Below are 57,671 nucleotides of genomic sequence, written 5' to 3' on the forward strand. Positions count from 1 at the left end.
ACCAATGGTGCTGGTGATATGTTTGCTGGCGCATTTTTGTATGGACTTACCCAAGGCTTAAGTGATGCGCAAGCAGGTGATTTAGCGAGTAAAGCGGCTGCCCAAATTATTCAAGTGTATGGGGCGCGCTTGACCAAGCAAGTCCACCAGGACTTGTTAAAAACCATTTGACATACTGGCATAAGCGCTGTATGACTTTTTCATGGAGCGCTTAATTCGATGAACAAGCACTTAGAACTTGCCTCAATCATTGAAACTCGTAGACCTGTTTGGTTTGCAATGTCTCAGTTATTTCTTCAGAGTGAATATAAGGATGATGTTGAAACCGTTGCTAAAACTTTGGCGGAATCCCCTTATTCACTCCCTGAGCTTGAAGCTATTTTGCGCTATGAAGTTACCCCTGTATTAAAGGCCGATCTTTCAATCTTTGCGTGGCCAGGTGATGCTTATGATAAGGACGCATTAGAACTACAACTGACCCGCCGTATTAACCAGAAACCGTGGTTTAAGTTTGGTCTACCGAAAAGTATCCGCCATGATTGGCAAACTCTTCAACAGCTTATTGAAGCTGAGCGACAAATCAACATCACGCCCAAAATTGAATAACTTTCAAACAACTTGTAACTAGTTCAACTTGCTATTTCAAAAACAGCTTTTGCTTAAGCCTTAAGCACATTACCTGAACCCACGATAAACGCTTCTCTACCCTTAAAAATATTACTAATTTTATCGGGCAGACCTTTGCACTTGTCCTCCCTAAGCTCGGCTTTTTTTAAGCAATCTAAGATGATGAATCCTAAGAAAAACATTTCGGGATTTTATTGGGGTAAAGGGAAAGACCAAATGTTCACGCCAATTCAAAATGGGCAAATACGTACTAATCGTGCTAGTACGATTGAGCCAGTAGAAACTAACCAATATAGCCAACGCGATTTAAAGCGCCATGCTGACCGCTTTGTCAACTTTGAGCTGCCAAAAACGTTATATCAGCAAATGGCACGTTTAGTTGGTAATTTCCTACAACAGATCGTCGGGCGCGAGGACGAGAATCAAAATAAAAGCAGTAAGCCAGAGTATGCTACACAACGCTTTTATAAACCGATTAGCACTGCAGGGCAGCCACGTGAAGTACGCGGTATTGCAGATCGCATGCCACGCCTCGTTGATCCAGAAAATCCTTTTCCTAACAAGGATCTGATCCTATTGGGTGAAGCCAAAGATTATCCTTCGGCAGTAATTGCTATCCAATACGATGACACCGTGAAGCCTGTGTTTTATGAAGGTAATCAGGTGGTTGCACGTCATCTCTATTTAGATAGCACGCGTGGTTCGATCAGGGGTTTATTGATTTTAGCGGATGGTGAACGTATGCCTGTAACAATTCGCGTGCTTACGGCAGTTTAGGACACTCACACATTAAGTTTTTAGGGCAAACCACAGGGTAGCGGGGATAATAACTAAACTACCCAAATTACCTAGCATGACCAGCGAGGCCACCCGCTCCGGCTCCTGTTGATATTGTTCAGCAACTAACACATTCAGCACGGCAGGAGGTAAAGCAGCAAACACCAATAACACCCCAGTTTCCAATGCGTCTAATTGTAAAAATGGCAGCAAGACGAAGGCTGAAATTAAGCCAGCTGCAGGGCCTGCAATCGCACCAAATACACCTAATTTCCAGTCTTTTAAACTGACATCTAATAAGCGCACACCTAAAGAAAACAGTAATAATGGAATCGAAACCTGCCCGAGTAGTTTCAAAGTATTCGCTAAGGGCATCGGTAAACTAATGTGTAGAGAACTCATAATCAAACCTGCAAGCGCTGCAATAATCATCGGCATTTTTAGTAGCTGCAAGGGGTTGGTTTTATGATCCAGCAGGTATAAGCCCAACGTAAAATGCAGCAGCATTTCAATGATGAAGAGCACTACCGCCGCTTGGAGCATATCTTCACCAAAGGCAAATAGAATCAGCGGAATACCCATATTGCCGGAATTATTGAACATCATCGGCGGCAAAAAGGTTTTCAGATTGATTTTAAAGACTAAGGCAATGGGTAACAGTAATAAGCCTGAACCGAGCACTACTGCCAAACCACCCACAGCTAAACCCCAATAACCGCTGAAATCAAAGGGCTTATCCATTAGCGCCCAGAAGACTAAAAAGGGCGCGAAGATCTCCATATTTAGCTTATTCACCACGGACATATCCGGACGGAAACGCCAGCCGTAATAAGCCCCTAAACCAGCACAAGCAAAGACTGGAAAAATAATTCCGATGATGCGTAAAACGGCTTCAAGCATAGAATTGGTTTAACGACTTGCGAGTTGATTACGTTTACGCGCTTGCTCAATATAGGCTTTGGCAAAACGCTTACCCAACTCTAATTGCCCTTGCGCATTGTAATGTACATGGTCATACATTTTGCCTAAACCCTCGGTAGATACCAAAATGGTATTACCACTCGCCTGCTGAGCTTGGCGCTGGCTAGCTTGTACTTGGGCAACTTTTGAAAAGGCTAAATCTTCAGGATTGATCTGGCCAAGAATAAATAGACTATTCGGTGAATTAAGGTCATTACGTAAAGCTTGAATGAGACGATTTAAACGGCCGCCATATTGCCCAGCCAAATTGGCGCTGCGTGCATCGCTTTCGCCTTGCATCCACACAATAGCGTCAATTTTCTTATCATGATCCTCTGGTAAGGAAAATCCCACTTGGCGCAATAAGCCTTTATATAAAGCCTGCCCTGGCAACCAGCGCTCAATGGTGCTGCCGGTCGCGGCTTGTTTAATAATAATATGGCGATCATTGGGAAAAGCACGGGCAATTTCGTGAGCAAAACCAATTTCTGGGCCAAAATAGGCAAATTGCCCTAAGCCTTTTTCACGGCCTTGATAATAGAATTTTACATTTGTTGGAGTCTGCCGATAGCTGGCGGGAATTTCCGAAATTTTACCTTTCCCCATCATATTCGATTGTCCAGCCAATAAATAAATTCGGTCTTCAGCATGACTCAGGCTGGTTAGGCTGAATAATACAACTGAAAGCAGCATCCCTGTTAAGCGCATTAATAGTTCCTCAATGAAAAATGCAACGATTACCGTGCCAAGCTTACACCAAAAAAAGGCGACCCGCAGGTCGCCAAGCTAGTAAAGATTAGAGTCATGCAGTGAGCTTAGTTGACGGACTCATCCAGCTGTTCCAATTGTTCCTCTGGTTCTACCACGGTTCGTTTCGGTTGCGGTAAAGCATTAGCCGTTAAGGCATACCAATCGAGGTGGCGAGTAGAGAGCATTAGAGCGGCTAAGACTGCGAAGATCAGTAAGCTCCCCATTAAGAGTGCATTATCTTCAGCCTGAAGAATCACATAAAGCACAGCATATAAACTCAATAAACCACCACCTAACAACAGACCTAAGTTGCGGTTATGTAAGATCGCACCGAAATATAGGGTTAATAAACTGGTACTGGCTAAAGCGGCGATTAAATAAGCCCAAGCAAAATCAATATGCTCAGACAGAGAAATCAGCAAGAGATAAAATACGGTTAAAGCTAAGCCTACTAAGAAATATTGAATCGGGTGAATACGTAATTTCTTCAATAACTCGAACATAATCAACACTGTAAAGGTCAGTAGAATAAATAACACGGCGTATTTAATACTACGCTCGGATTGCTGATACATATCCACCGGCTGTAATAACTCGAAACCCACGGAACGACTCATGAGCGCATCACATTGATTCGCCCGACATTGCTCTAAGGCTGCATTCACATTGTAAGAGAACGAAGAGGCGCGCCAATGAGCAGTAAAACCTTGAGCATTGATAGCACGCTCTTCAGGCAGTAATTCGCCACTGAATTTAGGGTGTGCCCAATCTGCGACTAAGCGTACATCTGAGTTTTCCGCCAACATGGCAAAACTCATCGCACTCATCCCACGTAATTGCAGATCAAAATTAAATTGAAATTGTTGCGCAGGCATAGTGCTAAAGTCAGGAATTTTTGCATGCATACCAGCCGCCGCATTCGGTAGATTAGTGCCAGGATTAAAGGCGAGTTTTTGTTGATTCCAAATGAGTTCAGGGGGCGCGGCAATACCGCGTTGATCACGCACCAATACCGATACATAGGGGCTGTATAATTGCAGCTGATCGTTTTTATGTTCATTAATTAAATCAACTAGAGCTTGGGTTTCAAAGCGCCCTGATACTTGTAGGCTGCTATTGTAAATCGGCACGGCATAAATCCCGCGATAGCGAGTTTCACTATCCAGTTTACTTTGCATCTCTAATTGTTTGGGAATCATAATCAAGCGATTCTCAACCGTTTGTGCTTTCACGACTTCCCGCGTAGCACCATCTTTTTCAGTGATGGTTTCTTTTAAATTCACGGTGAGGGTATAAGGCACTACGAGCACCGGGCCTGCTAGCACTTGAGAACCCGGCCAGCTTTGCTCAATGCTGCTATAGGCCTCAGAGCGCCAACTGGCACGTTCACTCACTAAGCCCATCAACGAAGCTTGTGGAATAAAAAGTAGAATAATTAGTATAAACAGAGTGAATAATTTTAAGGCTAAACGGTAGTTTTGCATGATTAAACTCCTTATGCATTGCTGAAAATCTTAAGCAATGACCATGCAAAATTAGGGTGAAAGAATTTGGAATTTATGCGCAAGGGTTTGCAAAACCTGTGCAGTAGCTGAACTGTCGTAGTTTTGCAACAGGTAGTTTCTTTTCAAGTGAATTTTCTGTTACTTTTGTAAGGTATCCAACAGGAGGAGGAATAACGATGATAAAGCTACCTGCTAGAACCTTTCTGGCTGTATCTATAACCTTTGCTCTTAGTACTACTGCGCAGGCGGCGGGCTTCGCTCTGATTGAAAACTCCGCTTCAGGCATGGGGAATGCCTTTGCTGGTGCAGCTGCCGTCGCTGAGGATGCCTCAACTACTTGGTTTAATCCTGCAGGGATGGCTGAGTTGGGCGATGGTACTCATGTCAGCGCCGCTGGTCATATCATTATCCCTAAAGCGAAATTCACCAATAAAGGCTCTTGGGTCAACCCAGCATTGACCGGTGGGGACTTCGAGCAAGCCAAAGCAGCTTTAATTGGCAAAAATGATGACGGCGGTAAGGCAGCCTTCGTACCGAATGCTTATGCAGTTAAACGTATTAATGAAAAACTGACCGCAGGAGTTGGCATTAATGCCCCCTTTGGTCTAGAAACCAATTATGAGGATGATTGGATTGGGCGCTATAACGCCTTAGACTCTTCCATGCAAACTGTCAATATTAACCCCTCTATTGCTTATGAAGTGAATGAGCAACTTACTTTCGGCGGTGGGGTTAATCTGCAATATATTACCGTGGAGTTAGGTAGTGCGATTGACTCCGCTGCTGCTTGTCGCAGTATTGCAAGTGCGGCTAATAGTGGCGATTTATTATTGAGCTGCTTAAGAGCCATGCCTACCTTGTCCAATAAAGCCACCGATAGCAAAGTGGTCATTAGCGGTGATGATGTATCGTTCGGTTATAACTTAGGCGCTATGTATAAGCCTAATGATAAAACTAAAGTTGGACTCAGTTATCGCAGTGCTATAAATCATAAATTAGAAGGTAAGGCTGATTATAGTGTTAACGCTGCTTTACAACCGATTCTCACCGCCACAGGTGTCACTCGCTTTAATGATGTTGATGTAACAGCTGACGCGAATCTCCCCGACACGCTATCTTTAGCAGTTGCGCACAAAGTGAACGATAAAGTCGAATTACTCGGTGATATTACCCAGACTGGCTGGAGTAGTTTCGAGCGCTTGCGGGTAGTGGATAAGAAAACTGGCGCAATTGTCACCAATGTGGATGAGAAATGGAAAGATGTGACCCGTTATTCGGTGGGGGCGAGTTATCAATATAATGATCGTTTGAAACTACGGGGTGGGGTAGCTTTAGATAAAACACCGATTCCTAACGCTAAATTGCGCACTCCGCGCACCCCAGATAATGACCGTACTTGGTTAGCCGTAGGCGCGAATTATAAATTAAATAAAACCTCTAGCCTTGATCTCGGTTACGCACATTTATTCATGGGTGAAACCCCCATTGATAATACCAGTGAAGACAATGGTTATGCCGTGCGTGGGGTTTTCGATGCCAGCGTTGACATTATCAGCGCGCAATTCAATATGTCATTTTAAGAGGGCCTAAACATGATTAAACCTAAAAGCTTAGCCTTCTGTTTAGCAGCAGCCTTAGGCCTAGCCAGTTACAATGTGCTAGCTTATGATTTCGATGCCAGCCAAACAAATGCGCAAAACAACTACAGCCCTGCACTTTCCCCTTTATTTGACCCTACAAATGGCATTATTCCTAGTACCAATGATTTACTCTTCCGGGGTAGCACCGATGGTACTTTAAATATTCCCACCACTAATTTGCCTGCCTCGAAGTTACCCCTCTATGAAGCCATTAACTCCTTAGATGGTTTTGCTTTGACTGCACCGATTACCACAGCCTTCAGTAATGTGATGGATGCCTCTACCGTAAAGGTTGGTAGTAGTGTGTATGTGTATGAAGTCAAAAAAGACCTGGCTACTGGTGCTGTCACTAGTATTGAAAAGGAACTGACGGCGGCAGATATTTATGCGACACCAACTGCTGATGGCAAAACTTTAGTTTTAGTACCGCTTAAACCTTTAAAAGAAAGCACCGGCTATATGGTCGTATTGACTAATAGTATTAAAGATAAAGCGGGTAAAGCAGCGGCTAGCTCCTCTTACTATTTACTGGCAAAAGCGACTCAATCCTTGGCGAATACACCTTATGCTGCTTTAGAGCCTTTGCGCCAATTAATCGGTACTCAAGAAGCGGCTGCGGTAGGGAAAGGCGTAGCAAAGCAACGTATCATTTTGAGTTGGACATTTACCACTCAATCAGTCACACCTGTACTCCAAGCTGCCGTTGCGCAAGCAAAAGCTAGCAAAATGTTGATGTCACCGGCTTTAGGCACGACTAAAACCTTCTCTAGTAACTTACGTGGCAAAGCGAATGTGCATATAGGTAGCTTAGACCTGCCTTATTATCTGAATGCAAAAGCGCCTTTAACTAGTTATTGGCAAGGTGTGGGTGATAGCAATCTCACCCGCTATAACCCAACACCCAAGTCAAAAAGCACTCAAACCGTTCCAGTCTTGATGAGTGTGCCGAATGCGACTTCCTTGGTGGGTGCAACTCCACCAGCCACGGGTTGGCCAGTCATCATCTTCCAACACGGTATTACTCGTAGTCGCTTAGATATGTTGGCAATTGCAGACACTATGGCTGATGTAGGTTTTGCGGTAGTAGCGATTGATCTACCTTTGCACGGAATTACTGACAACACTAATCCGCTGAAAGCGGATCTCAACCCTGCCTTCTCCGGCGATGTCGAGCGTACTTTCAATCTGGATTTACGTAATAACAGTACAGGTGCGACCGGTGCAGATGGGATAATTGATAGCTCTGGCTCTTATTTCATTAATCTGAGTAGCTTGCGTACCTCGCGGGATAATATCCGCCAAGGCATTTCTGATTTGACGGTCTTACGTAAGAGTTTAGGTAGTATCCAAAGTATGAGTCCTATTCCTTTGGACACGAAAAAGGTCGGCTTTGTAGGTATCTCCTTAGGCTCTATGGTAGGTACAGGGTATCTAAGCCAAGAAGCCACCAGCACCCCAGCCACTTTAGCTGTTCCAGGGGGCGGTATTGCCCGTTTATTGGATGGCTCTGAGACCTTTGGCCCTGCTATTCAACAAGGTTTAGCCGCGAGTGGCGTCATTAAAGGTACTGCAGCATATGATACCTTTATGGCAGTTGCTCAATGGGTAAGTGACCCCGCCGATCCGATTGTCTTAGGTAAGAGAGCTGCTGCCAAACACCCGATTCATATGATGGAAGTGGTCGGTTTAAATGGGGTGGGGAGCGATAAGGTGATTCCTAATCGTGTGGTAGGCGCGCCGTTATCGGGTACTGAACCCTTGATTAGTGTCATGGGCTTAAAATCGATTACCCAAACGGGTACGCCGGATGGAGTCGTCCGCTTCACTGAAGGTGTACATGGATCACTGTTAGATCCAAGCAGTTCCTTAGCTGCGACCACTGAAATGCAAGCAGAAACTGCCGTATTCCAAGTGAAACGCGGTGCAGCTATCCCAGTGTTTAATCCAGCCGTGGTTAAACAATAAGCCTAGTTATTTTGCTTCTGTTCAGCCCTTTTGCTTGATGTAAAAGGGCTTTTTTCTGCACCAAATCCGTGGATGTGTTTTCAAGCTGCATTTGCTATGGTGTAGGGCTAACAGGCTCTCTGGAATAGAACAATGTCTGAAAATAATCGCATGATTTCCCCTACTAGCTCACGTGAAGAAGAGTATGTTGATGAACATATTCGCCCACGTCGCCTCAAAGATTATATTGGTCAGCCCGTGGTGCGCGAACAAATGGAGATTTTCATCGGCGCCGCACGGGCGCGGGGTGATGCGCTCGATCATACCTTGATTTTTGGCCCCCCCGGCTTAGGCAAAACCACCTTATCGAATATCATTGCTCAAGAAATGGGTGCGAATCTACGCCAAACTTCAGGCCCTGTTTTAGAAAAAGCCGGTGATTTAGCTGCACTCCTGACCAATCTGGAGCCGCATGATGTGTTATTCATTGATGAAATTCATCGCCTCAGCCCCATGGTCGAAGAGATTCTCTATCCAGCGATGGAAGATTTTCAGCTAGATATTATGATTGGTGAAGGCCCTGCAGCTCGTTCAATTAAACTGGATTTACCCCCCTTCACCTTAGTCGGTGCTACTACCCGCGCTGGTTTATTAACCTCACCGCTACGCGACCGCTTTGGGATTGTGCAACGCTTAGAGTTTTATAATGTGGATGACCTCGCTTATATCGTTGGGCGGGCTGCTAATATCTTAAATGTGCCAATGGAAGAAGGCGGCGCATATGAAATAGCTAAGCGTTCCCGAGGTACGCCACGGATTGCCAATCGCTTACTCCGTCGTGTGCGGGATTATGCACAGGTTAAAGGCGATGGACGGGTCACACCTGAGCTTGCTGATCGTGCCCTCAATATGCTGAATGTGGATGATCAAGGCTTAGATCATATGGATCGGCGCTTGCTATTAGCCATGCTGGAGAAATTTGATGGTGGCCCCGTTGGTGTGGATAGTTTAGCGGCCGCCATTGGTGAAGAACGTGGCACGATTGAAGATGTGTTAGAACCTTATTTGATCCAGCAAGGCTTTTTGATGCGTACCCCTCGGGGGCGCGTGGCTACTCGCCATACTTGGCAATATTTTGGCATGTCGATGCCTAGTAACGCTGCTTTGCAAGAACAAGTTTCACTGGAGCTGTTCCATGATACTGACAACTAAACCAAGGATTGCGCATGCGTTCTAATCCTTTAGATGAAGTGCCTTCTACTTGGGTGGTAGGCACTTTTTTCTTTGTACTGTATTTTCTGATTGGTTCCATCTACGCAGTGGTTCAACAAACCCAAGAGAACCAACACCTCTTCACAGCAGGTGGTTTCTTTACGATTGAAAGCTTTGTGTTTGCGATGACCTATCCGGTATTAGCGGGGCTATTATGGTGGATGAGCTTCAAACACCGTGAGGAAATTACCCAGCTCTTACTCAATGTTCCCGCACCCGCAGAAATTCCCCAATACATTTGGTTAGCTGTCGGCATGATTATTTCCTCGATGGGCTTGGCTTATTTAATGTATTACCCTTTGTCCTTTATTGCGCCTGATTTAGTACAGAAATGGTTTCTCGACAGCCCACCCCTATTATATTGGGATGCGCAGGGTCATTATTGGCTAGGGAACTTTATCGCAGTAGTGGCCGCAGTGATCTTCGCCCCCATTGTGGAGGAGTTTATTTTTCGTGGCTACTTACTTAATCGCTGGACGCTGAAATTAGGCCCGATTCCTGCCGTCTTACTCTCCTCGGGTTTATTCGCTTTTCTGCACTATGACATGCTCGGGGCTTTTGTGTTCGGTGTATTTCTTTGCTTACTGTATATGAAAACACGTTCACTCGTTGGCCCGATCATTGTGCATTTTGTGAATAACCTGATTGCTGTCAGTATGGAATGGATGGATCGTATGTGGTGGAGCGGTTTTACACCCATGACCATGCAAGATTTCTATGATCAAGCCGGTTGGGGAGTATTTGGCTTAGTAGTAGGGGTGCCGTGGTTGTGGTGGTATGCACGTATACATTTTCTGCCCCTGCCACCCTTATTACTGTCTCATCAGAATGGGGGGCAAACGCCAAACTCTCAAGTGATAGGCTAAGTGCCTATCACTTATCTAACCCCATTAAACCACTTCCACCAACAAAATTATCCCCTCAACCCCGACCACTTCGACCTTAGTACCAGCAGGTAAATCTTTGCCACGCACCCGCCACGTACTATCACCAATCCGCAATGAACCGCTGCCTTGGACAATAGCTTCATTTAAGACATAGCGCTTACCAATATGATTGAGTAGACGATTATTTAACTCTGGCTCTGCAGTGGGTGGATCACGGAAAAACTTGGATTTACGCCAAGCATAGAGGCTTAAAATAGAAGTCGCGCCAAACAGTAAAAGCTGCCAGCCTAAACTTAAATCAGGAACTACCCACAGCGCTAAGCCGGTCAGGATAGCACCGAAGCCAAACCACATTAAAACTGCACCGGGTGCGAACATTTCTAAAGTAAGCAGCACTGCGCCTAAAATTAGCCAGTACCAAAATTCAAGATTCATCATGCTTACTCTTTCTCCCGCATGACTTTCCACAGCTCATTGATGCTGCCAATCGATCCCATTAAGCCACTGGTATCCAAAGGCATAAAGATCGTTTTCTGCTGATTGGAATCCGCAAACTTACCTAAAGCTTCAACGTATTTTTGTGCCACGAAATAGTTAAGGGCTTGCACATCACCTTTAGACACTGCTTCTGAGACCATTTGTGTAGCTTTTGCTTCTGCCAGAGCCTCCCGCTCACGCGCCTCTGCACGCAAAAAAGCAGCGGATTTAGCACCTTCAGCTTCGAGAATTTGCGATTGCTTTTTACCTTCTGCCTCGGTAATTTGGGCGCGCTTCTGACGCTCAGCAGTCATTTGCAGATTCATTGCCCTAACTAGCTCAACAGGCGGCTCAATATCTTTAATCTCCACCCGCAAGACTTTGACTCCCCAAGCACTAGTTGCCTCATCCACGATAGTTAAAACTCTCGCGCCGATTTCATCGCGCTTACTCAGAAGATGATCTAATTCCATCGAACCACACACTGAGCGCAGATTAGTCATTGTGAGATTTAAGATGGCATTTTCCAAATTGGCGACTTCATAAGTGGCTTTGGCAGGATCAAACACTTGATAGAAAATTACGCCATCAATACTCACATTCGCATTATCCGCTGTAATGACTTGCTGTGGCAGAATATCTAACACTTGCTCCATCATATTGACCTTGCGGCCAATTCGATAAACAAAGGGCATAATCACCCCCAAACCCGGTTGCAAGGTATAGACATAACGGCCAAAACGCTCCACGGTATAAGCAAAGCCTTGTGGAACTGTCTTTACCCCCATGAAAAATAAAGTCACCACCAAAACTATGATGGCTATGGCAAAGTATAAGAACATGATTCCCTCCTAAGTTTATTTGTTTTTATAGAGTACGCTTATTTTTAGAGTATACCATTCAAAAACCAATAGGCGATTAACCATGCTAGGGGCTGTGCCGAGGTGAAGACAGCTTATCGGAAAAATTTTGCGTTCAGCGTAAAAACAGAAAAGCTTCTGCTATAACTTGGCTTGCTAGCAAATGGATCGAGGTATATGGGCAAACATAAGCTGTCAACGGATAATTTCTTAGTCTTACCAACAGCTGTGATGCATGAGCAATTGGTTTGTCTAGCAGGCTATGGTGCCGTTTTATTTTGGCTACATACGCTAGCAGCTTTATTTTTATGTCTTTTAATTTGGGCACACCCGCCCTTTAGCGTCGGCTTATTAATGGCTTGGTTGCTCAGTATTACTTTATTGGCAGCCAGTTGTTGGTGGGTAAGCAGCCATTTCCAAATTGATAAAATCCCAGAAGATAGCTTATTAACTCGCACCCAACGTTATGTCTTGCTGAGTACACTCCTACATGCCTTGTGGGGTGCATCCGGTATTTTACTGTTTGTGAATCAAATAGAAGTTTTAGCAGTCCACAGTGCTCTATTGCTCTTAGTCAGTTTAGGTGCTTTGCCCATGCTGTTGCTATCTTGGCCAATTGCTTCGGTGCAAATCACGGCGGTATTGCTCCCAATGGCTTTAATGTTGCTTTGGCCGAATGAGGCCATTTTTCGCTTATTGGGTTTAGTGCTAGTGGCGGCTGCTATTGTCGGCCTGTTAGCAACTCGACCTTTAGCGCAACTGATGCATAATTTCCAGCTTGCTCAGCGCAAATTGCTAGAGCAGATGAATACCGATTCGCTCACTCAATTAGCCAATCGCCGCCAATTTGAGCAATTATTTAAATTAGAATGGCGTCGCTCCGCACGTACTCGCGAGCCTTTAGCACTTTTGATGTTAGGCATTGATCAAGCAACTGATACCGATGCGAGTGAACAGTGTTTGATTGCGTTAGCAAGCTATTTAAAGTCAGCTGTGCAACGCGCCGGTGATTTAGTGGCACGTTATGATGATCAACGTTTTATCGTCCTCTTGCCCACTACTAATACTCAAGAAGCTGCACAACTTGCTGAAAAGTTTCGGAGCGAAATTGAACGCAAGCAATTGACCTGTGCACAGTTAACTGGATTAAAAGTCAGTATTGGAGCTGCTAGCTGCCAACCCCAGGCAACACGTGAACAAGCAAATCTTGAGACTGACCCACTGGATGTGGCTTATCCAGCAATTTTATTAAAAGCTTCCGAGCGCGCTTTACAACAGGCACAGTACCACGGAGGGAATCAAGTAGTATTTGAACAAGCTAGTGTTTAAGCAATCCTCAAGCTACACAGGGCTACAAATTTCAATTAGAAAACCATTTGGATCACTAACATAAGCAATCACTTGTCCCCAAGGCATGGTTTCCGGCTGTTTGACTAAGCTTGCACCCGCTACTAGAGCCTGTTTCAAAGCAAGCTCAACATCCTCAGTTTCAAAAGCCAATTCAAAAATGGGCTGTTTTGGATCAGCACTTCCTGGGTGCTTCCCTAACTGACGCATTAAGCTTAAGGAAGAAAAAGCTAATAAGGTGTCTCCCGTTTGCAACTCTCCATAATCACCGGACTCATGTAGCATCTTAAGCGTAAAGCCAAAAGCCTGCTGGTAAAAACTTAAACTTGCTGCTACATCAGCTACATACAAAATGGTGTAACGGAAACGCATAGTCTTCTCCTCTTGAACTGGTATGTCTGATACTAGACAGTTTTAAAACAAAAAACCCTGAAAGAATTCAGTCTCTTTGAAAACTGCAGAATTAGAGAAGTAAAACGCGCGTTGTGCTAGATGCTTGGCGTGAAGTCTAAGGGCCAAGGTGGTTAAAATTTTTATACGAGCAATACTCCTGTAAGCACGTGAACTAGATTTGAGATAATTATATGAACTACTTCAAATCTGCTGAGCTATCAGCTTTCGATTTTGTAACAAGTTAGCTTTAATCAAGCGGGCTCGAAGGATATTACGGCTAATACCTAATAGTTGAGCTGTCTGCACTTGGTTATAATGGCAATATTCATAAGCTGTTTTGATAACCGTATTTTCAATAAAATCATACAGTTCAGGGTTAGGCGTATCGTATAATTGAGTCAGTGCTTGTGATAATAAATTTTCTGGCTGAGTCTGGTTAATTGGCGGTGTTGTTGAGACAACTTGAAGAGTTGTTAATTGAAAATCCTCAGCTTGAATCAAGTTATGATGGCATACCAACAGTGCATAATGGATAGCATTTTCGAGCTCGCGGATATTTCCTGGCCAAGCATGTTGCAGTAGTTTTTGTTTAGCGCTGCTGCTCAGATTGACGGTAGTTAATTTCAAACGGCGTCGATATTCCTGAAGGAAATAGCAGGCTAAAGGCATAATATCACCCTTACGCTCCCTTAAAGGCAGTAGGCTTAATTTAGCCACATGCAGGCGATAGAATAAGTCTTCACGAAAACGTCCAGCCGCAACGGCCTCCTCTAAACGCACATTAGTGGCAGCAATAATTCTTACATTAATTGGGATCGCTTTACGTGAACCTAAACGAACAACCTCTCGCTCTTGTAATACTCTCAATAGTTTAACTTGTAGTGATAACGGCAAATCACCGATTTCATCCAAGAATAAAGTACCGCCATTAGCGGCTTCAAACCATCCTATTTTGCTACTTAAAGCTCCAGTAAACGCACCTTTTTCATGCCCAAATAATTCACTTTCTGCAAGTTGCTCTGTTAGCGCACCGCAGTTGACAGCAATAAAGGGGCCTTGCTGCCGTTTACTTAAAGCATGAACATGGCGTGCAATTAATTCCTTGCCAGTTCCTGTTTCCCCCATAATCAGCACATTCGCATCACTGGGAGCAATATTCCGAATATAAGCGAGCAGCTCTAGTGATTTAGGATCCTCAAATACTAGAGCCGTAGCACGAATAGAAGTGGTTAAGGTTTGAGCATTAGGTAGGGTAATTAATGGTAAAGGCTCACTATCTGAGCAATTTGAATAAGAAAGCATATTAGATTCCGCTAAAAAAGCTATTACAGAAAGGCATATTCAACAAACTGTCCATAGCCTATGGCGGCGAACTTAGCAAACATCCTGCTTATTCCTAACTAATAAAAGCTCATGTGCTTATTCTGTATTGGATATGGTTTGTTGCTCTAGCAACACTTAGTCAACATTTATGCTGTCATGACAACAGACCTAGGCCGAATAAGACTCTATAAGAAATTGAAATGGCTAACTTTTTATTTGTTGGCACAGTATCTGCTCACACCTTGGTTAATTAAGTTGATGAGCAGATTGAGAATGAAAATTTTCTGGTTTCTCCCTACACATGGCGATAGTCGTTATTTAGGCACTACCTTAGGTGCGCGTACTGTTGATCATAGTTATTTAACGCAAGTAGCCCAAGCTGCTGATCGTTTAGGTTATGAGGGTGTCCTTATTCCTACTGGACGTTCCTGTGAGGATGCTTGGATTGTAGCTGCCTCTGTTGTGCCTTTAACACAACGCCTAAAGTTTCTGGTAGCGATTCGTCCAGGGATTATCTCGCCCACTGTATCCGCGCGCATGGCTGCCACATTAGATCGTATTTCTAATGGGCGTCTGTTATTAAATGTGGTCACAGGCGGTGATCCGGACGAGCAACGTGGGGATGGTAGTTTTCTATCACATACAGAGCGTTATGAAGAGGCTCAAGAATTCTTAACGATTTGGCGGCAAGTGGCTGCGGGTGAGACGGTTTCTTATCAGGGTAAATATATCAGTGTTGAGAATGCTAAGGCTTTATACCCTTCCGTGCAGCAGCCGCATCCCCCTTTATATTTTGGTGGCTCCTCAGATGTCGCTTTAAATTTAGCTGCCGAGCAAGTGGATGTGTATTTAACTTGGGGTGAGCCACTGGCTGCAGTCGCTGAAAAGTTACGTGATGTACGCGAACGTGCAGCCAAACATGGACGTACCTTAAAGTTTGGGATTCGTTTACATGTGATTGTGCGAGAGACCTCTGAGGAGGCATGGCGAGATGCAGCGTCTTTAATTTCGCATGTAAGTGACGAAACCATTGCCGCTGCACAGGCTGCCTTTGCCCGTTTTGACTCCGTCGGCCAGCAACGTATGGCTGCTTTGCACCAAGGTCAGCGTAATAAATTAGAGGTCGCGCCCAATCTATGGGCTGGAGTGGGTTTGGTACGTGGCGGAGCAGGCACCGCTTTAGTGGGTAGTGCTGCTGAGGTAGCGGAACGGATTAGAGAGTACCAAGCATTAGGGATTGAGACCTTTGTTTTATCGGGCTATCCACATTTAGAGGAAGCTTATCGTACTGCTGAATTACTCTTCCCTTTATTAGATTTAACCCTATCAAACCAAACCAACAAGACTACCTTAGAAGGTCCTCGTGGTGAAGTGATTGCGAATGATATTGTTCCACCAAAAGCCTTTAATGTTTTGCAGGATAAAGCAGCATGAGCGTGGCAATTCCTAACCCTATTCAGCAGGCTTTAGATAGCATTATTACTGACTTTGCTAAAACAGCCGTAGCGCGTGATAAGTCTGGAGGAACGCCGAAAATAGAACGTGATTTGTTACGTCAAAGTGGCTTACTTAATATTAGTACTCCTATTGAATTGGGCGGTGCAGGTTTAAATTGGCAGCAAACCTTGGATACAGTGCGCCAGCTTGCTCAAGTTGATAGCTCACTCGCACACGTATTTGCATTTCACCACTTATTACTAGCCACCACTCGTTTATTTGGCGCACCTGATCAATGGCAACGTTGGTATCGCGATAGTGCTAAATACCGCTGTTTTTGGGGGAATGCTTTAAATCCTTTAGATCAACGTACTACCAGTGAAGCGCGACCAGGTGGACGTATTTTTAATGGAGAGAAAAGCTTTTGCTCAGGTGCAACGGATTCACAAATGTTACTAGCCTCTGCCATCCAAAAAGATGCGCAAGGGCAAAATCAGCTGGTGATTGCTGTTTTACCATCAGATCGAGCAGGCATTCATATCTATCAAGATTGGAATAACATGGGGCAGCGTCAGACCGATAGTGGCAGTGTGCGTTTTGAATACGTGGTGGTTGATGAATACGAAGTGCTTACTCACCCAGGTCCACTCTCCTCGCCCTTTGCTTGCTTACGCCCTTTATTGGCACAATTGATCCTAACGCAGATTTATTTAGGTATTGCTGAAGGCGCTTTACAAGAGGCAAAACATTATACGCATACCCAAACACGGCGCTGGTCTACTTCATTAGCAGCTACAGCCTTGGATGATCCATACATTGTTAGTCGCTATGGAGAGTTCTATTTGGGTTTAGAAAGTGCTCGCCTTTTAAATGAGAGAGCCACTTATTTATTCGATCAAGCTTGGCAGCAGGAGCTGGATTTAAGTGAGCAGCAGCGCGGTGAAGTAGCTTTAGCGGTTACTTTGGCTAAGTTAGCAGCGGGTCGAATTAGCTTGGAAGTCAGTAGTCGTTTGTTTGAGGTCTGTGGTGCACGCGCAACCACAGCTACTTTAGGTTTAGATCGTTATTGGCGCAATGTGCGTGTTCATAGTTTGCATGACCCCTTCGACTATAAAATCAAAGAGCTGGGCGATTGGCAGCTCAATAATCGTTACCCTACTCCTTCGTTTTATTCTTAATACAGTTCAACCCATGATTAATGATCACGGGTTGAACTACTTAAGCAGCTACAGAAAAAGCAGCTCCTAGATACGAGGCTTGTAATTCAGGATTTTGGCTCAGTTGCTCCGCCTTACCATGAACATTTACTTTGCCAGTCTCTAGCACATAAGCATAATCAGCATAATGCAAGGCAATCGCTGCATTTTGCTCAGCTAACAGGAAACTAGTTCCTTCCTGTAGGCGAAGTTGCTGAATAATCTCGAAGATTTCTTCCACAATCTGTGGAGCCAAGCCCATAGAGGGTTCGTCTAATAAAATCATTTGGGGTTGAGCCATCAAGGCACGTCCAATAGCGACCATCTGTTGCTCGCCGCCTGAAGTATAACCTGCCTGTGTAAAGCGCCGCGTTTTCAGACGTGGAAAATAGGTATAAATACGGGCTAGTTGTGCATCAAGCTGAGCTTTAGTGAGTTTGAGAGGTAGGGCCCCCGTTTTAAGGTTTTCTTCTACCGTTAAATGCCCGAAACAATGACGTCCTTCTAATACCTGAACTAAACCTTGTCTGACTAGCTTTGCAGGGTCTGTGTGGGTAATCAGCTGACTTTTATAGCTAATCTGTCCTTTAGTCACTTCACCACGCTCTGCACGAACTAGATTAGAAATGGCCTTTAGCGTAGTACTTTTCCCTGCACCATTCGCCCCTAATAAAGCTACAATTTGCTGGGGATAAACAGTGAGTGAAATATCCTTAACCGCTAAAATAACTTGATTATAAAGCACTTCGATATGCGTCAGCTCTAAGATGGGTGTAGACATGCTAAGCTCGCTAAAAGATGAATACAGGCGTTAGACCTGTTAAACAGGCCTAACATTTATCGGTACTACTTTAGAGTTCTTTAGAGTTCTTTAGAGCAATCGCGCGGTGTAATGCCTTTTTCCTTCGCATACTTTTGCGCAGATTCTTCAATGATGGGGCGTAATAAAGCACGATCAGCCTGTACCCAATCAGAAATTACTTTCCATTGGGTGCCGTCCCATTGTTGGAAGCGTACCGCCCCACCGCCTTCATGGTCTGAACAAGACAGTTTGAGCTTCTGTAATAAGCCTTCTGCGCCCAAGTCTTTTAAGCGTGCATCATCAATATTTAAATGCTCAAAGCCCCATTGAACTTGTTCACCTGTCAAAGGGGTTTTACCAAATTTTTCTTGAGCTAAACGCACTGCCTCAACATTCAAAATCCCATTCACAACACCAAGGTTATAGTAAACCGTACCGAAACGTTTGGGGTCAGACAGATTGGTTGTTCCCGCATCGACTACAGTCTTTTTAATTTCTTGCAGCACAGGGAAAGCCGTACCAGAAGGGTGGGTAGTGATGGAGATAAAGCCTTTAGCCGCATCTCCAGCGGGGGCTGCGTCTTCTTCCGAATTACTCCAGATATTACCGATGATATGATCAACCGGAAAACCAGTTTTTTGGGCAGTTTTTAAAGCCACTGGATTCATCACTCCCCAACCACGCAAAATAACCCAATCAGGTTGGATGCGTCGAATATTTAGCCACTGGGATTGCTGCTCATTGCCTGGGTGAGGCACTTCAATAGTAGTCGATTCGAAGCCGTACTTTTTGGCCAGCAAATCAATAATTGGATTAGTTTCTTGTCCATAAGGCGAGCCGTGATAAAGCGTAACTATCTTTTTGCCTTTTAATTTATCCAAACCACCGGCCTGTTGGGCAATATAGTTAATAATCGCAGAAACTTCTGAATAAGGGTTAAGTTGCAAAGGGAAGACATAAGGAAAAACACTGCCATCCGTCGAGTCAGTGCGGCCATGATTGATCGTAATCAGCGGTAATTTATCATTGGTAGAACGCTCTAACGTAGCATAGGCAATACCCACTGATAAAGGATTAGTAGCCGCGGCAGGGGCACCATTTAGGCCAGTTTTTAAGCGCTCATAGCATTCCACCCCTTTCTCGACTATATATTCGGTTTCACACTCGCTCCATGTTAACTTGACCCCATTCACACCACCTTTGGCATTAACATTCTGTAAGTAGTCAATAAATCCACCAAAAAAACCTGTACCACCAGCAGCATATGGCCCTATCCGATAGCTTTGTAGTGGGAAATACTGCTCATTGCTCCCAGCTTGTGCTGTATTAACTGTTAGCGTACTGCTAATAACTGCCGCAGCCAAAGCCGACAGCGTTTTAAAACGTTGTTGCATGATCGATCCTAAGCAAATAGTTAAAAGGAGAGGTTGAGAGTTTTAATAGCGTAGTGGCCAAATCCGCGCACGTTCTCGGCATCGCTGCCATAAGCGTGCTAAGCCATCGGGTTCTTTAATCAGGAAGAAAATGATCAGGCCACCAAAAATAATTTTTTGGGCGTTCTCTAATTGTCCAATATCAACCCAGTGATTAGCCGGTAATAAACCAATCAGTTGAGAAAGCAGTATCGGTAGCAAGACGATGAAAGCAGCACCAAGGAAATTACCCAGTAAGCTTCCCATACCACCAATAATGATAATGAACAGAATTTGGAAGGAGCGGGTTAGGTCAAAGCCGTGTGGTTCGACAGTACCTAGATAAGTAAACGCCCATAATGCACCCGCAATGCCCAAGATAAAGCCACTCATACCGAAGGCGAGCAGTTTGGTTTTTAAAATCGGAATGCCCATGACGGCTGCTGCTGTATCCCTATCGCGTACCGCCATCCAATGCCGACCCAATTCACTTCGCACCAGATTGCGCGCAATTAAAAATAAACTTGCAACAATGCTGAGGGTTAGTAAGTAACGCCCTACAGGGGTACTAAAATCGTAGCCTGCCATTACTAAGGGTGGAGCGGTAATGACCCCTGAAGTACTACCGTTTGAGAACCAACTAAATTTAGTAAATAGCCATTGGATAAAGAATTGTGCGGCTAGAGTGGACACAATTAAATAAAACCCTTTAATTCTTGCACTGGGTAAGCCAAAAATGACGGAACTTGCCGCAGCGAATAAGCCCCCTCCAAGGATACTGAATAACAAAGGTAAATCTGGAATACGTAGCTCAAGGTTGTAAGTAGCAAAAGCGCCGACTGCCATGAAAGCTGCTGAGCCCAAAGATAATTGCCCTGCATAACCGGTTAGTAGGTTGAGACCCAAACCAGCTAGCGATAACACTAAGAAAGGGATCAGAATTGCATTGAACCAGTAATCGGAGCCCCAATATGGAAGGGCGACAAAGGCTAAGAATAACAAGATGCCGAAAGCAACATAGTCCTGTCTAAGGCGAAATAATTTTTGTTCGGCTTTATAGCTGGTAGCAAGTTGTCCGGCTTCAGTAAACAACATCATTTTTACTCCTTATACACGCTCAATGGCTTGCTCACCGAACAGGCCAGCTGGACGAATTAATAAAAAGCCGAGAGCAAGCACATAGGGAAACCAGTTTTCAATCCCTCCACCTATAACAGAACCTAAATAGACCTCTGCCAATTTTTCGCTAGCACCGACAATTAATCCCCCAACAATCGCACCTTCAATCGAAGTAAAGCCCCCAATAATCAGGACTGGCAAGGCTTTCAATACGATTAATGATAAGGAGAATTGCACCCCGACACGCGCGCCCCACAATAAACCCGCAACCAAGCCAACAAACCCAGCGACTGACCAGACAATGACCCAAACTTTGGGCAAGCGAATGCCTACAGCGAGAGCCGCTAGGGTGTCATCGGCTACGGCTCGTAGTGATAAACCAATCTGAGTTTTATTGAAGAAAATTGACAGGATAATGACTAGGCTTAACGCGATGCCTGCTGCGAATAAATCAAACTGTGAGAGGAAAATACCGCCAATAATGAAAGGTTCATCTTTGATGCCTAGCTCTAAACCATGTACTTGTGCTCCCCAAAGCAATTGAGCCAAACCTTCAATGACATAAGACAAGCCTAAGGTAGCCATGAATAAGGTAATCGGAGAACGATTTGCTAAAGGGGCTAGAACCCAACGCTCAATCCCCAAGGCTAGAACTATCATCACGGCAAGTGTCATAAGAAAGCACAGCCAGAAGGGAACCCCACGTTCTAATAGGCTCACGAAAGTGAGGGCCGCAAATAAAACCATAGCGCCTTGAGCAAAATTGAATACACCTGAGGCTTTGTAGATAAGTACGAAACCGATGGCTACAAGGGAATACATAACCCCGGCTAATAAACCACCCACTAAGACTTCAAAAAAGAAATTCATTATTTAGCCCTCATCTGAGCCTTAATGGCGAGTGCCTAAGTAAGCGGCAATCACTTCAGGGTTGTGGCGCACTTCTTCAGGGCTACCATCACCAATTTTTTTGCCGTAATCCAACACAACTAAATGGTTAGACAAGCTCATGACGACACTAAGGTCGTGCTCAATCAAGACAATAGTGGTACCAAACTCGCGATTGATGGCGCGAATAAACTCACTCATTTCTTGCTTTTCTTGAGCATTCATACCCGCCATCGGCTCATCTAGAAGTAATAACGTGGGTTCAGCAGCCAGCGCTCGGCCTAACTCCACCCGTTTTTGAATGCCATAAGGCAAAGTACCTACCAAGGTTTTTCGCCATGCAGTTAAATCCAGAAAATCAATCAGTTGCTCCACATATTCGCGATTGCTTCTATCTTCCCTTGGCGCACGTCCAACACGGAAGGCTTGTTCTAACCAAGTGCTGTGACGTTTGAGGGTGCGGCCGGTCAGTAGGTTATCTAGGACACTCATGCCTTTGAATAAGGCAATATTTTGAAAAGTACGCGCAATTCCCTGCTGGGCCGCATAACGAGGGGTCATCTGTTTATGGGGAATTTGTTTGAAGGTAATTGTGCCTGCTTGAGGCTGGTAAACCCCATTGATCACATTTAGGAGTGAGCTTTTCCCAGCTCCATTTGGCCCAATGAGTGCAGTAATCCGTTTCGCTTGTACTTCAAAACTAATATCAGTGATTGCTTTAACCCCTTTGAAAGCCAAGGAAATATTTTCTAATTTCAATAAAGGTGGAAGGAGAGTGTGAGCCGTGCTAGTCAATTCAGTACTCCCTAAATCCATTGCAGGTGATAAAGCGCAGGAGACAAGAACTTATCGCTCTCCTGCTTAACGGGAGCTACTTGCCATTGTTGGTATTCAGGATAAATCCGTATGTCCAAGCCTAGGCGTTGAAACCAAGCTTGTGCTTCAGGTGTTAAAGGTTCGCCAATTAATAACGGTACGCGAGTACGGCTTATCCCTAGCACATCCTTTAACGGACGGCGCACTAACCAGTAGCCAAGGGTGTAGTAATGTAAGCGCTTTAGCCAAGAAGACGGTGGTGCTTGCAATGAGCTGTCTATCCAACGGCGCGCCCATGTACCTGGTTTAGGTAGGCGCTGTTCGGTAATCTGAATCAGCCGTTCCCAAGTCGATTTTTTGCCTAGAATGAAGCTTGGGCCAATTTCGCGCCGATCCGTGTCGCGGGTTTCTAGGAGTTCTGGAAAATTTAGGCGAAAACCAGCGACTAACCACGGAGCTAATAAATAGCGTGCTTGCTCAGGAGCTGCATAAGCACGCGTTAATAAAACCTCATCTTGTTCATACAACTGCTCATGCTCAACCAGTTGTTGCGCATGAGTGACTAGCCATTCATGGCTAAAACTTTGTTGCTCAGGTTGATGGTCAGCATTAAAGCGGTAAAAACGAAAGGCAGTGCCATTAGCTTGAGCCACAAAGCTAGCAGCACTCACACGACGGTTGGACTCTAGTAGTTCTGTGTAGGCTAAAACATAGCGCGCATTAATACGGTCTTGTCCTTGTGCGTAGATACAAACATCTAATTCGCAACGATAGGCAGCAATGCGTTGTAACCATGAGGTATCCGCAATAAACAGAAATGGACTATCAATGTGTTTAAGTAAGGTGACTAATTCTGTATTACTAAGCTGTGGATCCAGTGGAATAGCCTTACCACCTAAGGCTTGAGCAGCTAAGGCCAATAGCAATGCCTCTGAACTAGGAGGGGTAATTAACACCAAGCTGTCATCACTACCAAACCCACACTCTATTAAAGCAGCTGCGAGTTTTTCTAGAACTTCAGATAACTCTTTCCACGTTTTAGTCTGCCAAATCCCACGCTGCTTATAGCGTAAGGCAATACCCTGTGGTTGCTGCTCGGATTGGTAAACCAGTAGCTCAGTTAAAGTGTGGGGGTAGTTAGACATGCTTGACTCCTTAAGCGGCTTGAGTACTGAGTGCGGCTTTAGCCTCTAGCTCACGTACCAAAGGCAATACTTTCTGACCGAAATAAGCTACTTCCTCGTGATAATGTAGGAATCCTGATAAAATCAAATCGACACCCACTGCCTTTAGCGCAACGATTCGCTCAGCAATTTGTTGGGGGGTGCCAATCAGATTGGTTTTGAACCCATCATTGTATTGCACTAAATCTTCGAAGCTAGATTTTGCCCAATTACCTTCACCCTCAGGGCTAGCTTTACCTGCTTGTTTGACCGCATCACCAAACGCATTCACTGCTTCAGGATCGGCTTTTTCAATAATCTCAGCTAAAACAGCTTTGGCTTCTTCTTCAGTATCGCGGGCAATAATGAAAGCATTCACACCGATTTTGACGTGATGATGGTGTTGAGCCGCCTTACTGCGAATATCATCAATTTGTGCCTTAATGCCTTCCACGGTATTGCCGTTCGTGAAATACCAATCAGAGACACGGGCAGCCATATCGCGGGCAGCACGCGAGCTACCACCTTGGAAAATTTCAGGATGCGGTTTGCGGGTCGGCTTAGGTTTTAAGGTATAATCACGGAAACGATAAAAATCACCGGCAAAATTAAAATTATCTTCCGTCCAAATACCTTTTAACGCGCGAATAAATTCTTCAGAACGGCGATAGCGTTCATCATGCTCTAACCACGGCTCACCAATCGCGGTAAACTCGCCTTTAAACCAGCCAGAGACAATATTGACGGCAATCCGTCCGTTCGTGAGGTTATCAATGGTAGCTAACTGCTTAGCAACCACGGCAGGCTTCCAAGGCCCTGGTAAAATCGCTGCAATGACCGTTAGTTTGTTGGTAGCCGCTAGTAAAGCATGTGAAAAGGCGACCGGCTCATGTTGATTATCTGCTCCATAACCTGCAGTAAAGCGAATCTGTGATAGCGCATAATCAAAACCATTTTCCTCGGCTAATTGAGCAAGGCGACGGTTGTAATCGATATCCCAACTGGTTCGTTGTTCAATTTTACTAACTACTAAGCCACCACTCACATTAGGCACCCAGTAGGCAAATTTGATTTCCTGTTGACCCATAATCTAAACCTCTTTAAGCAAATAATTTTCAGGCAGCCAAAGCACGTTTGGCAGCTTGCACTTGATCAAGGATGGGGAGCGCACGCTGGGTAGCTAGCTCTAGACGGCTTTGTAGTGAAACACTATTGACTTTGTAATTTTCAAATTCACTTTCCACCCCATACACACCAATTGCCAGCGTATTCGCCTGAAAAAATGCGAACAGTGGGCGTAGCTGATGTTCAATGATTAAGGTATGGCGTTCGCTACCACCCGTAGCTGCTAATAACACAGGCTTGTCAATTAAGGCTTCATGGTGAACGAGATCAAAAAGATGCTTGAACAGCCCTGTATAAGAGCCTCGATAGACTGGAGTTGCCACAATTAAAAAATCAGCAGTTTCAATCGATTTAATAGCCTTTTGAATGTTATGAGGCGCTTTATCTGGGCGAGTGACTTGACCTAATTCAGACGCTATATCTCCAATTTCAATCGTCTCAATATTCAATGAGCGATGTTTAGCGATTTGGCTAGCTAAGGCATTCACTAAAGCTGAGGTTCTTGATGGAGTTTGTAAGCTCCCCGATACGGTTACTAAATTCAAATATTGAGCCATTTTTATCCCTGCCGCTTAACTTAAGAAACAATGACTTTTTATTGCAGGGACTGTGCCAAATTTAATTTCTTATATTATCAATAACTTATATTAAATTTGCCTTTTGATAATTCTTAATTAATTAAACAATTTGTTGTTACGCTGTTGCTATAAGAACAAAGGATTATTTTTAGGAATAGATGGAGTAAATAAACAAGATCCTTTTATTATTATTTATGGATACCATATAAGATATTTTTCTGTAGATAGAACTTAGTGGTCATATTGTTTGCATTTAGCCTAATTCAACTAAAAATGACCAAATTTTGTTGCAGCCTATACAAAATTGCTGATCAGGTGTTGCCAAATCAACAGTAGCCACGGCTTGCTAATAAGAAATTGAATTTTTGTTATTTAAGAGTATTGGTTGGCTTAACCCATACTAGTCAGGGTATTCACTATTGACTAATTAAGGTTGTAACTCGCAATGAGCATCGAGGTATTTTGGTTTTTACCTACCGCAGGAGACACTCGCTATTTAGGTAAAAAAGAAGGTGGACGTGCGCCTACGCAAGCCTATTTGCAACAGATAGCGGTAAGTGCTGAAACCTTAGGTTATGACGGCTTATTAATTCCTACCGGAGCAAGCTGTTTAGATCCTTGGGGTGTCGCTTCCAGTTTAGTTCCGGTCACGCAACGTATAAAACTCCTGGTGGCTTTACGTACCTCTATCACTGGCCCTACTGCTTCAGCGCGCCAAGCGGCTACCTTAGATCAAGCCTTGAAAGGGCGTCTCTTATTAAATGTAGTTCCTGGTGGGGATGCGGAAGAGTTAGCGGCTGAAGGGGTGCATTATTCACATGATGAACGATACAGTGCTGCTGATGAGTTTCTTACCATTTGGAAAAGTTTATTAAGCGGTGAAACTGTTAATTTCAAAGGTAAACACTTTGATATTCGTAATGCACGTAATGTGTTTCCGACTGATCAACAGCCCTATCCCCCCCTGTACTTTGGTGGTTCATCTGCTGCTGCCCATGCACTTGCTGGCAAACATATTGATGCTTATCTGACCTGGGGCGAACCACCTCAAGCTGTGGCTGAAAAAATTAAAACCGTTAAGGCTGAAGCAGCTAAACATGGGCGCACTGTACGTTTTGGTGTGCGTTTACACGTGATTGTACGTGAAACGCGTGCAGCTGCCTGGGAGGCTGCTAATGAGCTAATTGCTTATTTAGACGACGAAACCATTCAAAAAGCCCAAGACAATTTTGCTCGCCTTGATTCAGTGGGGCAGCGCCGTATGACCGAATTACATGGTGGTAAGCGGGATCGTTTAGAAGTCAGCCCTGATCTATGGGCGGGAGTAGGTTTAGTAAGAGGCGGTGCAGGTACTGCCTTAGTGGGCGACCCTGAAACAGTGGTAAAACGCTTACAAGAATATGTGGATTTAGGCGTAGACACGTTTGTCCTCTCTGGCTATCCACACTTGGAAGAAGCCTACCGTTTTGCCGAACTAGTATTCCCACTGTTACCCAATAAACAACAGTTTAGCACCCAAGGTTTTTATACGGGTGGTGCCTTTGATAGCCGAGTAACCCAAAGTAATACCCCCCTTGTTGCAGCTTCTTAATAAGTTTGGAGATAGTCATGAATTTAAAAACAACCTGCCTCGCTTTGTGGTTAGGGGTGAGCTTATTGGCGAGTTCCCTTGCAGTACAGGCTGAAGATGCGCCTGAAACCATCCGTTTTGGTTTTCAAAAATACGGCACTTTAACCTTATTAAAAGAGCGCCAAATTTTAGAAAAACACTTTGCGGATCAAAAGATTAATATTACTTGGACAGAGTTTCCTGCTGGCCCGCAAATGTTGGAAGCGTTAAATGTGGGAAGTATTGATTTTGGTACAGTAGGCGAAACACCCCCCGTCTTTGCACAAGCAGCGGATGCAGCCTTGTATTATGTGGCACATGAGCCAGCAGCTCCGAAAGGTGAAGCCTTGATAGTGCCTAAAGATTCACCTTTACAAACGGTTAAAGATTTAAAAGGTAAACGGGTCGCCTTGAATAAAGGTTCTAACGTCCATTACTTATTAGTAAAAGCTTTGGAAGAAGCAGGTTTAACGATTAAAGATATTGAGCCTGTTTATTTACCGCCTGCGGATGCACGCGCTGCGTTTGAAGGTAATAAGGTGGATGCATGGGTGATTTGGGATCCATTCTTAGCCGCCGCACAATCGGCATTGCAAGCGCGAGTGTTACGGGACGGTGAAGGGCTTGTAAAAAACTATCAATATTATATCGCAGCAAAAAACTTTGCCGATCACTATCCAAGTACCATTAAAACCATTGTGGAAAATTTGCAAACCTTAGACCAATGGACGACGGAGAATTTTACCGAGGCAGCTAACATTCTAGCCCCTGCCATCAGTCAGCCACAGGAAGTAGTAGAAGTAGCTATTAAACGGGGTGGCTATGGTACGCAATTCCTTACGCCTGAGATTATTGAATACCAGCAAAAAATTGCCGACACCTTTTCTGACCTAGCACTGATTCCAAAAAAACTCGATGTGAAATCCGTCGTGTGGCAACCAAAATAAGAGAAATTTAGCCTTCTATCTAGCGAGGTAGAAGGCTTAGGAGGCTCTATGCACAACAGTTCACGTACGCATTGGTTGCAACCCTTACTTCCTTGGTTGGTACCCCTATTATTAATTGCGCTGTGGCAATGGTCAGTAAGTAGTGGTTGGCTATCCAATCGTGTTTTGCCCGCGCCCAGTGCGGTTTTAAAAGCGGGTTGGGAGTTATTAAGCTCTGGACAGTTAATCCATCACTTAGGCGTCAGTTTTCAGCGGGCTGCCTTAGGTTTTGTGATTGGTGGTGGCTTAGGCTTGGCTCTAGGTTTGATTACTGGCTTGTCACGTTGGGGCGAAAGCCTGATTGATAGCTCGGTTCAAATGATCCGTAACGTACCCCATTTAGCACTGATTCCGCTGGTCATTATTTGGTTTGGTATTGATGAGACTGCTAAAGTATTTTTAGTGGCACTGGGTACTTTATTTCCCATTTACCTCAATACCTTTCATGGTATCCGCCAAATTGATTCAGGCTTAAGGGAAATGGCGCAAAGCTATGGTCTGACAGGTTGGGCCTTATTCCGAGATGTGATTCTGCCAGGAGCTTTGCCATCGATTTTGGTGGGTGTGCGGTTTGCCTTGGGATTTATGTGGCTGACCTTAATTGTCGCGGAAACCATTTCAGCTCGTGAAGGTATTGGGTATTTAGCGATGGATGCGCGAGAGTTTTTGCGTACTGATGTAGTCGTGTTAGCAATCTTGTTATATGCCTTACTAGGCAAATTAGCCGATGTATTGGTGCGTTTATTAGAGCGTGTTTGGTTGCGCTGGCATCCTGCCTATGTAAGGAGTTCATCATGAGTATCCAAGGAAGTCGTATTCATTTACGTCAATTGAGTAAACAGTTTCAGCAAACACCAGTCTTACAACAAATTGATCTGGATATTCAAGCGGGTGAATTTATTGCCATTGTAGGGCGCAGTGGTTGTGGAAAAAGTACTCTATTACGCTTATTGGCAGGTTTGGAACAAAGTAGTTCGGGACTGCTCAGTATTGACGGTAAAGCCCTAGGTGAAGTAGGTCAGACTCGTTTAATGTTTCAAGATGATCGACTATTACCGTGGAAAACGGTGCTAGACAATGTCGGTTTAGGTTTAAAAGGTGCATGGCAAGACCGCGCTAGGCAAGTATTAGCAGAGGTTGGTTTATCAGAAAAAGCCAAGGCCTGGCCTGCACAATTATCAGGTGGTCAACGCCAACGGGTAGCTTTAGCCCGAGCGTTAATTCACCAGCCACATCTTTTGTTGCTGGATGAACCCTTAGGTGCATTGGATGCGCTCACTCGTTTAGAAATGCAAAGTCTGATTGAGCGTATTTGGCAAGAGCATCAGTTCACTGTGGTATTAGTCACGCATGATGTACCAGAGGCGGTGCAATTAGCAGATCGAGTATTGGTATTGGAAGCAGGGCAAGTGGCTTTAGATTTACCGATTACCCTAACACGTAGTCGCGATATGGCCTCACCTGAGGCCGTGCAATATAGCGCACAGATTTTGCAGAAGATTTTGCGCCCAACTAGCGTAACAGGCTTACATCAAAGTCGTTTGGCTTCTTAGCTGAGTTAGCAAGTATAGCCAAAGCGATTGAAAGAAAGCTTGTTAGTGGCGTATGTAAACGCAGCCACATCTTCAAAAGTTCCTATTTCTGACTTGCTGATATAACTCATTGAATAACCTCAATGATCTCAAATTCATTTTTGGCAATTTGTGTGAGGGAGGCATCCGCTGCTGCTAGTCTAGTAAAGACCGTAGCCTAGGCTACGGTCGCTCAGCGCTTTCTGGATACATTGCTGTACTTAGTCAATGCCTTACTACACTAGAAAGCGGGATAAATCGCACCTTTGTAATGCTCTTTAATAAACTCACGAGTCACATCGCTATTTAAAATTTTGGCTAAGGTAGCAATCGCTTTATCGTCTTTGTTTTCAGGACGTGTCACCAAGTATTCACCCCAGATATTTTTACCATCTTGTCCCTTCTCAATATAAAGTGATTTATCCAAAGGCAATTTAGACTCTAGTACATAATTACCATTTAAAGTCACAAGCTCCACCTGATCCAAAGCTCTCGGTAAAATGGCAGATTCTAATTCAACAATTTTTAACTTCTTGGGATTTTCTGCAATATCTTTGAGAGTTGGTAATGGATCAGTGGGGGAGTCTAATTCTGGCTTACCATTCAGTTTAATTAATCCTAGTTTTTGTAGCAGCAATAAACCACGTCCACCATTGACAGGGTCATTGGGAATAGCAACGGTTGCGCCATCAGCCAATTGCTTAACATCTGTAAGTCGTTTGGAATACGCCACAAATGGCTCAACATGCACAGGCACAATAGGGCTTAGGCTCGTACCATGTTGTTGATTATAATCATTTAAAAATGGACGGTACTGATAGTAGTTAGCATCAAGCTGTTTGGATACCAGTTGTGCATTGGGCTGAATATAGTCTGAAAACACTTTAATATCTAAATCAATGCCTTCTTTAGCTACCAGAGGTTTTACAAACTCTAAAATCTCTGCATGTGGTACTGCGGTTGCGCCAATCACTAACTTTTCTTGAGCGAATACATTAGCACTCAACCAAAAACTCAGAGCAGTTAGGGTAGGAACAAATAAATTAAATGATTTCATAGATACTTCCTTATAGAGAGCCAATTTGATTAATGAGTAAAATGGGCTACTAGACGATTGCCTGAAGCCTGTAAGATTTGTACGAGCACGATTAGTAAAAGAACGGTAATAATCATGATTTCTGTTTGGAAGCGTTGGTAACCATAACGAATAGCTAAATCACCAATACCGCCGCCGCCGATGGCTCCAGACATAGCGGTGTAGTCGACTAACACCACAGCAGTAATCGTAATAGCCGCAATAATTCCCGGCAGAGCCTCTGGTAATAAGGCTCGGAATACAATTTGAGGAATAGACGCCCCCCTTGCTACTGAAGCATCGGTAGCGCCTCGATCAACTTCGCGTAAGGCTGTTTCCACTAAACGAGCAAAGAATGCTGTAGTGCCAATCACCAAAGGGGGAATCACACCCCGTACCCCTAAAGACACTCCCATTAAAAGAGTGGTCAGTGGCATTAACAAGATAAGTAAAATAATGAATGGGATAGAGCGCAAAATGTTTAACAAAAAAGATAGCGTACTATAAGCAAATCTTTGTTCTAAAAGCTGATTTTTGCTGGTTAAAAATAGTAAAGTGCCCAAGGGTAAACCGAATAACACCGTAAAAAATAAGGAACCCCCTAGCATTGCTAAGGTATCTAACACGGCTTGACCTATTTGCTGCCAATCCACCTTATCAAACAGCATAAACACCTCCATAGACAGGGAAGGTAGATGTTGTGGTAGTAGTGGTAGTGGTGGTGTGCTGGCTTGAACTAACGCTGTTTGGGTGGGAGATTATTGGTGGAACTTGGTTTACTGCCTCAATATGCACGCCCTGCTCACGTAAGTATTGAAGTGCAGTTTGAATAGACTCTCCGCTTAGACCAATAGTTAGTTGCGCATAAGAGAGATTACGAATAGTCCCTATGCGCCCAGCGACAATGTAATAATCTATTCCAAAGCGACGTGCTAGCTCACTCAATAAAGGCTGATGCGTAAGCTTTCCTAAAAACGTAAACCGATAGATTGATTCCGCTAAATGACTCTCTAGTGGCGGCGCTAAGTGTTGTTCGAGTTCGGATACCAGTGAATAAGTGCTGGGATGTTGTGGATGTAAAAACACCTGCTCCACCTTGCCCGTTTCTACAATACTCCCCTTATCAACTACAGCAACTTGATGACAGATTTGCCTAACTATATCCATTTCATGTGTAATCAAGACAATAGTTAGTCCTAGTTCTTGATTAAGCTCAGCTAATAACTTGAGTATTGAATGCGTAGTTTCTGGATCAAGCGCACTGGTCGCCTCATCGCAGATCAAGATACTAGGTTGACACGCTAGTGCTCTGGCAATACCCACTCTTTGCTTTTGCCCACCCGATAGTTGGCGCGGATATTTATGTGTATGCTCACTTAAACCTACTCGGGCGATTAACTGATTTACCCGTTGGTTGATCGCCTGCTGCTTAAGTTGTCCAGCAATTTGCAAGGGAAAAGCTATGTTTTGCCAAACAGTTTTCGCATTTAATAGATTAAAGTGTTGAAAAACCATACCAGTTTTTTGCCTTAAGTGCCGCAAATTACCTTTGTATACGGTGGCAGTAGAAACACCATTAATGCTAATCAGTCCAGAGCTTGGATATTCTAATAAATTAATTAACTTTAACAAGGTGGACTTGCCAGCACCTGATCGACCAATAATGCCAAATATTTCTCCTGCAGGAATATCCAGATCTATATTGCTAAGCGCCTTAATCTTTTTTCCATTGACAATATAGTCCTTATTAACTTGTTTAAAGCGAATGACAGGTGTTGATTGATCTTTTGGCTGCATAAAAGTCCTTCATACTTGCAATTAAGTGATACTTAAAGATTCATAATCAGCAATAGAGTAGATAACTATTCACAATACATGCCACTCTATAAAATAGAATAAAATCATAGAGTTATATTTATTTATTTGTAAATCTTGTTGAATTACCAACAATGTTGAGATGAATTTATTGAATTACTGTTTGCACAGCAACATTACTTTTAGAGAGCGGGTCAGCAAAAGCGATTAAGTAGCTTGCTGTTTTATTTTAGTGAAATAGATATTTTTTATTTAATGAGTATAAAGTTATTTCGGCGATTTTCAAATCAATCAATTTGACTCATTAGTTTGGTTTATTTTAAACTAAGAAATAGCTATTTTTAGATAAATACCGTTTGAATGCTTTGAAAATATTGAGTTAAGTTAGTGAGAATATCTTGATAGAAAGCAATAGGACTAAGAAATTTATAGTTTAGGTTAAACCCAGCGATTTTTACCACTGGGAAATTTGAATAGAGTATCAGCTTGCCAATTTCAGCGCTTGCTCACGCTGTTCTCGTTTGATTTTTTCAATATCACGATAACGTGCCGCTGGATGATTGTCAGGCAGGTAAGCCCCTTCCCCAAACAACTTTTCGCGCAAAGTACCCTCGCGATATTCTTTGGGATAGACACCGCGGCTTTGCAATTCTGGTACTAGATAGCCAACCACATCTTCAAAGGTTTCATGTGCCACCACATAGGCTAAGTTAAAGCCATCTAGGTCAGTATCTTCAATCCATTCTTGCAATTGATCGGCTACAGTAGAGGCAGAGCCTACGAAAAGTGGGCCTAAGCCGCCAATGCTTGCCCAGTTTGCTAACTCTTCAATTGTCCAGGTTTTACCACCTTCAGCTAAGTGCTCAACCGCAGAAATAATCGCATTGGTCTCCACTTTGCGCACACTATCCATACGGGCGTAACGACCAAAATCAATGCCTGTCCAACCAGAAGTAAGCACTAAAGCACCATCATAAGAACCGTATTGTTGATAGTCTTTAAGTTTGGCTTGCGCCTTAGCATCCGTTTCATCCACCACAATCGTTACCAAGGCATAAATAAATAGTTTTTTAGGATCACGTCCTGCGGCCGCCGCGCGCGCTCTAATATCTTGAACATAAGCGCGGGTCGTTTCGCGAGTAGGCGTTGAGATAAAGACTAATTCGGCGTGTTGCGCGGCAAAATCCTTCCCTGCCTTAGAAGCACCGGCTTGGAATAGTACCGGTGTACGTTGTGGTGATGGTTCACATAGGTGATAACCAGGGACTTCAAAGTATTTACCCTTGTGCCCAATCTCATGAATTTTCTCAGGCAGCGCGAAAATACCTTGTTCTCGATCACGAATCACCGCCCCCTCTTCCCAACTGCCTTCAAATAGTTTGTAGAGCACTTCGATATATTCATTCGCAACTTCGTAACGATTATCGTGCCTTTTTAAGCCGGTTTGACTGATATTTTTAGCCCCGCTTTCTAAGTAAGACGTGACAATATTCCAACCAACTCGCCCTTTAGTGTGATGATCGGCTGTCGAAAGGCGGCGTGCAAAGGTATATGGGTGCTCGAAAGAGGTGGAGGCGGTAATGCCGATACCTAAGTGTTTAGTGACGGATGCAATAGGATTGGCTAGTTGCAAGGGATCATTAACCGGAATTTGCACACCCTGCAAAAAGGCATGATTATTATTGCCGTGATAGACATCATAGTAGCCAATCACATCAGCAATAAACACCGCATCGAAAATGCCTCGCTCCAAAATTTTTGCTAAATCTGTCCAATATTCTAGATCTTTATACTGCCACGAACGGTCACGTGGATGACGCCATAAGCCAGGTGATTGATGCCCAACGCAATTCATTTCAAAAGCATTAAAGCGAATAGGTTTTGTCATGCGTAGCTCCAAAATAAGGTGAGCTGCCAAATTAGTTTTGGCAGCAGAATTTAGTACTGACTTCAGTTAATTCCACGGATGACGCGGCGGATTGATGCCATTGAGGTAGTAATTACCGATATGGAAGTATTTCCAACGTACTGGATCATGTAGGGTATGGACGCGTGCATTACGCCAATAACGATCTAAATTATGCTGAGCTAAGGTCGAGCGTGTACCCGCTAATTCAAATAAACGATTGGTTGCTTCTATCGCAATCTGAGTGGTTAACACTTTAGCTTCTGAGGTGGTTAAGCCAGCGGTGTTAACGGTTTCTTCCGTGCTATTAGCCTCTGCTTGATCAATCGCATAGCCCGCACGTTCTAATAAAGCTTCGGCAGCATGTAATTTAATCTTCAGGTCACCTATCGCATGAATGGTAAATACATCTTCGGCAGCAGTCGGTTTATCATTATCCAACCAAGGGCGACTTTTCGTTTTAATAAACTCAATGGTTTCATCAATGGCTTGGCGTGCAATACCGACATCAATCGCTGCTTGAATAATTTGTGAAATCGCGCCTGCTGGCGTAGGTTGTTCAAAAGCAGTGACTATAATAGTACGATTTTTAGGTACTTTGACGTTTTCAATTTTAACTGCACCGGATGCAGTGACCCGTTGCCCAAAGCTTGACCAATTATTAGTAACTGTTAAACCTTGTGCATCCCGATCTGCAAAGACTAAGACCACTTGCCCGTTTTCATTCACTGCTACAATCGGCACAATGTGCGCTAACAATGCACCCGTGGTATAGAACTTCTCACCATTTACAACAACATGGTCACCCACATCCACGGCTTTAGTTTCAAACGCAGCGACCGTTTTACTGTTTAACTCAGAAAATGCATTGCCGAACCGATAGCCTTTCAAAACTAAATCAAATAATTGTTGTTTCTGCTCATCTGTACCATCGACGCTAATGTGCGCTACTAAGGCTAAATGATTTTGCACGATCTGAGCTACACTCGAATCCGCAGCCCCAATAATTGATGAGATCTTCGCAATTGTGGCATACGAAGCCCCTAAACCGCCGTACTCCTTAGGTACATTCAAGCCCCACAAGCCACTTTGCGAATAAGCATTGATTTCCTCAATCGGTAAATAACCTTCACGATCACGTTCAGCAGCTCCTGTAATTAACTGTTTTGCTAACTGCTCAGCAATTTGAATAGCCTCTTCTTCACTAGTTAAACGATAGGCTGGTGTGGTAGGTGGTGTTAAAGGCCTAAAAGGCTCTGTCGAATTAACACGTGGACGCGTAAAAGCAGGTGTAGTCATAGGTATAAACTCTTAAATAAAAGACTAAACAGATAGGTAGTGGTTAAAACCTATGAATCACTTGGCAGATATTGTGCCAATCTATTTTATCTTTTTAAATCAAAAACTTAATTTATTAATAATTTTTGGTAAATGTTGCTAATTCGACAAATTGCTTAAGTATTGTTGATAAAGAAACATAGTAATTTCAGTGACTATTTTTAATAATTTTTTTTGCAGGAAAATAGCTAATTATATATGAAATAACTATTTCCTAAATAAAGCATCCTTTCCTACAGTTTGGCCTTATTGATTTGCAACCAAGCTATTTTAGTCAGGGAGAATTTACATGTCTGGCATTGCTAACACTTATAGTTTTGCACCAATTGTGCAAGAACCCCATTATGAAACGGTGGCGCAGAAATACCGTCCAATCTTTCAACGCATTGCAGCCAATACCTTAGAGCGTGAGCAAAACCGTCGTTTGGGGCGGGAGGAAATTAAATGGTTAAAAGAAGCGGGTTTTGGTGCTGTGCGCGTGCCAGTAGAATACGGTGGTGATGGAGTCAGTTTGCCACAGCTCTTTCAATTGTTGATTGAGCTGGCAGAAGCCGATTCTAATATTGTACAGGCTTTGCGTGGACATTTTGCCTTTGTAGAAGACCGCTTGAATGCACCACGCGATGAGAAGGTGCTGACATGGTTTAAGCGGTTTACCCAAGGTGATTTGGTAGGCAATGCCTGGTCTGAAGTCGGTAGTGTGTCAATCGGTGAGGTCAATACGCGCGTATCCAAACAAGATGGCAGTTTAGTTGTCAATGGGCAGAAGTTTTATAGCACAGGGAGTATTTTTGCCGACTGGATTGATTTATTTGCTCGTGATGAGGATGGCAGCCATGTGATTGCCGCGGTCAGCACCCATCAAGCAAGTGTCATTCAAGAAGATGATTGGGATGGTTTTGGACAACGCACGACCGGAAGTGGTACTTCGATTTATCAAAATGCTGTGGTTGAAGAACTGATTCCGTTTGAATCGCGTTTCAAATATCAAACAGCATTTTATCAATTGTTCCATCTAGCTACTCTGGCAGGGATTGCTCGTGCAGCCTTACGTGATGTATCTAGGCAAGTGCGTGATCGCACCCGCATTTACAGTACTAGTAATGCATCTTCTTTTGCGCAAGATGTGCAAGTACAACAGGTAGTGGGGGAAATATCTGCCTATACCTATGCAGCCGAAGCTACAGCGGTTAGAGCTGCCTTTGCCTCACAGCGTGCTTATGATGCGCATTGGCATGGAACACCTGAACAAGAAAAACAAGCGAATATTGAAGCGGAATTAGAATCAGCGCAAGGGCAAGTGGTGCTTTCTGAATTAGTCATCAAAGCAACCAGTCAGTTATTTAATGCCTTAGGCGCATCTGCTGCCAGCACTAAATTATCTCTTGACCGGCACTGGCGTAATGCTCGAACCGTTGCCTCACACAACCCATTAATTTATAAAGCCCGCATTATTGGTGATTGGCAGATTAATGGCACTGAACCCCCCTATGTGTGGAAAATTGGACAAGGTCCGAGCTATAAACCATTACCTGAATCAACCACTTCAGAAAGTTCTGTTTCCAGTACAAAAGCCGCCTAGATTTATTGATAACCACACGCTGTTTGCGTCAGTGTGTGGGTTTTAAACGGCGCGCATAATGATTTTTCGGCAAATAGGCTTGTTTGCCAAATAACTTTTCCCGTAGAGTGCCTGTACGATATTCTGTTTGATAACGTCCCCGATTTTGTAATTCAGGGACAATAAATCTTGCAAAATCTTGCCATGTTTCAGGCACTACCACCCGGCTTAAATTAAAACCATCGATCTCTCCAATATCCATCCATTGTTCTAAATAGTCAGCTACCTGTTGGGCATCACCAATTAATGTCGTGTAGCGACTGCCTAATTTAAATTGCTCTAATAATTGGCGCCGCGTTTTGCCGAGCACATAAGGTAGCGTGGATTGAATCGCATTAGAGTGACTTGGGGTAATCGGCTCATCTAAATCAAATTGTGCGAAATCAATGCCAGTACTGGCAGAGAAGTGGGCTAAGCCTGCCTCTGGATTGGCATAGTGCAGGTAGTCTTGGTATTTTTCCTGTGCCTCGCGCTCGGTTTGCCCTGTAATTACAGCAATCCCGACATAAATCTTTACATCCTCAGGCTGGCGACCTGCATTAACGGCTGCTTGACGCAAAGCTCGAGCTGTTTTTTGTGCGCTTAGTGGATTCGGTGCACCTATAAAAACCGCTTCCGCATGTTGACCTGCAAACTGTTGCCCACGCTCTGAACTACCTGCTTGAAATAACACAGGGGTACGTTGTGGAGAAGGCTCGCTCATGTGAATAGCATGTGTTCGATAAAATCTGCCATCGTAGTGTATCGGATGAACTTTATCCGAATGCGTATAAATCCGCTGCTGCTTATCCTTAACGACCGCATGATCTTGCCAACTGTTTTCCCATAGTTGATAACAGAGTTGTAAAAATTCATCGGCGCGATCATAGCGGCTATCGTGCTCAGCTAAACTATTAGCTCCCAAGCCGCGTGCGCCACTATCCACATAGCCTGTAACAATATTCCACGCCATGCGTCCTTGGGTTAAATGATCCAGTGTGGAAACGGTGCGTGCAAAAGTATAAGGTTGCTCTGCATAAATATTGCTGGTGATACCAAACCCTAAATGTTTAGTTACTGCGGCCATAGCAGAGACTAAGAGCCACGGATTATTGACAGGTAATTGAATCGCTTCCCTTAAGGTTAGCTCAGTATTATTTTGATAAACATCGTAATAGCCAATCACATCTGCCAGAAATAAGCTATCAAATAGCCCCTGCTCCAAGATTTTTGCTAAATCTAGCCAATATTGTAAAGTATTATATTCAAAAGAGCGGTCACGTGGATGTGCCCATAAACCATGATGAATATGCCCTACACAGTTCATATTAAAAGCATTGACATGAATAATTTTTTTAAGCTGCATCATGGTTCTTGAGTAAGAATTGTAAAAAATAAATCGTTAAATTAGCTTATTAAAGTGCTAATTTAAACACGTTAAACGATATGAGCTGCTTGCAAAGCATTAAATACGATGGCACGTTCCTTTAGTAGCTCTGGACTTTCACGCTTGCGTGGACGTAATACGTTAATTGCTAAATCAGCGGTAACAGTACCTGGTTGATTACCAATCACGATTACACGATCACTTAAAAAAACCGCTTCATCCACATCGTGTGTGACTAAAATAAGGGTAATATGATGAGCTAGGGCGATATGTGTTAATAAATCTTGCAAGCGGATACGCGTAAAAGCATCAACTGCACTAAAAGGCTCATCGAGTAATAATATTTTTGGACGACGATATAAGCCACGTGCAATGGCTACCCGTTGTGCTTGTCCACCCGATAAGGACTTAGGTAAAGCTTGTTCATAGCCACTTAATCCAACTTCTTCTAATAAACTAGAGATATATGGATAATCAGGTTTGCCTTCAGCAGCGAAGGCAATATTATCTGCTACATTTAACCACGGCAATAAACGTGGTTCTTGAAAAATAAAGCCAATACTCTGATTGATATTGGTAATTATTTTACCTTCAAGGCTGATTTTCCCTTGATACTCTAGCTCTAATCCAGAAATGATTCTTAATAAAGTGCTTTTTCCACAACCACTAGCACCAATTAGACTGACAACTTGCCCTCCTTCCACCGTTAAATCAATAGCCGTTAAAATAGCGCGCTCAGCAAATTTTTTCTGATGGACTTGAATTGTTAACAAACTCATAGGCTCTATATCCTAGTGCAGCTACTGATGATTAACTAAGGCAGTATCACGCCAACGTAAACTCTTATTTTCTAAACTCTGTAATAATGAATCGCTAAATTTTCCCAAAATAGCAATTAAAATAATAGCGACAATCACTCGATCAGGGCGGCTGGTTTCACGTCCATCAGATAATAAATAACCTAAACCTTGTGAGGCAGCAATTAATTCAGCAGCTACTAGAAACATCCAGGATAAGCCTAAGGCTGTGCGTAAACCTGTAAAAATATAGGGAAGTGCGGCGGGCAATAAAATGCGCTTTACTAGTTGCCCACGATTTAATCCATAGATACGACCAACTTCAATTAATTTACGATCTACATTTTGAATGCCGCTTAATACATTTAAATAAACAGGAAAAAAAGCACCTAATGCAATCATAATGATTTTGGGTGTTTCATCAATTCCAAACCATAATAAGAGTAAAGGCACCCAAGCAAGACTGGGTACATTGCGTAAGGCTTGGAAAGTAGGATCAATCAGTTGTTTCAAAATAGGTGTAAGCCCTACTAATATCGCAATGATTAAACCTAAGCCTGATCCTATTAGAAAACCTGTCAACACCCTAAAAGCGCTAATGCTAATATGGGCTAATAAATTATCTTGGAATAACTCTTTAAAAGTACCAACAATCACACTAGGCGGTGGTAATAGCCTTGCCTCAAGCCATTGTTGTTGAGCACCTATTTCCAAGCCTAAAAAGAATAAAACAGGCAGCAGCCAACCTATGAGATTAAGCTTAGAAATATTGAGTCCACTGGGATTAAATTTAGAAAAACGCTGTAGGAAGCTAGGTTGATGATAAGCTTCATTCATGGCTTCAGAGGGGATACTCATAATACCTACCTTACTTTACTAAATCGCTAATAAAGCTAGGATCAATTAGGTCATGAACTACTTTAGTCACATCGGTATCTGATTTCACTAAGCCTTCTTCCGTCAGGATAGGAGCAGCTTCAATTAAGGCTTTTTTATGCTCTTCACCAATAACTGGATTGGAAAAATCAATGCGACTTAATTGTAACTTAGCAACTTCTAAAGGAATTTTAGCTTCTTCAGCTTGTAAAGTAGCTGCTTCCTCTGGATGTTTAATGATCCAATCACGTGCTTGCTCATAAGCATTAAGTACTACTTTTACTGCTTCTGGATTTTCTTTAGCAAAGGCTTCCCTCACATTTAAGAAACTGTAAGTATTAAAATCAATATTATGATAAATAATTTTAGAACCTGCTTGTAGTTGGCTTGCGGCTAAATGTGGATCAAGCCCAGCCCATGCATCGACTTGACCTTGCTCTAGGGCGGCTCGTCCATCTGGATGTTGAAGGGGAATAATTTCAATATCAGATTTTTTTAAACCGAATTTCTGTAAGGAGCGTAGCAAGAATAAATAAGGATCTGTGCTTTTAGTAGCAGCGACTTTTTTTCCTTTTAAATCTTGTATCTCACTAATGGTGGAGTCTTTAGCAACAGCTAAGGCAGTCCATTCAGGGCGAGAGGCGACGTAAATCGCTTTAATTGGATTACCATTCGCTTTCGATAATACTGCTGCAAGCCCTGCCGTACTGCCAAAATCAACGCTATTGCCATTAAGATATTCTAGAGCACGGTTGCTGCCTGCACTCAATACCCATTTAACTTTAGTATTGGTGTTCTTTAAAGACTCTTCTAACCAACCAAATTTTTTTAATACTAAGCTAGTCGGTGAATAGTAGGCATAGTCTATTTTAATCTCATCAACGGCAGCATAGGTATAAGGTGTTATAAAAAGTGTTGAACCTAATAGTAAGCTGCCAGCTAGCTTATTCAATAAAGGCATAGTCATCAATATTAATTCCTGTTCGACAATGTCTTTTTAAAACTAACAAACTTAGGCGACGATGCTAAATAGAATATTCTGCATAGCTTTGCAGAAATATCTTCTGTGGATTTATTTCTGTTGATCTAGCAACAGCTAATCAACAGATCGTTGTTGCTATCACAAATGGGGTTTCAATGTATTAGTAGTAAACCTGTGAGTAAATTAATTTTAATATTTTGATTTTTAAGGGAATAAAATCAATTCTGAGCTACGGGTAGGTGGTTGGCATAATGCTTGCGTAGTGTAGTGATGACTCAAGGTTTAAATACTCTCAGAAAACTACTAATCGAGATGTCTCATGTCTGAAAATCATTTACCCGTTTTGGATTTATCACACTTAGATGCAGGTTTAGCAGAACGTCAACAGTTCTTAAAGGATCTAAGACATGCAGCTCACGATAGTGGTTTTTTTTATGTGATTGGACATAGCGTGAATGCATCACTGCTAGCACAGGTACAGCAGCAAGCGAAGGCATTTTTTGCTTTATCCAGCGCGGATAAATTAAGTGTACAAATGATTCATTCACCACATTTTCGCGGCTATTCACAAGCCTCAGCCGAATATACGCGTGGGCAACGTGATTGGCGCGAACAGTTTGATTTAGGAGCTGAACGAGTTGCCTTAGCCCTAGCTGCGCATGAGCCTGCATGGAAGCGCTTACAAGGTCCTAATCTATGGCCTCAAGCTTTGCCTAGCTTGCGCCCTATCGTTGAAGAGTGGCAACGAGCATTGAATCAGACTGCTTTAAAAATTTTGCGTGCTTTAGCCTTAGCTTTAGGCTTAGCAGAAAATGCGTTTGACCAGCTCTACGGTCAATCTCCCAATGAGCATGCCAAACTTATTCGCTATCCCGGACGTGAACATACTGATAGTGAGCAAGGGGTAGGCCCACATAAAGATAGTGGAATTTTAGGCTTAGTTCTGCAAGACGAACAAAGTGGCTTACAAGTCCAAACTCATGCGGGTGAATGGATTGACGCCAAACCGATTGCAGGTAGTTTTGTCGTGAATATTGGTGAGCTATTGGAATTAGCCACTAATGGTTATTTGCGTGCCACTATTCACCGTGTCATTACACCTCCCGCTGGGCAACAGCGCTTTTCTATCGCTTTCTTTTTAGGTGCTCCACTAGATACTACCGTACCTATTTATCCCCTAGCCCCTGAGTTAGCTGCACAAGCGCAAGGTCCTGCTACTGATCCCCTAAATCCACTACTGCGTGAGGTGGGTTGGAATTACCTCAAAGGACGCTTGCGCTCCCACCCTGATGTCGCCCAACGTTATTACGCTGATATCCTGGCAAATTAACAACCATATTAAATTAATCCAATTAACATAGGTCTGAATCATGAAACTAAAAAGCTTTACCCTTACCTTCAAAAAAATCTTCCAAGTGAGTTTACTAGCACTGGCAAGTCTAACTTTGAGTGAAGCTTATGCCGCTGATGAAGAGTTAAAAGTAGCAGCTGATGCTATTCCACATGCAGAAATTTTAGAGCATATTCAAAAAGCCCACCCAGAATTAAATTTAAAAGTTATTGAAATTGTGAATGGCGTTAATCCGAACGAATTACTAGCGGGTGGGGATGTGCAAGCCAACTACTTTCAACATATTCCCTATTTACGTACCCAAGAAGAAGCCCTAAAACGCAAGTTTGAAGTAGTAGCAACCGTCCATATTGAACCTTTAGGTATTTATTCAAAAAAATATAAAAGTCTAAGTGAAATACCTGAGGCAGCAGTCGTAGCTGTACCCAATAATGCAAGCAATTTAAGCCGTGCCCTATTTTTACTACAAGCGAATGGGCTAATTAAGCTAAAACCTGAGTTCACTGATGCTAGTAAACTTGCCAAGCCTAGTGACATTGCTGAAAATCCTAAAAAAATAGAAATTAAGGAAATTGAAGCACCTATTTTACCGCAAGTATTACCTGATGTTGCTTTGTCAATTATTAATGGTAACTACGCCTTAGAGGCTGGTCTAAAACCTGCTAAAGATGCTTTAGCCTTAGAAAAAGTAGAGGGCAATCCTTATGGCAATATCTTAGTAACGACTCCTGAGTTAGCTAAAAATGAAAAAATTCAAAATTTAGCTAAAATATTAGAATCAGCTGAGATCGCTAAATTCATTAATGAGCGCTATGAAGGTTCTGTTATTCCTGTACATGCTGATAAATAATTTATAACTGATGCTTTAGAACCATTCTCTATGCTAGAGAATGGTTTTTTATTTTATGAATGATATTGAGTTAGTTATGATTATGACTGATACTAATAAACATATAATTATTATTGGCGGTGGCTATAGTGGAGCTTTAACAGCAATCAATCTTTTACTTAAAGATACTGCTCCTCTGCTAAAAATTACACTGATTGAGCAGCGTGCTTATGTAGGAATGGGATTAGCTTACACTTGTTGGGATGATAACTTATTACTGAATGTACCTGCAGGAAATATGAGTGCTTTCGTAACTGATCCTGATCATTTTGTAAGATTCTGCCAAACCTTAGATCCTGCATTTAATAAAGGTTCGTTTATTTCACGTCGTATTTACGGCGATTATTTGCAGCAAAGCTTACAGCAAGCTATAACAAATAGCATACATGAATTTGAATCTATTAAAGATGAGGTTCTTGCTGTTAAAAAAATACAACATAAAAGTAATTTCATAATTTCGTTGAAAAGCCTTAAGACCCTTGTAGGTGATCAGGTCGTATTAGCACTGGGGCATTTTCCCTCTAAAAATTTATTAGCTAATTCTAATGGTTCATTGAATAATTATGTGAATAATCCATTAGACTGGCGATCAATCGATCAACTATCACATGATCAAACTTTATTAATTGTCGGAACAGGGCATACGGCTATCGATGTATTATTTCGTTTGACTAGCAGTAATCCATCACGGTCAGTTATAATGCTGTCACGCAAAGGCTTATTACCCGAAGGACATCGTTTTAATCCACAGCCTCCACTCATTAAAGGTTTTCCCACTTATTTAGAGTCAGTGCCAAAGACAATTCGTGCTTATATGCAAGCCATACGGCAGGAAGCTAGGCTACGTATGGACACACAAGGGGATTGGCGCGATGTACTAAATGAACTACGCCCTTATACTGCTCAATTGTGGCAGTCCTTGACTGAAGCAGAACGCCGACGTTTTCTACAACATGTCCTAGCTTATTGGGATGTGCATCGCCATCGCTTAGCCCCTTCAGCTCATCAGCGCTTAAAAGTGTTATTAAAACAATCAACAATAAAATTATTAGCCGCACGTATTCGAGCCATTCAACCCATACCACAAGGATTTGAAGTTGAAATTCAAACAAAAACCAATGAAATCCAAGCTTTAAATGTAGGGGCAATCATTAATTGCACCGGACCTAATAATCATCTAGCTAGTATACCCAATCCCTTAATTCAACAATTACTAGCAGAAGGTTTAATATTACCAGATGCATTACATATTGGAGTACAGATTGATGAGCATTATCAATTAATTAATGCAGCAGGTAGTGCAACCAAAGATCTATATTATGTAGGTCCGATGTTGAAGGCACACTTTTGGGAGTCTATTGCAGTCCCTGAATTGAGAGCTCATACCCATCACTTGGCTGGTATTATTGTGGATAATGCTTAATTTTTTTCAGCTTTTTCTTTTTTTAAAATTGCATAGCATAACTTCTTATTTAGTTTTCAAAAAAAATTCATTATTATACCTTGAACAATGACTTATTATCTTTAATTTTATGAGGTATATATTATGTTAGAAAAAATTAAGAAAGCTGTAATTTATACAGTAGCTGCTGTTGCTATAGCGAGCTTTTCAAGTTCTTATGCAGCGGATAAATTAAAAATTGGTGTTTTACCCGGTGTTTATGCGGATTCAATTAATGCTGCTGCTAAAGAAGCTCAAGCTCAAGGTATCGAAGTTGAAGTCGTCGAGTTTACAGATTGGACGACGCCCAATCTCGCTTTAAACTCTGGTGACATTGATTTAAATTATTTTCAACATCAACCATTTTTAAATAAAGCCATTGAAAAACAAGGTTTTAAATTAGGTAGTGCTGGCACAGGCGTCTTAGGTAATATTGGTCTATACTCTACTAAATATAAAAAATTGACTGATATTCCTGCAGAAGGAAAAGTAGGAATTGCTAATGATCCTGTTAATCAAGGGCGAGGTTTATTATTATTAGACAAAGCCGGTTTGATTAAACTTAAAGCAGGGGTTGGTTATCTAGGTACTTTAAATGATATTATTGAGAATCCTAAAAAACTTAGTTTCGTTGAAGTAGAAGGCCCGCAGTTAGGGCGTATTACTGGGGATGTTGATATTGCCCAAGGGTACCCGCACTTTATTGTCGCCGCTAAAGCATTTGACCCTTCTAGTGGTTTAGCTTATTCAGGTATTGAAGATAAACAATTTGCTATTCAATTTGTCACTAAGGCAGAACGTACTAACGATCCTGTGATTAAAAAGTTTATTAAAATTTATCAAGACTCGCCTACCGTACAAGAAGCGATTAGCCGTGGATTTGCTAATGATAAGAATCTTTATTCTTTAGCTTGGCTAAATTAATTCTTTATTCCTATTAAGGGGTGGTTGGCATGAGTTACTCACTAGCGTTGCGCCGCGATACTCTCAGTAAATTTTCAGAATTTGAAAAGCGTGAGCCTATTCAGACTAAAACAGAAACTGGAGATTTACTATTCAATTCAAGCCCAAAAACTGTTACTAAAGGAATTAATATTGTTTCTTTTAAGTCAGTTATCAAGCTTTATCCACTGGCAACGGGCGATTTCTATGCACTAAAAGGAATTGATTTGGATATTCCTACGGGTAGTATCTTTGGGATTATTGGGCGCAGTGGGGCGGGTAAATCAAGTCTACTACGTACAATTAACCGCTTGGAGAAACCTAGTAGCGGCCAGGTATTCGTGGGTGGTATTGATATTGGTGGTTTAAATGAAGTGGATTTAGTTAAATTACGCCGCCGTATTGGCATGATTTTTCAACACTTCAATCTCTTATCTGCCAAAACTGTTTTCGAAAATGTCGCTTTGCCGTTACAAGTTGCAGGTGTACCTAAGGCAGATATTCAACAGCGTGTATCAGAGTTATTGGCTTTGGTCGGGCTACAGGATAAACATCACACTTTTCCTAAGCGCCTATCTGGCGGGCAAAAGCAGCGTGTGGGCATCGCACGCGCTCTTGCTACCAATCCTGAAATCTTATTATGTGATGAAGCCACTTCTGCCTTAGACCCTGAAACTACCCAATCTATTTTGCAATTATTGCGCGATATTAATCGTCAATTAGGTATTACCATTATTCTAATTACCCATGAGATGAGCGTCATTCGAGAAATTGCTGATCAGGTAGTCGTACTAGAACAGGGTGAAGTCGCTGAATGTGGACTGGTGTGGAAAATCTTTGGCAACCCTCAGCATGAAGCTACTAAAGCACTATTAGCACCTTTGCAACATCATTTACCCGACGATTTGCAAGATCGTTTACAAACTACTCCCCCTATAAGTGGTCCTTATCAACAGATTTTGCAACTGTCTTATAACGGAGAGAATCAGCTAGAGCCTGATTTATTGCGCATTAGTCAATATTTCCAAGGTAGCAGTCTATTACATGGCGGAGTAGATCGGATTCAGGGACATGCGCATGGTCGTTTATTACTGGCTGTAGACAGCAACATAGCTTTACCTGATTTTAAACAGCTAACTCAGGGCAATCAGGCAATTGCTCATCATATCGAGGTATTAGGTTATGTCGCTGGCACTTTCCATTCCCGCTGATCGCTATTGGCAGGCCTTATTTGATACGCTGGCCATGGTCGGTGTTTCTGGTGCTATTGCTTTTGTGGCGGGGATTCCCTTAGCTATTTTATTAGTTGTCACCGCACCGCAAGGTTTTTTAGCTTCCCCGCGCTTAAATCGAGTGATCGGTAGTCTTGTCAATGGCTTTCGTGCCACACCATTTATTGTATTGTTAGTAGCACTGATTCCGTTAACCCGTTTGTTGGTCGGTACTAGCATCGGTGTGTGGGCAGCGATAGTCCCCTTGGCGATTAGTGCCACTCCATTTTTTGCCCGAATTGCTGAGGTCAGTTTGCGAGAAGTAGATGCCGGTTTAATCGAGGCTGCACAGGCTATGGGATGCAAAAAGTGGGATATTATTCGTCATGTCTATCTACCTGAGGCACTGCCCAGCATTATTGGTGGTTTTACTATTACACTCGTAGCACTCATCAGCTCTTCTGCAATGGCCGGGGCAGTCGGTGCCGGTGGTTTGGGTGATTTAGCCATTCGTTATGGCTATCAGCGCTTTGATACTCAAGTAATGGTCTTGGTTATTGTGATGCTAATTGTGTTGGTGACACTGGTGCAGTTTATTGGTGATCGCTACGTGCGTTGGCTGAAAGAGCGTTAAAGCCTGCTGACTAAAAAAATAATTTAAAGTAAAACGAGATAGCTTTGCTATCTCGCTTAGTTTCTATTGTAAAGATTAACGCAGCACTTTGCCTGGATTCATCATTGAATGTGGATCAAGCGCTTTTTTAATAGCCGACATTAACTTTATCTCTGTCGCAGATTTGTAGCGTGCTGCTTCATCACGGCGCAACACGCCTAAACCATGTTCAGCAGAAATAGAGCCTGCGCATTGATCAACAATATCATGTACTTGACGATTAATTTCAGCCTCTAGCTGCATAAAGTCAGCTGCGTATTCGGATGCAGCAGGACAGAAATTATAGTGCAGATTACCATCGCCAATATGACCGTAAACGACTTGTCTCAGGGCAGGGTATCGTTGTTCAACTTGTTGTGTCACGGCATCAATGCAAGCCGCTATTTTAGATAAGGGCACGGAAATATCATGCTTAATACTCTTGCCCTCTATGACTTGAGCTTCTGCAATATCTTCTCGTATGGCCCACATCTTGGTAAATTGGCTCATATTTTGACAGATTAGCCCATCCCGAATCAGCTCAGCCTCCATCCCCCGCTCTAAAAGTTGTTCAAATGCAGCTCTAACTTGCTCTTCGTTATATAAACTGCTGATCTCGAGAAATACATACCAATCCCCGCGCTCTGTCAGTGGTAAACGTCGATCAGGAATGTTTTTCTCAACAAGGCTAACGGAAAAGTCACTCATAATTTCAAAAGCAGTCAGTTCTGCACCAAAATTTCCTTGGCTTAAATGCAGCAAATGTAAAGCAGCCTCTGGGGTAGGAACCGAAAGAATGCCAAGTAAGGTCGTGGTGGGGATAGGAAATAGCTTAATAGCGGCTGCGGTTATAATGCCTAGCGTTCCTTCACTACCAATATAAAGGTCGCGCAAACTGTAACCAGTATTATTTTTTCTAAGTTCGCATAATCCATTCCAGATTTCCCCTTCGGGGGTCACTACTTCCACCCCTAGACATAACTCGCGGGTATTACCGTAACGTAAAACCTGAATACCCCCTGCATTGGTAGCAAGATTTCCACCAATCGTACAACTGCCTTGACTGGCTAATTTGAGTGGGAACAAGCGATTCACCTTACTAGCCGCTTGGTGAATTTCTTCTAAAATAACCCCGGCTTCTGCCACTAACGAGTTATTTTCAATATCGATACTACGAATACGTTTAAGGCGTGCCAACGATAGCAGGATGGCGCTCTTGCTGTTATCAGGCGTAGCCCCCCCAGATAAACCCGTATTCCCACCCTGCGGTACTACAGGTACACCTTGTTGGTGGCATAAACGCACGATAGCGGCCACATCCTCAGTCGTGTCAGGCTGTACTACCGCTAAAGCGTCCCCCTTCCATTTTTTTCTCCAGTCTGTCAGGAAGGGTTCCATGTCAGTAGCACTAGTATAAAGGCGTCCACTAAAAGACTGGCGTAGTACATCAATTTGCATATCCTATCCTTGTAATAGCTGGTGAACTTACCAACATTGGCAATTACTATTGCTTAGAATAGAATAATGCAATTATTATTGCAATTTATTTTTACTGGCAATGACTATTGAATTTTTGCCTAATCGTTTAGCCCAGCTCCGCTGCCATTGAGCTTCTAGCACAGTGGCCATGTCATAGCCTTATCCGGTTGAGGCGTACGCCCATCACCACAACCGAGGACGCCTTGGTCAAAATCAATCACTGCACCAGTCATTAAACCAGACTCCTGTGAGGACAAAAACGCGGCTGCCCGTGCCACTTCCTCTGGCTTAATTAAACGCCCATTCGGTTCCCGTGCTTCTACTGCATTTAGCCAATCCGAAGGCGCATGGTGAAAATTAGCTTGAATCGCATGTTCGCCTGGACTATCCATCCAACCAATATTTAACACATTAGCGCGAATTTTATTGCGCATCAGGGAAAAAGCGACATTTTTGGTCATGGCGACTAATGCTGCTTTGGAAGCGGAATAAGCAGTTAAGAAAGACTGTCCACCATGTGAAGACATCGTACAAATATTTAAGATAGTACCTTCGATCTTGTGCTCTACCATATGGCGAACAGCAGTTTGCATCATAAAAAACGGTGCTTCTGCATTCACAGCAAATAGGCGTGTGTAAGTTTCAGGGTCAGTATCCAAAATTGAACCGCGATCTGTGCAACCTGCACAATGCACTACACCATGTAATTGCCCAAAGGTGGCTATGGTATCCGTAACACATTCACTGGCTTGCTCGCGTTTAGTGAGATCAGCTTGGACAAAAATTACCTTGCACTGGGCGGTCGATAGTGATTTTGCTAAGGCTTGACCACGTTCTGTATTACGCCCAATTAAAGCAATACCCGCTGCACCACGCTCGATAAATAAGCGCGCGGTGGCTTCCCCCAAACCTTGAGTGCTGCCAGTGATGAGCAAATACCTATCCATTAGCTGGCGACTAAAATCCGTACCATACTCTGCTGGAGCTAACATGCGCACCTCCCAAAAACTAATAATTGCCAGAGTATAAGCGAGATAAGTAAAAATTCAATGAATTTTTCTAATTTTAAATTTATGCAATTTTAATTGCAGAACTATTTACTATAGCACTCAGTCTTATACTGACGTTAACTGAGCCGCTGCTGTAAGGTTTTCCAGAGGAAACCTCTGTATATCAGGAGCATCTATTTGGTATAAATTGTCACAACTGCTGAGTAATAACTTACTTGCGTAGATACTACCCAGCCCTATAAGCCTGAACAAAAATCACACCGCAATCGGTGTCAACCAAGGTTGATCTTTAGCCTCTGCACTATCCACCACAGCATCAACAAAGGCGACACCTTTTAAACCGTCATAAGCAGTAGGAATGTGCTGGCCAATTGCACTGGGTGCACGCCCTTGCTTTTGGGCATGAATAAACTCAGCAAAACCCGCATAAAGATTAGCAAAAGCTTCCAAATAACCCTCTGGATGTCCAGGGGGCGTCCGGGTACGTACTTTTGCTGCTTCACTTAAATCTTCCGCGCCACGCTTGAGTATTTCAGTACGGCCATTTAGGGGGGAATAGATCAATTCATTAGGCTGTTCCTGAAACCAACTCAGCGAAGCCAACTCCCCAAAAACACGTAAGCGCAAGCCATTTGAACATCCCAAGGCCACCTGTGATGACCATAACAAGCCTCTCGCGCCCCCTTCATAACGCAACATGACATGGGCATGATCGTCAAGTTGACGTCCATTCACGAAAGTTGCCAGATCAGCCGTCAGGGATTGCAACTTTAGACCGGATACAAAACCCGCTAAATGGTAGGCATGTGTACCAATGTCACCAATAGAGCCTCCCCTGCCATTTTTTTTCGGGTCAGTGCGCCAAGCCGCCTGTGCATTACCCTCTGATTCGATAGCGGTAGCCATCCATTCTAAAGGGTACTCAACCTGCAAGGCACGAACTTTACCTATTTTACCAGCAGCCACCAGTGCACGCGCTTCATGTACCATGGGATAACCTGAATAAGTGTACGTCACCCCCATAAATACACCGCTATCCCGCACTAACTGCTCTAAAGCCAGAGCCTCTTCTAAGGTCGCGGTCAAAGGCTTCTCACAAATCACAGCAATACCAGCTTCAATAAAGGCTTTAGCAATAGGATAATGTGTAAAATTGGGTGTGCAGATGGCGACAGCCTCAATACCATCTTCACGCTCTACTTCAGCCGCCACCATTGCTTGATAATTATCATAGGAGCGTGCTGGGTCAATCTGTTGGCTAGCTGCAAACGCATGACCTGCTTGCGGATTGGCATCAAATGCTCCCGCAACTAATTGGAAAGCACCATCTTGACGAGCAGCGATACGGTGAATATTGCCAATATAAGCTCCCGTACCACCGCCAACCATACCTAGCCGTAGCGGGCGGTTCATTTGATTAGACATACATTCTTCCCTTAGTTAAGTTTAATCCAATCCCAGAATGGCGCGATTAGCGGCTTGGTCAGCACCTGATTTAACAAAATCATCAAAGGCACGATCGGCTACGCGAATAATATGGTCGCGAATGAATTGCGCACCTTCAGCCGCCCCATCCTGCGGATTTTTCAGGAAGCACTCCCATTCCAGTACCGCCCAACCATCAAAGTCATAAGTCGCCAATTTACTAAAAATAGCGCCAAAATCGATTTGGCCATCACCCAAGCTACGAAAACGGCCAGCACGCCGACTCCAAGGTTGAAATCCACCATAAGCACCTGTTTTACCATTAGGGCGAAACTCCGCATCTTTGACATGGAACATCCGAATGCGCTCATGGTAATGATCGATAAAAGCCAGATAATCCAGTGCTTGCAACACGAAATGGCTAGGGTCGTATAAAATGTGGCAACGCGAATGCTGCTTAACCCGCTCCAAAAACATTTCAAAGGTTAAACCATCATGCACATCTTCACAGGGGTGAACCTCAAAACACAGATCAACACCGTACTCATCAAACTGGTTCAGAATCGGCAGCCAGCGCTTGCCCAACTCGTCAAAGGCTTCATCTACCAGACCTTCCGGCCATTGTGGGTAGGGGTATAAATAAGGCCATAAAAGGCTACCCGTAAAACTGACATGGCGATCCAAGCCCAAATTAGCGGAAGCGCGTGCAATATAGGCCATTTGTTGCTCAGCCCAAGCGCGACGCGCTGCTGGATTTCCACGCACAAACTCCGGTGCAAAGCTATCCATCAGACGGTCGTGTGCCGGATGCACTGCCACCAATTGGCCGGTAATATGTGAAGCGAGTTCAGTCACTTCCAGTCCCCGCTCTGCTAGCACCCCTTTAATGTCATCACAATAGGTTTGGCTTTCTGCAGCTTGCTTAATATCAATGAGTCGGGTATCCCAAGTAGGGATCTGCACACCTAAAAAACCTTTATCTGCTACCCAACTAGATAGCTCGGGTAATGAATTGAAGGGTGCTTCATCGGTCGCGAACTGCGCAAGATAAATACCTGGACCTTTGAGCGTTCTCATACCCCAACCCTCTGTTTACGTCTAATTTCAATTTGTTGTTGTCGTGCAGCTTGAACTGACTCGCGCTCCGATACTTCTGGGACGCCTACATCCCAATCTGCATCACCGGGAACCCATTGATAAGCATCGGTTACGATACTGATCAAGGTGGTTCGGTCGGTGGTTTGCGCCCACTGCATGGCTGCTGCTAGTTCGTCTAGAGTGTCGACTTTACGCGCCAACGCCCCCATCGCTTCAGCATGCTTCACAAAATCAACGGCAAACGGCTGTTTCACGCGACAATCCTTGAGTAAATTATTAAATTCCGGCACACCCTTAAAGGTTTGCAAACGGTTAATAACCCCGTAACCACCATTATCACAGACCACAATAATCATTTTATGACCGGTCAGAACCGTAGAGTAAATATCAGAATTCATCATCAGGTAGGTGCCATCACCAATCATAACAATCGGTGTACCCTTTCCCTTTTTAGCCAGCGCATGCCCCCAACCGGCAGCAATTTCATAGCCCATACAGGAAAATCCAAATTCACAATCAAAAGTGTGAGGCTGTTTAACACGCCAGCCTTTGCTAACTTCACCGGGGATACCACCGGCGGCGGCCACTAAAGTATCATTGGGTTTTGCGCTCTGATTAACCACAGCGACTACTTGAGCATAACTAGGAATAAGGGCATTAGTCGGCTGTTGGTGTTGATCTAGTAAGGCATTCCATTCCGCAAATAAACCTTGTGCTTTAGGCAATAAAGTCGCGTCAGCAGACCAATCACCCAACATAGCATCGAGTTCTCTGACCGTTTCTAGCGCATCGCCTACTACCGCCAAGGCACGATGTTTGTTCGCATCAAAACGCGCGGTATTAATCGCAATAAATTGAGCATCCTGCCGAAAGGCTGTCCATGAACCAGTGGTAAAATCTTGTAAGCGCGTACCAATAGCTACAATCACATCAGCCTCGGCTGCTAGTGCATTCGCCGAAGTTGATCCCACAATGCCGATAGGCCCAGCATGGGCTGGATGAATATGTGTCACCCCCCCTTTACCGGCAATGGTTTCCACTAATGGAATGCCTCGTTTTACGGCAAAATCTGCGACTATCTGCTCAGCTAGTGCATAACGCACCCCACCGCCAGCAATAATTAATGGCCGTTTGGCCGTTTGTAATAAAAGTGCTGCTTCAGCTAAGGCTGCTTTATCAGGGCGAGGGCGTGAAATACGCCAAACCTTTGGTTCAAAAAACGCGGTTGGATAATCAAACGCTTTCTCTTGGGTGTCTTGAGCTAAACCAATAAAAGCTGGCCCACAATCGGCTGGATCCAGCATGGTCGCAATAGCTTGTGGTAATGAAGTGATGATTTGCTCTGGTAAAACGATTCGATCCCAATAACGCGAGACCGCTTTGAAGGCATCATTCACCGTAATACTTGGATTATGGTAGTGCTCCACCTGTTGCAAAACTGGATCAGGAAGACGATTAGCAAAGGTATCGCCTGCCAGCATCAGCAGAGGCAGGCGATTAGCATGAGCTGTTCCTGCGGCAGTGACCATATTGGTAGCACCTGGCCCAATCGAGGTCGTGGCAATCATGATTTGTCGACGTCTTTGTGCTTTAGCAAAACCTACTGCGGCCAAAGCCATCGATTGTTCATTCTGTCCGCGCCAAGTGGGTAATTGATCTTGAACGGCTTCCAAAGCCTCTGATAAGCAAGTGACATTGCCATGCCCAAAGATACCAAACACACCGGCAAACAAAGGCTCACGTTTCCCATCAAGATCAGTCCATTGATTGCATAAATAACGTACTAATGCCTGTGTCATGGTCAGGCGAACTGTATTTTGACTCACTGTCACTCCTCCTTCTTAAATCATAAATTTGACGCTAAGTTGGATTTTATGAATTACTTATTGACAAATCAATATTTTTGCAATAATTATTGCATAACGATTTTAAATCATTATCAATCCACAGCTTGACAAGCTTGATAATCACTAGGACTCACAGCATGTATGAAAATTTTGGACTTTTTATCAATGGACAGTGGCGTGCAGCCTTAGATAAAAGTATGGCTGATGTTTTTTCGCCAGTAACAGAGAAATCGCTTGGCCTAGTCCCTTTAGCCACGCTAGATGATACCGCTGAGGCCATTGCCTGTGCTCAACAGGGGTTGAAAGCTTGGTCTGCACAGAGCGCTTTCAGCCGTGCGGATAGTTTGCATCGCATCGCGGATGAAATGATCAAACGCTCAGCAGAAGCAGCTCGCATGATCTCGACCGAAACTGGCAAGCCTATAGCACAAGCAGAACGTGAGTGGGTGTTATCCGTAGATCAATTCCGTTGGTATGCCGAAGAAGCACGGCGCATTTATGGACGTATTATTGAGAGCCGTGTGCCACGAGGACGCTTTGAAGTACTGCATGAACCGATTGGCGTTGTTGCTGCCTTTACGGCTTGGAATTTTCCAGCGTCTTTGGTAGCTCGTAAAGTCGCTCCTGCACTTGCTGCGGGTTGCTCGATTATCATCCGTCCGTCCTCTCAGACCCCTGGAACAGCAATGGTCATGGTGGATTGTATGCGCGCTGGCAAACTTCCTGCGGGAACAGTCAGCTTGCTTAACGGCAGTACTCACCATACTTACGACCCTATTATGGACTCCCCTGTGGTACGTAAGGTCTCGCTCACAGGCTCCACCCGTGTCGGACAACAAATGATTCGTGATGCCGCAAAAACGGTCAAAAAGGTTTCGATGGAACTGGGTGGTAATGCACCTGCCATTATCTACGATGATGCCGATTTGGAACTGGCTTTGAATGCTTCAGTCGCCACGAAATTCGCTAATGCGGGTCAGGTTTGCGTCACAGCCGACCGTTTCTTTGTCCATGAATCAGTACATGACGCTTTTGTTGAGGGCTTTGTAACCCGTGTCAAAGCCCTGAAGTTGGGTGACGGACTAGAGCCTAGTGTAGACATGGGTCCACTCATCAATAGCCAACGTCTACAAACCGTCCATGACCTTGTGAGCGAGGCGCTTACACAGGGCGCTAGTTTGCTAGCAGGCGGAGAGCGTGCAGCAGAATTCAATGTGGGGCATTTTTACTTACCTACTGTACTCACTGAGGTTCGGGATGAAATGCGTGTGTTTGCAGAAGAGAATTTCGGCCCGATTGCAGCGATTAGCCGTTTCAGTACTGATGAGGAAGTGATCCAACGTGCCAATGCGTCTGAAATGGGTTTATCCGCTTATGCCTTTACACGTTCAGCTACACGGGCTAGGCACACCGTGGCAAGCCTTAAAGCCGGTATGGTGGGAATTAATAGTTATGCATTAGCCGCTTCTGAAGCGCCCTTTGGTGGCACGAACTACTCCGGGATGGGACGAGAAGGGGGCGCAGAAGGCATCAACGATTATTTAGACACCAAGCTCGCACAGGTCGTATTGTGATTAAAAACAGTATCAAACAGCTTTGGGCTAGCGGTAAGCCCGTTATTAATGGCTGGCTGTCCATTGGCAATTCATTTAGCGCCGAAATTATGGCCGCACAGGACTATGACAGTCTAACCATCGATCTCCAACATGGAGCTTTGGATTATACGGCTGCCTTGCCAATGCTGCAGGCCATGCGTGCTAGTGGCAAAGCCTTAATGATCAGAGTGCCTTGGAATGACCCAGCCATGATTATGAAGGCGCTGGATGCAGGGGCTTACGGGATTATTTGCCCGATGATTAATAACCGCGCTGAAGCTGAAACCTTGGTAGCCGCTGTACGCTACCCGCCTCAAGGTCAACGCAGCTTTGGGCCAACGCGAGTCAGTTTTGCAGCCGGAGCGGATTATGCGCGTGAGGCCAATCAAGAAATGCTGGCGATTGCAATGATCGAAACCACTGAAGCACTAGAAAATATTGAAAGCATTGTTAGCACCCCCGGCTTGGATGCGATTTATATCGGGCCAGCCGATTTAAGCCTTTCTCTCATGCAGGGGCGTTTAGCACCGGGTTTTGATCGGGAGGAAGCTGACATGATTACGGCCATTCAAAGCATTCTAGCTACCGCTAAACAAGCAGGAATACGCGCGGGTCTGCACTGTGGTAGCTCCGAGTATGCAGTGCAAGCCATTGAGTGGGGTTTCGATTTGACCACGATTTCTGGAGATAGTCGTTTATTAGCTGCCGCCTCAGCTAGCAGTATAAAACAAGCACGCGAGCTATTACGTGCCAAAGAACAAACCTTTTCACCAGATGATCCCAGTGCAAACGCTAACTAATAAAGGCGTTTAGTAGTTTTCAGCAAGGAAAAGTAATTTTCCGAAACCGTATCGATGTAACCAACGGAGGAACCCATGAAACAACTAGTTTTAAGTCTTTTAGCGACCTCAGTGCTAGGCCTAGCCACCATTTCCACCCCTAGTTTTGCTGCTGGTGAAAAGAAAGTATTTTTCTTGCTCCCCAATGCCACCACCATTCGCTTTGAAAGCCGTGACGCACCGTTTTTTACCACGGCCATGAAGGAACTTGCTCCTGATGTCAAAGTGATCGTCCAGAATGCTCAAGGCGACCCTACGAAGCAGCAAGCACAAATTGAGGATGCCATTGCTCAAGGGGCAGCCTTGATTTTATTAACCTCAGCAGATGCTAACTTAGCAGCAGGTGGCTTAGCGGCTGCCGAGAAAGCCAAAATCCCTGTAGTGCTTTATGACCATGATGCTGTAGGGGGTAAGGCAGAGGCGCATGTGGTATTTGATTCTTTGTCTGTTGGCAAGGCTCAAGGAAAACGTGCTGCAGAATTAATTGCGGCGATGGATAAAAAACCCGTCAAAGTGGCGCGTGTAAAAGGCAATCAAGGTGAGTACGGTACTGGCCAATATGAGGCCGGACAAGATGAATTTTTGAAGCCACTGATCGACTCTGGAAAGATTAAAGTGGTGTGTGAGCAATATACGCAAAACTGGGACCCGG

53 protein-coding genes (2 of these 53 cut by a window edge) are annotated in these 57,671 nt (G+C 43.7%); 24 read left to right on the plus strand and 29 right to left on the minus strand.

The window, feature by feature from the left end:
* The 3 genes from Q0230_RS09605 to Q0230_RS09615 all read left to right on the plus strand — a co-directional run.
* A protein-coding gene (locus Q0230_RS09605; RefSeq protein ID WP_298609762.1) for an adenosine kinase crosses the window boundary here: on the plus strand, positions 1-171 show its 3' end. Its footprint begins 825 nt before the window's first position; 171 of the gene's 996 nt are visible here — the last part of the coding sequence; the start codon falls outside the window, past its left edge; it ends in the stop codon at positions 169-171.
* Between the two features lie 48 nt (positions 172-219).
* Positions 220-606 carry a hypothetical protein gene (locus Q0230_RS09610; protein ID WP_298609763.1) on the plus strand — a complete coding sequence of 129 codons (387 nt, stop codon included), beginning with the start codon at positions 220-222 and terminating at the stop codon, positions 604-606.
* A 237-nt stretch (positions 607-843) separates the two neighbouring features.
* Positions 844-1,404: a hypothetical protein gene (locus Q0230_RS09615; RefSeq protein ID WP_298609764.1), complete on the plus strand. Its 561-nt coding sequence runs from the start codon at positions 844-846 to the stop codon at positions 1,402-1,404.
* A 12-nt stretch (positions 1,405-1,416) separates the two neighbouring features.
* Here Q0230_RS09615 and Q0230_RS09620 read toward each other — a convergent pair whose 3' ends face one another.
* The 3 genes from Q0230_RS09620 to creD all read right to left on the minus strand — a co-directional run bounded on the left by Q0230_RS09620 (position 1,417) and on the right by creD (position 4,598).
* Entirely contained in the window at positions 1,417-2,304 is an 888-nt protein-coding gene (locus Q0230_RS09620) for an AEC family transporter (RefSeq protein ID WP_298609765.1), read from the minus strand.
* Between the two features lie 9 nt (positions 2,305-2,313).
* Complete coding sequence (locus tag Q0230_RS09625; RefSeq protein WP_298609766.1) at positions 2,314-3,072, minus strand: sialate O-acetylesterase; 759 nt, start codon at positions 3,070-3,072, stop codon at positions 2,314-2,316.
* A 107-nt stretch (positions 3,073-3,179) separates the two neighbouring features.
* A complete protein-coding gene (gene creD / locus Q0230_RS09630) occupies positions 3,180-4,598 on the minus strand; it encodes a cell envelope integrity protein CreD (RefSeq protein ID WP_298609767.1) in 1,419 nt (472 codons plus the stop codon).
* Positions 4,599-4,795: 197 nt separating this feature from the next.
* Between creD and Q0230_RS09635 the strand changes: the two genes are divergently transcribed.
* The 4 genes from Q0230_RS09635 (at position 4,796) to Q0230_RS09650 (ending at position 10,341) form a co-directional block, all read left to right on the plus strand.
* Positions 4,796-6,199 (plus strand): OmpP1/FadL family transporter, encoded by a 1,404-nt coding sequence (locus Q0230_RS09635; protein WP_298609768.1) that lies wholly within the window; start codon positions 4,796-4,798, stop codon positions 6,197-6,199.
* 12 nt (positions 6,200-6,211) lie between these two features.
* Complete coding sequence (locus Q0230_RS09640; protein ID WP_298609770.1) at positions 6,212-8,224, plus strand: Ig-like domain-containing protein; 2,013 nt, start codon at positions 6,212-6,214, stop codon at positions 8,222-8,224.
* A 132-nt stretch (positions 8,225-8,356) separates the two neighbouring features.
* Entirely contained in the window at positions 8,357-9,415 is a 1,059-nt protein-coding gene (gene ruvB / locus Q0230_RS09645; protein WP_298609771.1) for a Holliday junction branch migration DNA helicase RuvB, read from the plus strand.
* A gap of 14 nt (positions 9,416-9,429) precedes the next feature.
* Positions 9,430-10,341 carry a CPBP family intramembrane glutamic endopeptidase gene (locus tag Q0230_RS09650; RefSeq protein WP_298609772.1) on the plus strand — a complete coding sequence of 304 codons (912 nt, stop codon included), beginning with the start codon at positions 9,430-9,432 and terminating at the stop codon, positions 10,339-10,341.
* Between the two features lie 24 nt (positions 10,342-10,365).
* Here Q0230_RS09650 and Q0230_RS09655 read toward each other — a convergent pair whose 3' ends face one another.
* Together Q0230_RS09655 and Q0230_RS09660 are read right to left on the minus strand one after the other, a co-directional pair.
* Positions 10,366-10,800: an NfeD family protein gene (locus Q0230_RS09655; protein WP_298609773.1), complete on the minus strand. Its 435-nt coding sequence runs from the start codon at positions 10,798-10,800 to the stop codon at positions 10,366-10,368.
* A 2-nt stretch (positions 10,801-10,802) separates the two neighbouring features.
* Positions 10,803-11,681: an SPFH domain-containing protein gene (locus Q0230_RS09660; RefSeq protein WP_298609774.1), complete on the minus strand. Its 879-nt coding sequence runs from the start codon at positions 11,679-11,681 to the stop codon at positions 10,803-10,805.
* A gap of 195 nt (positions 11,682-11,876) precedes the next feature.
* Here Q0230_RS09660 and Q0230_RS09665 point away from each other — a divergent pair, with 195 nt between their 5' ends.
* On the plus strand, positions 11,877-13,028 hold the full coding sequence (locus Q0230_RS09665; protein WP_298609775.1) for a GGDEF domain-containing protein: 1,152 nt from the start codon (positions 11,877-11,879) through the stop codon (positions 13,026-13,028).
* A 12-nt stretch (positions 13,029-13,040) separates the two neighbouring features.
* Here the strand turns inward: Q0230_RS09665 and Q0230_RS09670 are convergent, their stop codons facing one another.
* Entirely contained in the window at positions 13,041-13,418 is a 378-nt protein-coding gene (locus Q0230_RS09670; protein WP_298609776.1) for a VOC family protein, read from the minus strand.
* Positions 13,419-13,640: 222 nt separating this feature from the next.
* The gene (locus tag Q0230_RS09675; RefSeq protein WP_298609777.1) at positions 13,641-14,741 is read right to left on the minus strand and encodes a sigma-54-dependent Fis family transcriptional regulator; all 1,101 of its coding nucleotides are present in this window, start codon (positions 14,739-14,741) and stop codon (positions 13,641-13,643) included.
* Between the two features lie 294 nt (positions 14,742-15,035).
* On the opposite strand from Q0230_RS09675, the gene ssuD (Q0230_RS09680) reads away from it, so the two are divergent.
* Complete coding sequence (gene ssuD, locus Q0230_RS09680; RefSeq protein WP_298609778.1) at positions 15,036-16,196, plus strand: FMNH2-dependent alkanesulfonate monooxygenase; 1,161 nt, start codon at positions 15,036-15,038, stop codon at positions 16,194-16,196.
* A complete protein-coding gene (locus Q0230_RS09685) occupies positions 16,193-17,377 on the plus strand; it encodes an acyl-CoA dehydrogenase family protein (protein WP_298609779.1) in 1,185 nt (394 codons plus the stop codon). Before ssuD (Q0230_RS09680) ends, Q0230_RS09685 begins: the two co-directional genes overlap by 4 nt.
* Positions 17,378-17,417: 40 nt before the next feature.
* Here Q0230_RS09685 and Q0230_RS09690 read toward each other — a convergent pair whose 3' ends face one another.
* From Q0230_RS09690 to msuE, 8 genes are all read right to left on the minus strand, one after another.
* Positions 17,418-18,176, minus strand: a complete 759-nt coding sequence (locus Q0230_RS09690; protein WP_298609780.1) for an ABC transporter ATP-binding protein — start codon at positions 18,174-18,176, stop codon at positions 17,418-17,420.
* A gap of 80 nt (positions 18,177-18,256) precedes the next feature.
* Positions 18,257-19,591 carry an ABC transporter substrate-binding protein gene (locus Q0230_RS09695; protein WP_298609781.1) on the minus strand — a complete coding sequence of 445 codons (1,335 nt, stop codon included), beginning with the start codon at positions 19,589-19,591 and terminating at the stop codon, positions 18,257-18,259.
* Between the two features lie 42 nt (positions 19,592-19,633).
* A complete protein-coding gene (locus Q0230_RS09700) occupies positions 19,634-20,707 on the minus strand; it encodes a branched-chain amino acid ABC transporter permease (RefSeq protein ID WP_298609782.1) in 1,074 nt (357 codons plus the stop codon).
* Positions 20,708-20,716: 9 nt separating this feature from the next.
* Positions 20,717-21,598 carry a branched-chain amino acid ABC transporter permease gene (locus Q0230_RS09705; RefSeq protein WP_298609784.1) on the minus strand — a complete coding sequence of 294 codons (882 nt, stop codon included), beginning with the start codon at positions 21,596-21,598 and terminating at the stop codon, positions 20,717-20,719.
* A 21-nt stretch (positions 21,599-21,619) separates the two neighbouring features.
* Positions 21,620-22,411 (minus strand): ABC transporter ATP-binding protein, encoded by a 792-nt coding sequence (locus tag Q0230_RS09710; protein WP_298609785.1) that lies wholly within the window; start codon positions 22,409-22,411, stop codon positions 21,620-21,622.
* 11 nt (positions 22,412-22,422) lie between these two features.
* Positions 22,423-23,577, minus strand: coding sequence for an AMP-binding protein (locus Q0230_RS09715; RefSeq protein WP_298609786.1), 1,155 nt, complete (start codon positions 23,575-23,577; stop codon positions 22,423-22,425).
* 10 nt (positions 23,578-23,587) lie between these two features.
* Positions 23,588-24,682 (minus strand): dimethylsulfone monooxygenase SfnG, encoded by a 1,095-nt coding sequence (gene sfnG / locus Q0230_RS09720; protein ID WP_298609787.1) that lies wholly within the window; start codon positions 24,680-24,682, stop codon positions 23,588-23,590.
* Positions 24,683-24,710: 28 nt separating this feature from the next.
* Positions 24,711-25,277, minus strand: a complete 567-nt coding sequence (gene msuE, locus Q0230_RS09725; protein WP_298609788.1) for an FMN reductase — start codon at positions 25,275-25,277, stop codon at positions 24,711-24,713.
* A gap of 466 nt (positions 25,278-25,743) precedes the next feature.
* On the opposite strand from msuE, the gene ssuD (Q0230_RS09730) reads away from it, so the two are divergent.
* The 4 genes from ssuD (Q0230_RS09730) to Q0230_RS09745 are packed head-to-tail and all read left to right on the plus strand — an operon-like array spanning position 25,744 to position 29,446.
* Positions 25,744-26,889 carry an FMNH2-dependent alkanesulfonate monooxygenase gene (gene ssuD / locus Q0230_RS09730; RefSeq protein WP_298609790.1) on the plus strand — a complete coding sequence of 382 codons (1,146 nt, stop codon included), beginning with the start codon at positions 25,744-25,746 and terminating at the stop codon, positions 26,887-26,889.
* A 17-nt stretch (positions 26,890-26,906) separates the two neighbouring features.
* The gene (locus Q0230_RS09735) at positions 26,907-27,854 is read left to right on the plus strand and encodes a sulfonate ABC transporter substrate-binding protein (RefSeq protein WP_298609791.1); all 948 of its coding nucleotides are present in this window, start codon (positions 26,907-26,909) and stop codon (positions 27,852-27,854) included.
* A 48-nt stretch (positions 27,855-27,902) separates the two neighbouring features.
* Positions 27,903-28,691 carry an aliphatic sulfonate ABC transporter permease SsuC gene (gene ssuC, locus Q0230_RS09740; RefSeq protein WP_298609792.1) on the plus strand — a complete coding sequence of 263 codons (789 nt, stop codon included), beginning with the start codon at positions 27,903-27,905 and terminating at the stop codon, positions 28,689-28,691.
* Positions 28,688-29,446: an ATP-binding cassette domain-containing protein gene (locus Q0230_RS09745; protein WP_298609794.1), complete on the plus strand. Its 759-nt coding sequence runs from the start codon at positions 28,688-28,690 to the stop codon at positions 29,444-29,446. The genes ssuC and Q0230_RS09745 overlap by 4 nt, the downstream gene beginning before the upstream one ends.
* Positions 29,447-29,705: 259 nt before the next feature.
* Here Q0230_RS09745 and Q0230_RS09750 read toward each other — a convergent pair whose 3' ends face one another.
* The 5 genes from Q0230_RS09750 to Q0230_RS09770 all read right to left on the minus strand — a co-directional run bounded on the left by Q0230_RS09750 (position 29,706) and on the right by Q0230_RS09770 (position 35,559).
* Positions 29,706-30,521 carry a MetQ/NlpA family ABC transporter substrate-binding protein gene (locus Q0230_RS09750; RefSeq protein ID WP_298609795.1) on the minus strand — a complete coding sequence of 272 codons (816 nt, stop codon included), beginning with the start codon at positions 30,519-30,521 and terminating at the stop codon, positions 29,706-29,708.
* A gap of 29 nt (positions 30,522-30,550) precedes the next feature.
* Positions 30,551-31,207, minus strand: a complete 657-nt coding sequence (locus Q0230_RS09755) for a methionine ABC transporter permease (RefSeq protein WP_298609796.1) — start codon at positions 31,205-31,207, stop codon at positions 30,551-30,553.
* Positions 31,197-32,336 (minus strand): methionine ABC transporter ATP-binding protein, encoded by a 1,140-nt coding sequence (locus Q0230_RS09760; RefSeq protein ID WP_298609797.1) that lies wholly within the window; start codon positions 32,334-32,336, stop codon positions 31,197-31,199. Before Q0230_RS09760 ends, Q0230_RS09755 begins: the two co-directional genes overlap by 11 nt.
* 499 nt (positions 32,337-32,835) lie before the next feature.
* A complete protein-coding gene (locus Q0230_RS09765; RefSeq protein WP_298609798.1) occupies positions 32,836-34,242 on the minus strand; it encodes an LLM class flavin-dependent oxidoreductase in 1,407 nt (468 codons plus the stop codon).
* A gap of 66 nt (positions 34,243-34,308) precedes the next feature.
* Entirely contained in the window at positions 34,309-35,559 is a 1,251-nt protein-coding gene (locus tag Q0230_RS09770) for an SfnB family sulfur acquisition oxidoreductase (protein ID WP_298609799.1), read from the minus strand.
* Between the two features lie 328 nt (positions 35,560-35,887).
* Between Q0230_RS09770 and Q0230_RS09775 the strand changes: the two genes are divergently transcribed.
* On the plus strand, positions 35,888-37,180 hold the full coding sequence (locus Q0230_RS09775; protein ID WP_298609800.1) for an acyl-CoA dehydrogenase family protein: 1,293 nt from the start codon (positions 35,888-35,890) through the stop codon (positions 37,178-37,180).
* A 28-nt stretch (positions 37,181-37,208) separates the two neighbouring features.
* On the opposite strand, the gene Q0230_RS09780 is transcribed toward Q0230_RS09775, so the two are convergent.
* The 4 genes from Q0230_RS09780 to Q0230_RS09795 form a co-directional block, all read right to left on the minus strand.
* Positions 37,209-38,567, minus strand: a complete 1,359-nt coding sequence (locus Q0230_RS09780) for an LLM class flavin-dependent oxidoreductase (RefSeq protein WP_298609801.1) — start codon at positions 38,565-38,567, stop codon at positions 37,209-37,211.
* A gap of 68 nt (positions 38,568-38,635) precedes the next feature.
* A complete protein-coding gene (locus tag Q0230_RS09785) occupies positions 38,636-39,364 on the minus strand; it encodes an ABC transporter ATP-binding protein (protein WP_298609802.1) in 729 nt (242 codons plus the stop codon).
* A 21-nt stretch (positions 39,365-39,385) separates the two neighbouring features.
* Entirely contained in the window at positions 39,386-40,240 is an 855-nt protein-coding gene (locus Q0230_RS09790) for an ABC transporter permease (protein WP_298609803.1), read from the minus strand.
* Positions 40,241-40,250: 10 nt separating this feature from the next.
* A complete protein-coding gene (locus tag Q0230_RS09795) occupies positions 40,251-41,225 on the minus strand; it encodes an aliphatic sulfonate ABC transporter substrate-binding protein (protein WP_298609804.1) in 975 nt (324 codons plus the stop codon).
* A 334-nt stretch (positions 41,226-41,559) separates the two neighbouring features.
* On the opposite strand from Q0230_RS09795, the gene Q0230_RS09800 reads away from it, so the two are divergent.
* The 6 genes from Q0230_RS09800 to Q0230_RS09825 all read left to right on the plus strand — a co-directional run bounded on the left by Q0230_RS09800 (position 41,560) and on the right by Q0230_RS09825 (position 47,708).
* Positions 41,560-42,570, plus strand: a complete 1,011-nt coding sequence (locus Q0230_RS09800; RefSeq protein ID WP_298609805.1) for a 2-oxoglutarate and iron-dependent oxygenase domain-containing protein — start codon at positions 41,560-41,562, stop codon at positions 42,568-42,570.
* A 40-nt stretch (positions 42,571-42,610) separates the two neighbouring features.
* On the plus strand, positions 42,611-43,441 hold the full coding sequence (locus Q0230_RS09805; RefSeq protein ID WP_367274131.1) for a MetQ/NlpA family ABC transporter substrate-binding protein: 831 nt from the start codon (positions 42,611-42,613) through the stop codon (positions 43,439-43,441).
* 55 nt (positions 43,442-43,496) lie between these two features.
* Entirely contained in the window at positions 43,497-44,903 is a 1,407-nt protein-coding gene (locus tag Q0230_RS09810; RefSeq protein WP_298609806.1) for an FAD/NAD(P)-binding protein, read from the plus strand.
* A 123-nt stretch (positions 44,904-45,026) separates the two neighbouring features.
* Positions 45,027-45,845, plus strand: coding sequence for a MetQ/NlpA family ABC transporter substrate-binding protein (locus Q0230_RS09815; RefSeq protein ID WP_298609808.1), 819 nt, complete (start codon positions 45,027-45,029; stop codon positions 45,843-45,845).
* Positions 45,846-45,874: 29 nt separating this feature from the next.
* Positions 45,875-47,074 carry a methionine ABC transporter ATP-binding protein gene (locus Q0230_RS09820; protein WP_298609809.1) on the plus strand — a complete coding sequence of 400 codons (1,200 nt, stop codon included), beginning with the start codon at positions 45,875-45,877 and terminating at the stop codon, positions 47,072-47,074.
* Positions 47,046-47,708 (plus strand): methionine ABC transporter permease, encoded by a 663-nt coding sequence (locus Q0230_RS09825; protein WP_298609810.1) that lies wholly within the window; start codon positions 47,046-47,048, stop codon positions 47,706-47,708. The genes Q0230_RS09820 and Q0230_RS09825 overlap by 29 nt, the downstream gene beginning before the upstream one ends.
* Positions 47,709-47,783: 75 nt before the next feature.
* On the opposite strand, the gene Q0230_RS09830 is transcribed toward Q0230_RS09825, so the two are convergent.
* From Q0230_RS09830 to iolD, 5 genes are all read right to left on the minus strand, one after another.
* The gene (locus tag Q0230_RS09830) at positions 47,784-49,184 is read right to left on the minus strand and encodes an FAD-binding oxidoreductase (protein ID WP_298609811.1); all 1,401 of its coding nucleotides are present in this window, start codon (positions 49,182-49,184) and stop codon (positions 47,784-47,786) included.
* Between the two features lie 155 nt (positions 49,185-49,339).
* Positions 49,340-50,197, minus strand: a complete 858-nt coding sequence (locus tag Q0230_RS09835) for an SDR family oxidoreductase (RefSeq protein WP_298609812.1) — start codon at positions 50,195-50,197, stop codon at positions 49,340-49,342.
* A 273-nt stretch (positions 50,198-50,470) separates the two neighbouring features.
* Entirely contained in the window at positions 50,471-51,640 is a 1,170-nt protein-coding gene (locus tag Q0230_RS09840; protein WP_298609814.1) for a Gfo/Idh/MocA family oxidoreductase, read from the minus strand.
* A gap of 21 nt (positions 51,641-51,661) precedes the next feature.
* Positions 51,662-52,717: a sugar phosphate isomerase/epimerase gene (locus Q0230_RS09845; protein ID WP_298609815.1), complete on the minus strand. Its 1,056-nt coding sequence runs from the start codon at positions 52,715-52,717 to the stop codon at positions 51,662-51,664.
* Entirely contained in the window at positions 52,714-54,564 is a 1,851-nt protein-coding gene (gene iolD, locus Q0230_RS09850; RefSeq protein ID WP_298609816.1) for a 3D-(3,5/4)-trihydroxycyclohexane-1,2-dione acylhydrolase (decyclizing), read from the minus strand. The genes Q0230_RS09845 and iolD overlap by 4 nt, the downstream gene beginning before the upstream one ends.
* Before the next feature lie 158 nt (positions 54,565-54,722).
* Here iolD and Q0230_RS09855 point away from each other — a divergent pair, with 158 nt between their 5' ends.
* The 3 genes from Q0230_RS09855 to Q0230_RS09865 all read left to right on the plus strand — a co-directional run.
* A complete protein-coding gene (locus Q0230_RS09855; RefSeq protein ID WP_298609818.1) occupies positions 54,723-56,159 on the plus strand; it encodes an NAD-dependent succinate-semialdehyde dehydrogenase in 1,437 nt (478 codons plus the stop codon).
* Entirely contained in the window at positions 56,156-56,980 is an 825-nt protein-coding gene (locus Q0230_RS09860) for an aldolase/citrate lyase family protein (RefSeq protein WP_298609819.1), read from the plus strand. The genes Q0230_RS09855 and Q0230_RS09860 overlap by 4 nt, the downstream gene beginning before the upstream one ends.
* A 75-nt stretch (positions 56,981-57,055) precedes the next feature.
* On the plus strand, positions 57,056-57,671 hold the 5' portion of the coding sequence (locus tag Q0230_RS09865) for a sugar ABC transporter substrate-binding protein (protein ID WP_298609820.1). The gene runs 467 nt beyond the window's last position; 616 of the gene's 1,083 nt are visible here — the first part of the coding sequence; it begins with the start codon at positions 57,056-57,058; the stop codon falls past the right edge of the window.

This window comes from uncultured Thiothrix sp., assembly GCF_937876535.1.
Classification (GTDB): domain Bacteria; phylum Pseudomonadota; class Gammaproteobacteria; order Thiotrichales; family Thiotrichaceae; genus Thiolinea.

Bases quoted from the DNA above. Each gene is read 5' to 3' on its own strand.
- creD (WP_298609767.1), bottom strand. From the start codon at position 4,598: ATGCAAAACTACCGTTTAGCCTTAAAATTATTCACTCTGTTTATACTA.
- Q0230_RS09855 (WP_298609818.1), top strand. From the start codon at position 54,723: ATGTATGAAAATTTTGGACTTTTTATCAATGGACAGTGGCGTGCAGCC.
- Q0230_RS09610 (WP_298609763.1), top strand. From the start codon at position 220: ATGAACAAGCACTTAGAACTTGCCTCAATCATTGAAACTCGTAGACCT.
- Q0230_RS09785 (WP_298609802.1), bottom strand. From the start codon at position 39,364: ATGAGTTTGTTAACAATTCAAGTCCATCAGAAAAAATTTGCTGAGCGC.
- Q0230_RS09625 (WP_298609766.1), bottom strand. From the start codon at position 3,072: ATGCGCTTAACAGGGATGCTGCTTTCAGTTGTATTATTCAGCCTAACC.
- Q0230_RS09640 (WP_298609770.1), top strand. From the start codon at position 6,212: ATGATTAAACCTAAAAGCTTAGCCTTCTGTTTAGCAGCAGCCTTAGGC.
- ssuD (WP_298609778.1), top strand. From the start codon at position 15,036: ATGAAAATTTTCTGGTTTCTCCCTACACATGGCGATAGTCGTTATTTA.
- Q0230_RS09760 (WP_298609797.1), bottom strand. From the start codon at position 32,336: ATGCAGCCAAAAGATCAATCAACACCTGTCATTCGCTTTAAACAAGTT.
- Q0230_RS09775 (WP_298609800.1), top strand. From the start codon at position 35,888: ATGTCTGGCATTGCTAACACTTATAGTTTTGCACCAATTGTGCAAGAA.
- Q0230_RS09770 (WP_298609799.1), bottom strand. From the start codon at position 35,559: ATGACTACACCTGCTTTTACGCGTCCACGTGTTAATTCGACAGAGCCT.
- Q0230_RS09615 (WP_298609764.1), top strand. From the start codon at position 844: ATGTTCACGCCAATTCAAAATGGGCAAATACGTACTAATCGTGCTAGT.
- Q0230_RS09665 (WP_298609775.1), top strand. From the start codon at position 11,877: ATGGGCAAACATAAGCTGTCAACGGATAATTTCTTAGTCTTACCAACA.
- ssuC (WP_298609792.1), top strand. From the start codon at position 27,903: ATGCACAACAGTTCACGTACGCATTGGTTGCAACCCTTACTTCCTTGG.
- Q0230_RS09715 (WP_298609786.1), bottom strand. From the start codon at position 23,577: ATGTCTAACTACCCCCACACTTTAACTGAGCTACTGGTTTACCAATCC.
- sfnG (WP_298609787.1), bottom strand. From the start codon at position 24,682: ATGGGTCAACAGGAAATCAAATTTGCCTACTGGGTGCCTAATGTGAGT.
- Q0230_RS09800 (WP_298609805.1), top strand. From the start codon at position 41,560: ATGTCTGAAAATCATTTACCCGTTTTGGATTTATCACACTTAGATGCA.
- Q0230_RS09700 (WP_298609782.1), bottom strand. From the start codon at position 20,707: ATGATGTTGTTTACTGAAGCCGGACAACTTGCTACCAGCTATAAAGCC.
- Q0230_RS09820 (WP_298609809.1), top strand. From the start codon at position 45,875: ATGAGTTACTCACTAGCGTTGCGCCGCGATACTCTCAGTAAATTTTCA.
- Q0230_RS09825 (WP_298609810.1), top strand. From the start codon at position 47,046: ATGTCGCTGGCACTTTCCATTCCCGCTGATCGCTATTGGCAGGCCTTA.
- Q0230_RS09670 (WP_298609776.1), bottom strand. From the start codon at position 13,418: ATGCGTTTCCGTTACACCATTTTGTATGTAGCTGATGTAGCAGCAAGT.
- Q0230_RS09620 (WP_298609765.1), bottom strand. From the start codon at position 2,304: ATGCTTGAAGCCGTTTTACGCATCATCGGAATTATTTTTCCAGTCTTT.
- Q0230_RS09835 (WP_298609812.1), bottom strand. From the start codon at position 50,197: ATGTTAGCTCCAGCAGAGTATGGTACGGATTTTAGTCGCCAGCTAATG.
- Q0230_RS09685 (WP_298609779.1), top strand. From the start codon at position 16,193: ATGAGCGTGGCAATTCCTAACCCTATTCAGCAGGCTTTAGATAGCATT.
- Q0230_RS09675 (WP_298609777.1), bottom strand. From the start codon at position 14,741: ATGCTTTCTTATTCAAATTGCTCAGATAGTGAGCCTTTACCATTAATT.
- Q0230_RS09790 (WP_298609803.1), bottom strand. From the start codon at position 40,240: ATGAGTATCCCCTCTGAAGCCATGAATGAAGCTTATCATCAACCTAGC.
- Q0230_RS09745 (WP_298609794.1), top strand. From the start codon at position 28,688: ATGAGTATCCAAGGAAGTCGTATTCATTTACGTCAATTGAGTAAACAG.
- Q0230_RS09655 (WP_298609773.1), bottom strand. From the start codon at position 10,800: ATGATGAATCTTGAATTTTGGTACTGGCTAATTTTAGGCGCAGTGCTG.
- Q0230_RS09795 (WP_298609804.1), bottom strand. From the start codon at position 41,225: ATGACTATGCCTTTATTGAATAAGCTAGCTGGCAGCTTACTATTAGGT.
- Q0230_RS09815 (WP_298609808.1), top strand. From the start codon at position 45,027: ATGTTAGAAAAAATTAAGAAAGCTGTAATTTATACAGTAGCTGCTGTT.
- Q0230_RS09695 (WP_298609781.1), bottom strand. From the start codon at position 19,591: ATGCAACAACGTTTTAAAACGCTGTCGGCTTTGGCTGCGGCAGTTATT.
- Q0230_RS09765 (WP_298609798.1), bottom strand. From the start codon at position 34,242: ATGACAAAACCTATTCGCTTTAATGCTTTTGAAATGAATTGCGTTGGG.
- Q0230_RS09635 (WP_298609768.1), top strand. From the start codon at position 4,796: ATGATAAAGCTACCTGCTAGAACCTTTCTGGCTGTATCTATAACCTTT.
- Q0230_RS09845 (WP_298609815.1), bottom strand. From the start codon at position 52,717: ATGAGAACGCTCAAAGGTCCAGGTATTTATCTTGCGCAGTTCGCGACC.
- Q0230_RS09650 (WP_298609772.1), top strand. From the start codon at position 9,430: ATGCGTTCTAATCCTTTAGATGAAGTGCCTTCTACTTGGGTGGTAGGC.
- ssuD (WP_298609790.1), top strand. From the start codon at position 25,744: ATGAGCATCGAGGTATTTTGGTTTTTACCTACCGCAGGAGACACTCGC.
- Q0230_RS09735 (WP_298609791.1), top strand. From the start codon at position 26,907: ATGAATTTAAAAACAACCTGCCTCGCTTTGTGGTTAGGGGTGAGCTTA.
- Q0230_RS09755 (WP_298609796.1), bottom strand. From the start codon at position 31,207: ATGCTGTTTGATAAGGTGGATTGGCAGCAAATAGGTCAAGCCGTGTTA.
- Q0230_RS09690 (WP_298609780.1), bottom strand. From the start codon at position 18,176: ATGTCTACACCCATCTTAGAGCTGACGCATATCGAAGTGCTTTATAAT.
- Q0230_RS09660 (WP_298609774.1), bottom strand. From the start codon at position 11,681: ATGTTCTTATACTTTGCCATAGCCATCATAGTTTTGGTGGTGACTTTA.
- Q0230_RS09840 (WP_298609814.1), bottom strand. From the start codon at position 51,640: ATGTCTAATCAAATGAACCGCCCGCTACGGCTAGGTATGGTTGGCGGT.
- Q0230_RS09810 (WP_298609806.1), top strand. From the start codon at position 43,497: ATGAATGATATTGAGTTAGTTATGATTATGACTGATACTAATAAACAT.
- msuE (WP_298609788.1), bottom strand. From the start codon at position 25,277: ATGGCTCAATATTTGAATTTAGTAACCGTATCGGGGAGCTTACAAACT.
- Q0230_RS09805 (WP_367274131.1), top strand. From the start codon at position 42,611: ATGAAACTAAAAAGCTTTACCCTTACCTTCAAAAAAATCTTCCAAGTG.
- Q0230_RS09780 (WP_298609801.1), bottom strand. From the start codon at position 38,567: ATGATGCAGCTTAAAAAAATTATTCATGTCAATGCTTTTAATATGAAC.
- Q0230_RS09705 (WP_298609784.1), bottom strand. From the start codon at position 21,598: ATGAATTTCTTTTTTGAAGTCTTAGTGGGTGGTTTATTAGCCGGGGTT.
- Q0230_RS09830 (WP_298609811.1), bottom strand. From the start codon at position 49,184: ATGCAAATTGATGTACTACGCCAGTCTTTTAGTGGACGCCTTTATACT.
- ruvB (WP_298609771.1), top strand. From the start codon at position 8,357: ATGTCTGAAAATAATCGCATGATTTCCCCTACTAGCTCACGTGAAGAA.
- Q0230_RS09750 (WP_298609795.1), bottom strand. From the start codon at position 30,521: ATGAAATCATTTAATTTATTTGTTCCTACCCTAACTGCTCTGAGTTTT.